The sequence below is a fragment of the Pseudomonas sp. genome (genome assembly GCF_030147005.1).
Lineage (GTDB): Bacteria > Pseudomonadota > Gammaproteobacteria > Pseudomonadales > Pseudomonadaceae > Aquipseudomonas.
In genome coordinates this window covers 1-43361 of record NZ_JASLAW010000229.1, presented here as the reverse complement: position 1 = coordinate 43361, position 43361 = coordinate 1, and the positions used below count along the sequence as shown (strand labels likewise).

The following is a 43361-nucleotide window of genomic DNA, read 5'->3' as shown; positions in this document are numbered from 1 at the left end:
GATGCGCTGGGCCAGGTTTTTGGCGCGTTCACGCATCAGGCCGGCCACTTCACCCAGGTAGCGATGCAACGCCGGCACCGCTTGCAGGGACAAGCTGGTGGGGTAGAAATGCTCGTCCATCACCAGGCTGCCGTCCGGGCGTTTGTCCTTGATTTTGCCTAGGGCAATGCCGGTAAAGGCGCTGCGGTCGCTGCGTTCGAGCATCAGTTGCAGGTTGGGCACGGCCAGGTCCATGCCGACCTGATCGCCGTCATCGCTGTGGGTGTCGCGGATTTCCTCGCGGCGGGCGATGTAGCGGCTGTTGCCGTACTGGTCGGGCCAGCGCACTTCGAGGGCGCCGTTGGAGCGCAGCGGCAGGGCCAGGTAGGCGATCTGGCCGACCGCGCTGCTGTCAGCGATCTCCAGCGGGGAGGGCGGTGCCAGGTCGTGGGGAATGTCGAAGACGCTGCCGTCGGGCATGATCCCGCGTGCCCGAGTAATGGTGATTTTGCCGAAGCTCAGGTATTCGTCGTTCAACGCCAGCTCGCTGAAGCCGTAGAGCGCATCGTTCAGGCTGTGCAGGCGCTGGTGCACGGCGGCTTCGGCGGCGCGGGCCTGTTGCTGGAAGTGCTGGGGTTTGACGAACAAACCTTCATGCCAGATGACGGGGTTGCGTGAACTCATCGGTGGTTACTCGGGGCAAAAGCGGCTGAAAAAGGCGTCATCGGGTTTCTCCCTTGAGGCTGACCTGGGTGGCATCCAACTGCACCAGTACGGCGTACTGGCGGCCTTTGGGCTCGACGCGCAGGCGCTGTTTCCACTGGCCGACATCAGTGCTGTGGTAGTTGGCGATCACTGCGATAAAGCGGGTGTCTTCATCCAGGGCGCGCAGGTCGATGAACTTGAATTGGCCGGGGTTGAGCAGGTAGTCGTCGGCGCGGATGTAGGTGCTGCCCAGGGTCTTTTTCAGGTCGTCGGCCATGGCTTGTGGGCTGGCGTTGACCAACAGCGAGTCATCGGTCAACTGCAAGACCTTGAAGGCGATGGGCGTGGCGACATGCGCCAGCGCCGGGTTGCCCCATGGCGTGGTGAGACTGACGCCTTGGGCGTCGTAGTCGCCCAACAGCGCGTCTTCGATGGGCGACATCGGCACGATGGGGGCTGGCTCCTCGTTCAGTGGCGACTGGGCCGGCACGCTTTCGTAAAGGTGGTTGAGCAGGGTTTGCACCTTGTCCGTCAGGGCTTGTGGGCTGGTTGCCTGCACGTTGAGGGTGTAGGGCGAACGGCTCGCGTCTTCATCCAGTGCCGTGCCGGTGCTGATCAGGCGTGGGTTGACGTCGTCGCTGGCGTACAGGCTCAGGGAGTAGCGGCTGGGCTGATCGTCGGGGCCGCCGACCGGGATCGACGGCGTCCAGATCACCTGGCCGATCTTGCCGAGCATGGTGCAGCCGCCGAGGGTCAGGCAGGCCAGCAACAGGGTGCCCAGACGCAGGTTGCTGAACAGAGTGCTGGAACGTTTTGGAACCATTGGGCGAACTTTAGGCGGCTGCTTTTTTGAAGGCGGCGCTGCTTCCAGTGCTCGCAGCGGATCGCCTTGCTCCGTCAAATCCACGGGTTGGCAAAGACGCTCGAACTCCGGGCAAGTGGCAGCTCGCTTATCCACCTGTGGCCGACTCGGCAGGTCTTGCTGGTGCCACACGTGCATGCCTTCAGGGTGGTCGCCGAGAAGCTCATCGAGCGAATGCTGCCCTGGGGCGTGCTCGACCAACTGCACCGCAACCTGATACGCACCAATCTGCAACCGATCACCGTCGTTGAGGCTTATCGCAACATGGCGCTCAAGCGGCAGGTCGTGACCGTTGACGTAGGTTCTACCGCTGCGGTCGATCACGCAGAAGCGCCCTTCGATGACGCGGATATCGCAGTGGTTGGGGCGTACGCTGTTGTGGCGATCTTCCAGGCGCCAGTCCACCGCGGCACTGCCGATGCTGCCGCCCTGTGGGCCAAACCGGTGAAGAGGCAAATAGCCGTGCAGCAACTGCGCAGGGTTGTTGATAACCAGGGTCAGCTTCATGCGCGCCCCCGAATCCGCACCACGGCGGGATGACGGTGTTCTTGATGTTCGATAAAGCTGGTCCAGCCCAGGTGGGTGCCGCTGGCGCGTTGCAGGTTGAACGGCGGTACATCTTCTTCGCGTAGCCCCAGTTCCAGGTCGTAGGCGGTAGCATCGCGCAGCAGAAAATCCATCAACTGGCGCAAGCGTCCGAACTGATCGCCGCTGGGCAAAAACTGTCGAAAGCGCGTCTGGGTCAGGTTGGGAATGACGAGGGTGAACTTGCTGGCGCGGGTTTTGCTGCGGTCGCCCACCACGAAATCGCTTCCGAGAACACCGTTGGCTTTGCCAAGTGACAGGCGCTGGCGTTGGTCCAAACTCACCGAGCGCGCCTCGAATTCACGGATATGCACGCCGTGCAGGTCGAAACAATGTTCGACGATGCCGGACACCACCGAGGGCGAACGGCTGCGGCTGGCGATCAAGCCGGCAAAGCTCAGCAGGCGACCCCATGGCAGCGGCGTGGCACCACGCAGGTCGTTGTCGTTCAGCCCGACCATGGAAAATACGTAGCGTGAAAAGCGATCGCTGGCCTCGGCCTGAAAGCGAATGTAGTAGCGGTACTTGCGCCAGCTGGTGTGCAGTAGGGTCAGCAAGCGATGGTTAAAAAAATCCATGAACGCCGGGCGAATCCCGCGCTCCTGGGCCTGCTCGTAGGCCAGGCGGTCCAGGTAATAACCGGGCAAGGGCGAGTCGGTACCGTGCAGGCCAAAGAAGCTGGTCTGCAAGCGATAGCGCACCTCTTCGCGGTCCTCTTCAATGCGTGCCGCCTCGACCACGTCGGAGGCCGGAAAGCCCAACCCCGCATGGCTTTGCAGGCGCACGCGACGGCGCGTCGCCGCACTCAAGGGCTGCGTCTCCAGATCATCGCCGTGCAAAGCGTGCAGATGCTCCAGCAGACGGTGAAACGAGTAGTTCCGCGCGTCGGCCAGCAGCACATCGGCTAGATCACGGGTTGTCTGCCGGTCAACAGTGGCCATTCGTAGCGCTCGTTGTTAGTGGTATTGATCACTTCCAGGCGGTGGAAGGAGTTGATGCTCGCGTACAGCGCGAAGAAGTGCGAAAGCACGCTGGCGAACAGGTACAGCTCGCCCTCGCAGAGGAAGGCGTTCTGGTCCAGTTGCAGACGGGTCTGCACGCCACGCACCGGCTGGCCCTTCATCAGCCAGTCGATGGGGGTGGTCACGGCATTCTGGATACCGTTGAGGCGCTTGCGGGTAGCGCGGGCCTGTTGCAGGTCGTGCAGGGCGGCGAAGTCATAGGCGCGGATCACCGCCTTGAGCGGCTCGGCCGACAGCAACGACAGGTAGTTCAGCGACAGGTTGGAAATCAGCGTCCAGTGCAGGCTGGCATCCAGGACCGGCCGGTAGCTTCGGGTCGGTGCGATCAGGTTGGTGTAGGTGGCAAACGACGGCGTGACTTCGGTGGACAGCGATACATCTCCCACGCCCAGCAACTGCGGCAAATCTCGGTTGCTGCAGGTCAATTCGATGGACGCCGCTTCATGCTCGCCGATGTACAGGCTTTCATCGCCGCGCACGAAAGCAATGCGATGACGCAAGCCCTCGCGGCCATGGGACTCTTCGATATGCGTACGGAAATACAGTGCCGTACGACCCCGCGCATGTTCGATCTCGTGCTGGAACGACTCGAACGGGGTAAAGCGCCGCAACGGATCGCCCTTGCGCTCCTTGTCGGCGGCATCCCAACCGGCCACCTGGTCGACGCTGAAAATTTCAAAGGCTTCGGGACGGTTGCCGCTGGGGCTGATACGCCGTTCCAGGCTGCGCCCGTCCAGCGCAATCGGATTGGCGTCGTGACGGAACAGGTTGACCGCCGGCGCGCAGTACAGGTGCAGGTCATTGGCGCGCAGGCGGATATCAGGCGGCATGGGCCGGCTGAACTGAAATTCAAAGCGCAGGCTGGTGGCACTGATGTGCGGCCAGACGCGCGCCAGTTGGGTCAGGCTGAAAAAGTGAAAACGCTGCGGGAACACAAAATACTCCTGCAGGATCCGGTAGCCATCGAACACATTGCGCGGGTAGGGCAGCAGCGCCTCGTCGGGTGTGAAACCGGGAAAGCCGATAGTGTTGGCCGGCAGGCGATAGCTTTGCTTATCAATGCGCAACGTGACGCTGTCCAAGTAGTGGGCGAGCCACAGGTACAACGTCATGGCGGTGGCGTTGTCCCCACCCAGATGAAAATCCAGCTGGTCGCAGGACATGCTGGTCAGCGGTTGCTCGGTCAACACCTTGAGGTCGATGCGCATCACCGAGGCCTCGCGGCTGTGGGCATCGCTGACTTCCTGCAAGGCCAGTGGGTACAGGTTGACGTCAGTGCAGGTACGAAACTGGCAGGAGATGCCATCCACCGGTTTGGCAAACAACGGCGTGCCTTTGGGGATCACCTGGCGCTGGCTGATCGCATCCGGCAATGGTGTAAAACAGATGATGGTCGCGCTGGGCAGGGGCCGCAGGTAGTTGGGCCAGAGCATCTGCAGCAGCGGATGGGTCAGCTCCGGCAAATCGTCGTCGATCTTCAGCCCCAGTTTGGCGGTGAGGAAGGCAAAGCCCTCCAGCAGCCGCTCCACGTCCGGGTCGCCGGCCTGATCACCGAGAAACTGCGCCAGTTGCGGGTTGTCCTCGGCAAACTCGCGGCCGAGTTCGCGCAGGTAGCGCAGCTCCTCGGCAAAGCGTTGTTTCAAGTCCATTGCATCCTCATCTCACGCGGGTGTAGCCGTCGCGGCCGTGCATGGCCACCTCGATCTGCACCTGTTCTTCCTTGTGGTTGACCTGCACCTGGCAATCCAAGTGAAAGTTCAGCTCCAGCGGCAGGTCCGGGTCGGGCTGAAAGCGCACGCCCGTGACCTTGATGCGCGGTTCAAACGCCTCCACCGAACGCCGGATATCGGTGCTGATCGCTACCACCAGGTCACTGCTGGCCTGGGTGACGCCGTTGAAATCGCGCAGGCCCAGCTCAGGGCTGCTTTGCGAGCAGCCCTGGCGTGAGTTGAGCACCTGTTCCAAGTGGCGTTTGATCGCCTCGACACGCTGGCGCGCCTGTTCATCCGCGCTGCCGGGGCGGTAGCGCGGTGCGTCGGGTTCCAGGCGTTCGAACAGGCTGGCGCCCACTTACTGGGTGTCCAGCCGACCGACCAGGGAGATCTCGAAGTTGGCGCCCATGTACTTGAAGTGCGGGCGCACGGCCAACGACACCTGGTACCAGCCTGGATTGCCGTCCACGTCCTGCACCACGACTTTGGCGGCGCGCAAGGGGCGACGGCTGCGCACGTCGGACGAAGGGTTTTCCTGGTCGGCGATGTATTGTTTGAGCCAGTCGTTCAGCTCGCGCTCCAGGTCCTGGCGTTCCTTCCAACTGCCGATCTGTTCGCGTTGCAACACCTTGATGTAGTGGGCCAGGCGATTGACGATAAACAGGTACGGCAACTGGGTGCCGAGCTTGTAATTGGTCTGGGCTTCCTGGCCTTCGCGGGTCTTGGGGAAGTTCTTCGGTTTCTGTACCGAGTTGGCCGAGAAGAACGCGGCGTTGTCACTGTCCTTGCGCATGGTCAGCGGGATAAAACCGGCTTCGGCCAGCTCGAATTCCTTGCGGTCGGAGATCAGCACTTCAGTTGGGATCTTGGCCTGCAATTGGCCGAGGGATTCATACAGATGCACCGGCAAATCGTCCACCGCGCCGCCGGATTGCGGGCCGATGATGTTCGGGCACCAGCGGTAGCGGGCGAAGCTGTCGGTGATGCGCGAAGCCATCAGGAACGCGGTGTTGCCCCACAGATAGTTATCGTGATTGCCGTCGACGGTTTCGTCGTAGCCGAAGCTGCGCGTTGAATTGTCGTCGGTGCTGTAGGGCGGGCGCAGCAAGAAGCGCGGCAGGGTCAGGGCCAGGTGGCGGGCGTCTTCGGATTCGCGCAGGCTGCGCCATTTGGTGTGGCGCGGGCCTTCGAAAATGTCGCTGACCTCCTTGAGGTCGGGCAGACCCTGGAAGCCTTCCAGGTTGAACAGTTCAGGCCCGGCCGCCGAGACAAACGGTGCATGGGACATGGCGCCGATGGAGGCCACATAGCTGAGCAACTTGATGTCCGGCGAGCTGGGGCCAAAGGTGTAATTGCCGACGATGGCGCCCACCGGTTCGCCGCCAAACTGGCCATAGCCGGCGGTGTAGACGTGCTTGTACAAGCCGCTGCGGGTGATGTCGCCGGCGTTGTCGAAGTCGTCCAGCAGTTCCTCTTTGGTGACGTGCAGCATTTCCAGCTTGATGTTCTCGCGAAAGTCCGTGCGATCCACCAGCAGCTTCAGGCCGCGCCAGGCCGATTCCAGTTGCTGGAATTGCGGCTGATGCAGGATCACGTCCATCTGCTTGCTCAGCGCGCGGTCGATCTCGGCAATCATTTGGTCGACCCGGTGCTTATTGACTGGCTGCTGGTGATCACCGCTTTGCAGGATTTCGCTGATGAACGCAGCCACGCCTTGGCGGGCCACGGCATAGCCTTCCTGGGAGGGGCGGATGGTGGTGTTGGCCAGCAGTTGATCGAGCAAGGACGGCTGTTCATCGGTGACCAGCACTTGGGCGGCGGCACTTTCCCTAGGCATGAGGGCGACTCCATATGGATGTAAAAGAGATCAGTTGTTTGGCGCGTCAAGCACCAGATTCAGTTCACTGGCCAGGCGTTGACGGGCGGTTTCATCGGTCAGCAGGTTTTGCAGGTGCTTGCGAAAGGCAGGTACGTTGCCCATCGGTCCCTTGAGCGCGACCAGCGCTTCACGTAATTCCAGCAACTTGCTCAGTTCGGGGACTTGGCGGGCAATGGCGTCAGGGCCGAAATCATTGATGTTTTTGAATTGAAGCTGCACATTCAAGTCTGTGTCGTGCTCGTTGTTCAATACGGATGGCACCGCCATATCCAAGGCCACGTCGGCTTTGGTCAGGACTTCATTGAAAGTGTCTTTATCTATCCGAATGGAGGGTCTATCTTCAAGAGAGCTTAGTTCGCCGTGGCCTTTGAAGTCGCCCGTGACCAATAACTTCAGCGGTAACTCGACTTCGGCTTGTTGGTCGCCAGTAGCTGGTACGTACTTGATATTTATGCGTTCTTTAGGCGCGACAGAACTTTGAGATTTCGACATGGGAAAAGTCCTTTTTTGAAGGTGGTGCTATTAAAAGCCCATGTTTCGTAAAAAGTCATGTCGGACGAAGCCGATTCGTCTTGTGGTATCAGGATGTAAGAAAAATCCATGCTTAATGTTTATTTATTGCGAGGAAAATTCATACGCCATTGGGTTTAATTATCTGAGAGGTGCGTCTGGTATTTAAGTTTTTTGCAGAAAATTGATGCCTGCAACTTACCTGTTGGTTATTTATATAAGTTCATACCAAGTTGCTGTGTTCGAAGGCGAGCGCTCACCTTGGTTCAACAGTAAAAGTTGAATTTATTAATGTTGGGGAGGCGTTGATGCGCAAAGGATGGCAACGTTGGCGTTGGGTAGGGGGCTTATGTGCGATGCTCGTTACCCCGCACATACATGCACTGCCGATGGCACAAGATTGCCCGGCGATCGTGTCCCCACTCAAACTCCTGGTATTCTTTGACCTGGCTGCCGGCACTCCCATCCATCATCCGCCTGCACCGCCGCGCGCCCTGAGTCGGGTGCTGCCGATTGTCGATCTGGTGAATCGCAATGAGGCCAAGCGTGCGCCCGAGGACCAGCGCTTTTTGTTATCGTCTTTCCCAGCGTCGGACAACGCTCAGCCACCCCGGCTGGTCATCTCGGCGCCCGCCTTGGGCGCATTACCGCCCCGTCCTCATTTGGCCATCAGCTGCGAGTCGAAAATTTCGCGGCTGCAATTGGTGCTGGATGAACCGGCCAAGCCCAACAAAATTCGTATTCAGCTATTCAAGGATGAGCGCCCGGTCTCCGCGGCCTATCAATGGCAGGTGCTGGACGACGCCGGCCTAGTGGTCGATGCCGGGCGCGGGCTGCAGGCGATTTCCCTGTTGCGCAATATGGGCGGTGGCCAGCGCCTGCGGCTGGAGAGCGACTATCCGCGGCTGCACGGCCTGGTATTCGATGCCGAGGGGCTGGGCGAACTGATCGAACAGGAGCGTCAGGCATGTCGCTGGTAATTGATGTTCCGGTCGATATCGTCGAGCGGCTGTTGACCCCCATCGACGCCGAGCAGCCTGCCGGGCATTTCGATGTGGAGGACGAGACTTACCAAGCCATCGACCAGGAGATGGTCAAGCTGGGCGGCTTGCGCGAAAGCAATATCGACTGGCCCTACATCGACGAAGCCTCTCGCGATTACCTGGCGACCCAGTGCAAGCACTGGCGCATCGTCGGCCATTTGCAAGTGGTCTGGTTGCGTACCCGCCAGTGGGTACGCTGGGCCGATGCTCTCGGGCTGATTGCGGGTATGGTCGAACAGTATTGGGACAACGCCTACCCCAAACCCGGCCCCACCGGTTACCTGAATAAGCGCAAGCAGGTTCAACGCTTGCTGGAGGATCTGGGTCAGGTGCTGCCGGCCCTGGAGCGCAGCAGTTTTGAACCGGCTTACCAAGCAGCGGCGCGACGGGCGCTGGTTAACCTGCAACAGTGCGTCGACAGCGCCAAGCTCGACGCCGCAGCGCTGGACACGTTGAAACGGCAGTTGGACAAATACAGCGAGCCGGCCGTGGTGAACGCGCCTGCCCGTACGCCTACTGTCAGCGGCGCTCTGGACGCTGCCTTTTTCAGCCCGCCTAAACCGCAAGCGCCAAGTAACGAACGTGAACAACGCCGCGCCGTGTTGAACATGGCCGAGCAGATCAACCAACAAGATCCCTATGACCCCACCGGCTACCAACTACGACGCTTCGGCCTGTGGTCGCATTTGCGTACTGCGCCGCTCATCACCCGCGACCGTCGCACCGAATTGACCGCCGTGCCCAAGGATATCGTCGACGGCTATCAGGACGCGCTGAACCACAACGCCATCGAGCCGAACCTGCTGCTGCGCATCGAAAAAAGCGTCTGCGCCTCGCCGTACTGGCTGCGTGGCAGCTACTTGGCCGCCGAGGTCGCCTCGCGGCTGGCGATGGAAGAAGTGGCGGCCGCCGTTCGCCAGACCTGCGAGCGGTTTGTCTGCCGTTTGCCGGCCTTGCTGGAGTTGTGCTTCAGCGACGGTACGCCGTTCGTGGATGCGCAAACCCAGGCCTGGATCACCGGCGCCGATCAGGCGCACGCCACCGGCAGCCCGGTGCAGGAATACGCCGGCCTGCGCGACGAACTGGCCAGCCAGCTCAATAGCGAAGGCGTGGAAGTGGTGCTGCTGCGCCTGCAGGAACTGCACGCCACCCAAGATGCTCCGCGCCAGCGCAGCTACGCCACGGTGATTGCCGCCGACCTGTTGGCCTCGCGTGGACTGTCGTGGCTGGCGGACGACCTGTACGCCAGCGTTGCACGGCTGATGCGCGAGACCACGGCGCAGGGGTGGGAACCGGAGCTGTACCGGAAAGTGGCGCAACCCATCGACGACAGTCATTTGATCAAAGCGGTTAAGGAGTAGGAGCGATTTATGGGGATGGTCTGGGGTTACCTCAAACGCTGGGGCCTGCCGGTGCTGCGTCAGTTCAATCAGGCAGTGCCCGTACTGGTGCTGTTGGGCGTGGTGTTTTTGTTGATCGCCATCTGGTGGCTTGGGCCGCAGTGGACCTGGCGCGAGCGTCAGCCGCTGGGTGAATTGGCGATGCGCGTGTCGGCCAGTGTCGTGGTGCTGGTGGTGCCGCTGCTGATCTGGGCGTGGCGGGTGCGTAATCGTTATCAGCGTTTGCAGGTTGAACGCCAGCATGAGGCGGCGGTGCAGGCCGATCCTTGCCTGCCTTATATCGAGGCGCAGGAGCGGGCGCTGGATCGGAGCCTGGGCAACCTGCTGAACAACATGGAGCGCCGCCGCTCGCTCTATCAGTTGCCTTGGTACCTAGTGCTGGGTGAGGAAAATGCCGGCAAGACCAGCCTGATCACGCGTTCCAACCAGAGCTTCGCCTTGTCCCATGTGACCAAGGCTGGGGTCAGGGCCCATCAGGAAGAGCAACTGGCCTATCCGGTGGACTGGTGGATCGGTGATGAGGCGGTGTTGATTGATCCACCAGGTGAGTTCCTCAGCCACCCGGATTCACCCGCTGAAAACGTCGAGCAGCAGGGCAAGATCAAACCGGTGCTGCCCACGGGCACCCACGCGCGCCTTTGGTCGCATCTGCTTGACTGGCTAACGCGCAACCGCAGCCGTCGAGCATTGAACGGCGTGGTGCTGGTGATCGATGTACAGGCCTTGCTGGCGCAACGTCCCGAACAACGCAAGGCCCACGCCAACCTGCTGCGCACCCGGTTGTTTGAGCTGACACGACAGTTGGGCACGCGCTTACCGGTGTACATCACGCTGAGCAAGTTCGACCTGCTGGAAGGCTTCGAAGAATTCTTCGCACGGCTGTCGCGCAGCGGGCGCGAAGACCTGCTGGGCTTCACTTTCAGCCTGGATGCGGTGGATGATTTCGATGCCTGGCTGGCGGAACTGACGCGCCAATACCAAACCTTTGTCGACTGCCTGACCGAGCAGGTTTTCAATAGCGCCAGGGAGTCGCGCACATTGGATGAGTGTGATCGCTTGCAGGCGCTGATGCATCAGATGGCGGGCTTGCGCCCGGCCCTGTTCGGCTTCCTCGGCGAAATGCTCGGTAGCGACCGTTTCACCACCCCGGCGTTAGTGCGCGGGCTGTATTTCTCTTCGGTGTTGCAGCAGGGCACCCTGAGCAACGCCTTCGTCAAAGAGGCAGGCCAAGCCTATCAACTGCCGCCACCGCCACCCGAAGTCAAACCCGCTGGCGGCACGGCGATCTACTTTGCCCAGCAACTGTTCCAGCGCGTGATCTACCCCGAAGCAGGCTTGGCGGGCGACAACATCAAGGTGGCCCGCAGCAAGCGGCGGTTGCTGATCGCCGGGTTCAGCGTCGCCTCCTTGGGCTGTTTGGTCGTCATCGGCACCTGGCAGTTTTACTTCAATATCAACCGCGACAAGGCGGCCAACGTCTTGGCCAAGAGTCAGGAGTTCAGCGAGCGGGACATCGACGCCAAGGTCGACCCCACCGGGCGCAACCTGTTGTTGCCCCTGGACCAGATCCGTGATGCGGTGCTGGTGTATGGCGACTATCGCCAAGCCTGGCCGTTGCTGTCGGATATGGGGTTGTACCAGGGGAGGGCAATTGGCCCCACCGTGGATGAGGCATACCTGAATCTGCTGTCCAAACGCTTCCTCCCGGCGATTGCCAGCGGAGTGTTGGATGCCATCAACACCGCGCCCGCCGGCAGCAATCAGCAACTGGCGGCCCTGCGCGTCTACCGCATGCTCGAAGAGCGACAAAATCGCCGCCCAGCTATCGTCGAAGAATGGGTCGCCAAGCAATGGCAGCGCGCCTATCCAGGCCAGGGCCAGTTGCAGGCCGATCTGATGGGGCACCTGGGCTACGCATTGAAATACGCCGACGCCGATCTGCCGCACTACCGCGAACGCATCGCCCAGGTGCAACAGCAATTGCGCCAGTTGCCCATGGCCGAACGGGTCTACATGAGCCTGAAACAGGACGCCCTGGAGCGTTTACATCGCCCCCTGGACCTGCGCAATGAGGTCGGCCCGGCGTTTGATATCGTCTACCGCCCGCTCAACACTGATCAAGAGGGCAGCGGCCTGCAGTTACCGCCGCTGCTCACCGCCAAGGGCTTCAAGGACTACTTCGAGCCCGGCACCGAGGGCATCATCGAACTGGCGATGATCGACCAGTGGGTGCTCGGCGAACGCCAACGCCTGGACTACTCCGACGAAGACCGCAAAGTGCTGACCCAACGCATTCGCGCCCTGTACAGCGCCGACTACGTGGACAGCTGGCGGCGGGCGCTGAATCAGTTCGCGGTCACCGACTTCGACGACCTCAGTCACGGCGTGGCCGTGCTGGAGCAAGTCACTGGCCCGGCCGCACCGCTACGACGGTTGCTGGAAACCCTGCGCGACAACAGCGTGATCTACCCGACCGTGCCCTTGGCTGAAGGGCAAGCGCCGCTCAAGCTGGACAAGGTGCCAGAAGGGCAACAACAAGCAGCAGGGATTCGGCGTGCATTCTCCAGTCTTTCAGAGCTGATCACCGCACGAGGCGAGCAGCCGTCTTACTACGAAGAAACCCTGCGCTCGGTCAGTGCCGTCTACGACTACGCCAAAACCGTGCACGACAACCCCGACCCCGGCAAGGCGGCGCTGAAAACCGTACTCAACCGCTTCTCTCTGGACGGCGCTGACCCGATTGCCAACCTGCAACGCGTCGCCGTGGGCCTGCCCGAACCGCTGAACCAGCACGTCAAAAAACTCGCCGACCAGACCTCACAGGTTCTGGTAATCGCCGCCCTGCGCGAACTGGAAAAACGCTGGGACAGCGAAATCTACAGCTTCTACCGTGACCGCCTGGCAGGCCGCTACCCGTTCAAGGCCAGCGGCGAGGACGCTTCGCTGGAAGACTTCGAAGCCTTCTTCGGCCCACAAGGGCGCCTGCAGCAGTTCCACGATCAGTACCTGAACGTATTCCTCAAGGACAACCTCGACGCCCTGTACTCCGACAGCCTCGGCGGCTACCTGGTGCGCAGCGACGTGCTGGAACAACTGAAAAAGGTCGAGCGCATCCGCGACACCTTCTTCAACCATCGCGGCCACCTGGCCGTGCAACTCACCATCGAACCCCTGGCCCTGAGCGCCACCCGCCTGAGCAGCATGCTCAGCGTCGACGGCCAACTGATCCCCTACCAGCACGGCGCGCCGCAACGCACGGGGCTGGTGTGGCCTAACAGTCTGGGCAACACCAATGGCAGCCAACTGACCTTGGTGCACAGCACTGGCAACACCGCCAGCCTGAGCTATCGCGGGCCGTGGTCGTTGTTCCGCCTGCTTAGTCGCGGGCACCTCAACGGCCGCACCGACACCAGTGTGGACCTGACTTTTTCTGTCGCCGATGGGTTGATGCGTTATCGAATCGGCGCGGAGAAGGCCAACAACCCGATCACCCAGCGCAGCTTTGAGGGGTTTGTGCTGCCGAGAACGCTGTTGGAAGAGCGCGGCAGGAAAAAAGCTACTGACAGCGTCACGCAACGCTGAGGAGTTCCGCATGATGGATAAGACCGATCACGTCCGCAGCTTGAACTATTCGACTCAAGCCCTGGAGCAACTGGAGGTTTGCCTGCCCTTGTTGAGCGAGAGTCTCCCCTGCACTCGTGTCGCCCATACGTTTGTAGTGAAGCAGCTGCGCGACAGCGTGAAGTTCCTGCTGCCCAACTGTGCCGAGTTAGTTGACATGAGCGAGCTGCGCCAGGCGCATGTCGACATGGCTCGCCTGCCGTATCCAGTGGTAGCCCTTGAAGCCCCCTGGGTCTGGCCGGACGGAGCAGGTGGTGACAGACAAGGTGGCATCCGCTCATCCAAACGCATCGCTCTGTGCTTGACCATGTCCCTGGAAGTGGCCAATTGGCTGCCGGATACCCGGCGCTTCCTACAGGAAGAGCACGGCGGGGTGATCGTCATTCCGCTGTACTGGGACGATTTTACCGGGTTATGGAATCTGCCAATGGGCGGTGCCTTCGTGCCCCATGACAACGAAGTCTGTGACTACGTGCCTGGTGAGGCCTGCCTGACCAATCAGCTACTGACCGAACCCTACATCGCCGCAGGTGTGCCACTCAGCAAACTGCGCCAGTTTCGCGTATCACCCTTCCTGCTGCTGCCGGAGATTTGCGCTGAAGTACTGGAACACTCTACGGCAAACGAATTGGCCGCCAGAATCCTGTCCGATGCGCGTGATGAGGTGTCAATGCTGCTGCAGACCTGCGTGGTGCTCAACTGCGCCAATGTCACCACGGCAGAGATCGCCGCACCGAAGTTGATCAATCGCAAGCGCAAGGGAAAAGGAAAGCCACCGCTCTTCAGCTACCGCGTGCTCCAGATCAGTGCCCCACGTGCAGCCGGTGTTTCGAGCGGCGATGGGCAGCATGCTTCGCCGCGCGCGCATCTGCGGCGTGGGCATGTTCGGCGGTTGGAGGAGCGGACGGTGTGGGTACGGCCGGCGATGGTTAATTCTGGGGCCGCTGCGGCGGTTGGGCAGGTGAAGAAGGAGTACTCCATCACGCCCGCGGTTTCCGCTGGCTAGGGGGGACGTAGGAGGCGGTGGTTTCGATTAAAAAAAGATTTAAATGGCACATGTTGTGTCTTGAGTTTGTGTTGGTGTCTACATATAGTGGTGGCACTCCGCCTAGGATCAAATCCTTTGGCGCGTATTTCCAAATGACGGAGGTTTTATGGCGGATAAACATCAAGTCATCTTTTACCCAGTAGGGAACGGTGACACGACGCAGATTATTCTCTCAGCAGGACGCAGGGTTCTGTTTGACTTTCGCCATACTGGGAAGGCTGAAGATACCGATACACCCGAGATCGACTTGAAGGCGCGATTGAAGGAAGACCTGCAAAAGATTGATCGCGACTACTTCGATGTCGTTGCGTTCACTCATGCTGACCTGGACCATATCCAAGGTAGCACTGATTTTTTCGAGCTTCAGCACGCAAAGAGGTACCACGGTGAGGGGCGTATCAAGATTCGCGAGCTGTGGGTTCCAGCAGCCATGCTGCTTGAGGAGGCTGATAAGGATCACCAAGGCGAGGAGTACGTCCTTCTCCGGCAAGAGGCGCGGCATAGGTTACTGGAAGGTAAAGATATCTTGGTTTTCTCAAAGCCTCAGGGTGTGGCTGATTGGCTGGAGCCGCTACTTAAGGCACGCGGGGAGGCTGCCACCGCTCGTGATCATTTGTTCATAGATGCGGGAACGCTCGTTCCGGGTTTCACGTTGGCAGAGGACGGTGTTGAATTTTTCTGTCATTCGCCCTTTATCAAGCATTGTGAAAACGGCGATATCATCCGCAATCAAGCATCGCTCATCTTCAATGTGCGTTTTCGAGCAGACGGCATGCACTATGACTATTTAGAAGTGGGTGATGCGACCTGGGAAGAGATTGAGGACGTCGTCAGTACCACGCGCTTCCACAAGAACGATGATCGTCTTGCTTGGAACTTGTTCAATATTCCTCACCATTGCAGTTATCGCGCCTTGAACGAGGACGGTCAAAAAGGGGAGCGGGAGACTGAGCCAAAACCCCTGGTGAAGCATTTGCTGCTGCAAGGCAAGCCGGATGCTTACATCGTCAGTTGCAGCAAGCCTGTGACAGATATGAAGGAGTCGTATGAGCAGATCCAACCCCCTCATATCCAGGCGCGCAATACGTATGAGCGATACCTGAAAGAAGTGCGTGGGCGCAAGTTTCTGGTCACCATGGAAGAACCGAATGCCAACAAGCCTGAGCCGATCACCTTTGAGGTGACGTTCGCGGGCGTTACCTGGAAGCGTTCGACATCCGTTGGGGCAACGGCCGTGGCTTCCTCCTCGCCACCACGGGCGGGCTAACAATGGACGAGTACTTTGAGCTGCGTGGCGGCGCAGAAGTAGATGCTTCTGCCTTGCAACTGCCGCGTGCGGTGCGATTGCTGGATGCTGTCAAACGTCATCGGGACTACGCGCCAGTTCGTCTGCTGCAGTGCGTCGTGGATGACGTGACGGCCGAGGAATGCATTGTGGTCGACGTCGAATGTGACGGTATCGCGCCGAAGAACACTGTGGGTATCCGTTACAGGGAGCGTCTCGCATTGTGTGTACCTGCAGATCCCAAGAGATTGGTCGAGGTGTTGGCGCTGCGCAAAGACTTTCCGATCCTGATGCATCAGAATCAAGGCCCGCCCGGCGCTCCTGCTAGTTTGTGTTTGTACTTTGAGTCAGCTGTATCTGTCGCCCGAACGTGGACGCCTCAGGGATTCCTGCGACGTGTGCAGTGGTGGCTTGAGAAAAGCTCGGCAGGCGAGTTGCACGCCGCCGATCAACCGATAGAACAACTGTTTTTTGCGTCCAAGTACGAGCTGGTGTTGCCTTGGAATATGCAGGCGCTTCAGCAAGATCCCAAAAACCGCTTCGCTATCGCTCGTGGGCAGGATCGTCGTGATCAAGGGTTCACGTGCTCATTGGATGTCCTTCCTGAGGGGCATCAAGGCAGTGGCACTGTTGCCCATATCGAGCTAACACTGCCACCGGTTGTCCATGGGTTTGTAGAGCGTGAACCCACCACATTGGGACAGTTGGCCGAGATGCTATCGCGTCGAAACGCCGACCTGCTGTCTGCGCTGAAGGCTGAGCTGCAAGGGCAGGTGGGTGAGTTGGGGCTACCTGTTTCATCCGAGAACAAGTGGACCATTATTCTGTTGCACATCCCGGTATGCAGAACTGCGGGAGCAGAGCCAGAGTCAATCGCTCGCCGGGCCTTGTTGGTGCCGGCGGGTGTGCTGACGCTGGGTGTTGCCGCGGGCGCGTTGTTCATGCATGAGGGCCGCTACTTCAGGGATTTGATGAACACACAACCTAGCGACACTTGGCAGGAGCAGATAGTGCTTCCCATGGAGGTGCTGTATCGCAACAGCAGCGTAGCCGCCAGAATGCAGTCCGGCATAGTGGCGCAGGGGCCGGTTGCTGTTTTGGTGGGCGCCGGGTCACTTGGCAGTGCGATGCTCAATCTGTGGGGGCGCAGCGGCTGGGGGCGTTGGACGGTGATCGACAAGGATCATATCAGGCCGCACAACTTGTCTCGGCATGTGGCCTTCCCGCAGCAAATCGGTGAGCCCAAGGCCAAGGTTGTCGCCAATTTGTATGACCTGGCAGTGGCTGGGGCAACGTCGATTACTGCTATTGATGCTGACGCGAGTGATTTCACTCAAGAAGCCACCTCACAGGCGCTTTCGACCGCCGAGCTGGTGATCGATGTATCAACAACCCTTGAATATCCTCGCTCTACCAGTGATCGAGATGATTTCGCGCGCCATATGTCCGCTTTTGTTACGCCAAATGGTGAGGCGGCAGTGCTACTGGTGGAGGACCGTGAGCGAACGTGTCGTTTACGCACATTGGAGGCACAGTATTATCGCGCTTTGATTCAAGAGGCTTGGGGAGCGGTTCACCTGAGCGGTGAAGGCAGCACGTTTTGGAGTGGGGCCGGTTGCCGTGACATTTCAGTGGTGATGCCGTATTCCAGAATTCTCGCGCATGCAAGTACCTTGGCCGAGCAGATTCAGGCGGCGGCTGAAGGTGACAAGGCACTGATTCGAGTATGGCAGCGTGATCCAGTTCTTGGTGGTGTGGCGGTTCACGATGTTCCCGTTTTTACAGAGCAATGTATGTGGTTGGGAGACTTCAGGGTCTTCATTGATCACGGCGTCGAGCATCAACTCAGAGCATTGCGTACCCAAGGATTTCCCAATGAAACCGGGGGTATCTTGCTGGGCTATTACGATTTCAACATAGATGCGGTGATCGTAGTTGCGGGCTTGCCTGCGGCTCCCGACAGTCAAGGAACTGCGCACTCGTTCAAGCGAGGTGTGGTCGGACAGGTGGCGGCGCTTGAGGATGCGGCGAAACGAACAGGGAAGATGGTGAGTTACATCGGCGATTGGCATAGCCATCCGCCTGGGCATTCAGCTGCCCCCAGCCAAGACGATCTGATCCAGCTTGCTCATTTGGCGTTGGGTATGGCCGATGATGGCCTCCCGGCAGTTCAGCTCATCGTGGGCGAGCGGGATATGCGGATTCTGCAAGCTGAAGTGAAGTAGCGTGCCCCAGTCTATGGTGTTCGCATCGGTGTGAAATATTGCTCCTGACTATAAGGCATGGACTATGAAGGACGGGGTGGATTACAGCAGTAAATCCCTAAAGGGTCGCAATATGGCCTGGCTGGTGGCAACGCTAATCTTGGACTTCCTGGTGTTGTTGGTAATGACCTTCCACACGTCAATCGAAGAACTGACGCCGAGCAAGCTGGTGTTTATCCGTGCCAGCTTGACTGCGTTGTTGCCCATCCCCGTGTTGCTGTTGTCGTCCCTTATATCGGCAGATATCAAGGCGATACTCGTGTTCTGGCGTATCACATACCCTTTGCCGGGTTCGCGTGCGTTCACCGTGCATGCGCTGGCGGATCATCGTATCGATCTTGCTAGATTGAAGAAGAATGTCGGTGTCTTTCCGGTGAGCGAGCGCGATCAGAATGCAAAGTGGTATGGACTCTACAAGAAGGTCGACTCGGCCCCCTCGGTGGTGGATAGTCACAAGAACTATTTGCTCTTCCGGGATATCGCGGCATTGTCATTGCTGTTGACGCTGCTGGTGCCGGTAGTCATGCATTTCAGCGGTGTCGATACCGCTCGATCCTTGGCTTGCGGTGCATGGTTCTTGGGGCAGTACACAGTGGCTGCGCTGGCAGCGAGGACAACGGGCATCCGCTTTGTGCAGAACGTTCTGGCGCTGCATGCGGGTGAGAAGAAGGTGGCGGCGGTAACGTAGGGACTGAAGCGCGCCTACCGCTACTTGGGATTCGTGCACACCTGTGTGTTGATGACCATCTCATGCATCAGGTAGGGGGCACGTGAGTAGCCTTGCATGCTGATGCCTTGTTGGCGCTCTGAAGCCACGAGTGGAACAATGTTCTCATCAAAGGCTTGCTATGCCCAAAGAAGTAGTCCATAATTTTGTCCATCGAAAGCGACGAAGTCAATAAAACTTCAATGTTTTCAAAGGGATAGGCGTTTAGTAAGAAACTCGTTTCCCGCTCCAAGCATTAATGAAAAAGCCACTCTAACGAGTGGCTTTTTTTGTGCCTGCGATTTGTAGAATAGACGCTTTGGCGTCTTTTTTGTTGTTGGAGCAGAACGCCTCGTTCCGGCTGTGATGAATATCTTACTGTTAGCGGCCTTCGACGCGATGGCGGTGTTCAATAACCTCACCGCCAGCACCTCAAAGTTCAACTTCGTCCAGCACGTACCGAGCATGGACGCCACTTTCTCCGACGAGGCCGCGGTGTCGCGTGCGATGCCCGCACCGGATGTCAGGCGTACTTCGTGCAGGTCAGCCGCCAGTACGTCGGGGGCTCGGCGGGGCCATGAATGTCGAGCAGGTGAATACGCGCCCCTTTGCTGTCACGGCTTTAAATGTCAGTTCAGCACCGCCCAGGAAGTCTTCCTTGCCTGTAGACAGGCTGTTTTCTACCCATACCCAATGGTAGGCGTTGGCCGGTGATCGTTGATTTTTCTGTGAACTATGCCTGCACGTGACAACCCCGGTTCTGGCGACTGTGAGCCAAACTTGAATAAATAACATAAGGCATACCCCCGGCATCACTAAGCTCAGGCAAGAAAAGCGTTAAGGCGGTGGAGCGTAACAACCGGGCTGGCGTAGGATGGCCTCTGCATTTCACTTCCCGCTTCCCTGAATAAGGTTCGAAACCATGCGGCGTATGATCTTGTTGATCGGTGTACTACTGAGCTTTAACGTGTTGGCGCAGGACCCAGCCCAATCAAAAGATCTGAATCGACCCAAAGATCCAAACCAACTCGCAGTGAAGTGGACTCTCCTGGATCAGAACGATAAGGCGTATACCTTGAACGACAGCGCTCAAGTGCTGTTGATAGCGCGCAGTATGTCGGCCGCCAAGTTGGTGGATGCGGCGATGGAAGGTCAACCCGAGGGGTATCTGGAAGCGCGCCACATCGTATACCTGGCGGATATCGAGAGGATGCCTTCGCTGATCAAGATGGTGGCCGTACCGGCCATGCGTTCGGCCAAATACAGAATCATGCTCGACCGGGAGGGCAGGGTTGCCCCCAGTTATGGCGGCGACCGGGACACCGTTCAGTGGCTTGCCTTGAACAATGGGGCGGTCGTCAGTGAGCAGCGTTTTGCTGACGCCGATAAATTGAAACAAGCGATTGCCGAGCGCGCCAGGTAGACCCTACAGCCTTGCGCCACGTTGGCGCACTGCTTTCTCGAAGATCATCCGCATATACCCGGTGATCATTCGAGAAGGGCCGTAGACTTCGCGCAAATGGCTTTCGGCGTTCATGAGATGAGCCTCAAGCTGTTCGCGGACTCTTCGCTCGCCGTAAAGCGCAACGAACGTCGACTTGCCCGCGTCCTTGCCCTGGTCCTTGTCGCTGTCCGGGCATTGATCCCTGAGATCGTCATACATCTGGAACGCCTGGCCCAGCTCCACGGCGAAGTTCTGCAGGATCGGGCGTGTGCTGGCTTGCGCGTCGCTGATCAGCCAGGCCATGTCCATGATCGCGCCAAACAGTACCCCCGTCTTCAGGTTGTTGGTCAGCGCAATTTCCTCGGGAGCGCGGTTTTTCTGGCCTTCACGTAAATCCTTAAACTGGCCCTTGACCAGCCCCTGCATGCCTACGGTATTGGCCATGACCTCCACCAGTTGCATGCGGATGGCCGGTGCCAGATCGCTGATCCCGGCGACAACCCCGAATGCGCGGCTGAGCAGCGCAACGGCGGCAAGGATCGCCACGTCTTCGCCAAACTTTAAATGCACGGTCGGCCGCCCACGGCGCAATTGCGCGTTGTCCATGCACGGCATGTCGTCCAGCACCAGTGACGCTGCGTGGATCAGTTCCACGGCGCAGCCCAGGTCCAGTGCCTGATCGCCACCGTGTCCCAAGCCTTGCGCAGCGAGTATCAACAGAATTGGCCGCATGCGCTTTCCGGGAGCCAGCGTGGAGTCACGCATGGCCAGCGCGACCAGATCCCGCTCGTCGCTGCTGTTGGGCAGCAGTTGGTCCAGACGCTTTTCAATAGCCGCCCGCACATCTTCCAAACGTTCGGTAAAGCCATATTCGACGGTTGCGTCAGGCTCGATTGTCATCGGTCTTGACCTTTGCTTTAAGGGTGATCAGTGAAGGGTGACCGGCCTGCTGGCTGTTCACATGATGCGTCTCAAACTCTGAACCACTTTGAATAACCAATGCCTCAGTTATCAGTCGGTGCCGTACAAAAGGTGTACCAACAGCCTAAGCTTGTACAACAAGACTCAACAAAATGACCACGCGCGCCGCTAAATGATTCAACCGAATTGGAGCTTCCATGAGCGAGCACCCTTTAAGCCGGAGAAAGGATGACCATCTCAATATCGTGCTGGACGGCCGCGGCCTGCGCCATAACCCGGCACAGGGTGGTGGCAGTGGGCTGGATGCCTTTCAGTTCGAGCATTGTGCGTTGCCGGAGCTGAACCTGAGCGGCATTGATCTCGCCAGCGCGCTGGTTGGAGTTCCACTCAGAGCGCCCTTGCTGATCAGCTCAATGACCGGTGGGGCGCAGCGTTCTGCAGCGATTAATCATCATCTGGCTGAGGCCGCCCAAGAACTTGGCATCGCCATGGGTGTAGGTTCGCAGCGCGTCGGGCTGCGCAGCGGCAATGATCAGGGCTTGACCCATGAGTTGCGGCGGCTGGCGCCCGACATCCCGTTGCTGAGCAACATTGGCGCGGCGCAGCTATTGGAAACAGATGGCCAGGAGCTGGCGCGTCGCGCTGTGGAGACCTTGCAGGCGAACGCTTTGATCATCCATCTGAACCCGTTACAGGAAGCCGTTCAGGCCGAAGGTGATCGGGATTGGCGCGGCGTGCTGGATGCCATCGGGCTGACCGTCCAAAGTGTCGGGGTGCCGGTGATCGTCAAAGAAGTCGGGGCGGGTATCTCGGCGTCGGTGGCGCTGGCCCTGGCGGACGTCGGGGTCAGCGTGCTCGATGTGGCAGGTACCGGCGGCACCAGCTGGGCTGCGGTGGAAGCTGAACGCGCCGGCAGCCCGGCCGATCGCGAGGTGGCGATGGCATTTGCCGATTGGGGCATAGCGACGTCCACCAGCCTGGTCAGCGTGCGGGAAGCATTGCCCGACATGACACTGATCGCATCCGGCGGTATTCGTAATGGGGTGGATGTGGCCAAGGCGCTGTGTCTGGGGGCTGACGTGGTGGGGCAGGCGGCCGGTGTGCTGCGCAGTGCGACGGTGTCGACGGCGTCGGTCATCGAGCATTTCGAGATCGTTATAAAACAGCTGCGCATTGCCTGTTTCTGCACGGGCTCCGCAGATCTGGCGGCATTGCGTCACGCCAGATTGCTACCGGCGGTGCAGCGCTCATGACTCATTTCGGCGTGGTTGCCCCGGCGTTCTATAGCCACTCTCAGGCCTTGCAGGCACTGGCGGTGGAGCTGTTGAATCGTGGGCATCAGGTCACGTTCTTCCAGCAGGCCGACGCGCGCCGTTGGCTGGGTGATCCGCGTATCGGTTTTCATGCAATGGGTGCCGGCAGCCATCCGCCGGGCAGCCTGGACGCTTCGTTGCAGCGCGCGGCCAGCTCGAATAACCCGCTGACGTTGCGGCGGGTCATTGCCGATATGTGCGCTACTACCGACATGCTTTGTAATGAATTATCCGCGGCCCTGGCTGACAGACAGGTCGATGCGCTGCTTTGCGATCAGATGGAAGCTGCCGGTGGGCTGGTTGCCGAGGCCTTGGACCTGCCTTATGTGTCGGTGGCTTGCGCGTTGCCGGTCAACCGCGAGCCCGGCTTGCCGCTGCCGGTGATGCCTTTTGCCTACGGCAGTGACGAACGTAGCCTACGCATGTACGCCGGTAGCCGGCAGGTTTACGATTGGCTGATGCGGCCCCTGAGAGCCGTGCTGCGAGGCGCATGTCGACGGCTTGCCATCGAGCCTCGCGACGCGCTGCATGAATGCCTTTCACCGCTTGCCCAGATCAGTCAGACCCTTGCCGGATTTGATTTTCCCCGTACGCAGCAGCCCGCGCATTTCCATGCAGTCGGCCCGTTGCGCCTGCCTTTTTCGAATAGCGTGCAGCCATCGTCAGCCGGCGAAGCCCTCGAGTGGCAGATTGATAAAAATCGCCCCTTTGTCTTCGCCAGCCTGGGCACCTTGCAGGGCGGGCGCGTGGGAATGTTCCGGCAGATTGCAAAGGCCTGCCGCCGCCTGGACGCGCAGCTGTTGGTCGCCCACTGCGGCGGGCTTGATTCGACCCAGGAACGCATGCTCCTCGGAAGTGGCGCGACCTGGGTCACTGCATTTGCCCCCCAGCAATCGGTGCTTGAACACGCCGACGTCGTTGTCACCCATGGAGGTCTCAATACCGTGATGGATGCCATTGCCACCACGACGCCGATGCTCGTCATGCCCATCGGTTTTGACCAGCCGGGGGTGGCGGCACGTGTCAGCTACCGAGGCCTGGGCCTGCAGCTGAACCGCAGGGCGAGTGCCGCCACCCTTGCTGATGGGCTGGCCCGCCTGCTTGTTCTTCCACGGGAGCCCTTGCAACGGATGGCCGCTGAGTTGCAGCACGCCGGTGGTACCGGCAAAGCGGCGGACATCGTTGAGGCGGCGGTGCGCAGTGGTGAGCCCGTGCCGACGCAGGCGGTGGCATGATCTATGACCTGATCCTCGCCGGTGGCGGGCTGGCCAATGGGTTGATCGCCTGGCGCCTCAAGCAGCTGCGCCCCGAGCTACAGGTGCTTTGCGTTGAAGAGCAAACCGGGATCGGTGGTAACCATACCTGGTCCTTCCACGACTCGGATTTGACGGCCGAGCAGCATCAGTGGATCAGGCCCCTGGTGGTGAAAACCTGGCCTGCCTACGATGTGCATTTCCCAGGGCTTTCGCGTCGGCTGAACAGCGGCTACGCCAGCATCACCTCCGAACGCTTTGCCCAAGTGATCGAACCCGCGCTCAGTGACGGCGGTCGGGTAGGGTTGCGTGTGGCGCAGCGGATCGAGCAGGTCACCCCGACGACCCTGGTGCTGGAGGGCGGCGAGCAGCTGCAGGCCAGGGCGGTGATCGACGGGCGTGGCGTTCAGCACAGCGAACATCTGGTGCTGGGCCAACAGGCGTTTCTCGGCCAGTTGCTGCAGCTACAGGCTCCTCACGGGCTGGACGCGCCGATCATCATGGACGCCCGGCCGGCTCAAGGGCAGGGCTATCGTTTCGTTTACGTCCTGCCGTTTTCAGCCGACACGGTGCTGGTGGAAGACACCCACTACGTTGACCGCCAGAGCTTTTCTTCAGAACAGTTGCGCGAGCATATTCGTGATTATGTGCAAGGTCGCGGATGGACCATTGCCCGCTGCCTGCGCGAAGAGCAGGGCGTGTTGCCGATCACCCTGGCAGGCGATTTTTCCAGCTTCTGGCGTGACGCGCCCGGCCAACCGCGTTCCGGTTTGCGCGCCGGGTTGTGCCATTGCACGACTGGGTATTCGTTGCCCCAGGCCGTGCAATTGGCGGACTGGATCGCACGCCAGCAGAGCCTGCAAGCGGACGCCTTATACCTTGGCATTCGCGCGTTCGCCGAGCAGGCATGGCGGCGCCAGGGGTTTTATCGTTTGCTTAATCGCATGCTGTTCCTGGCGGGCAAACCCCAGGACCGCTGGCGGGTAATGCAGCGGTTTTATGGACTGCCCGAGGGGTTGATCAGGCGTTTCTATTCGGGCGACAGCACGCTGCAAGACAAGCTTCGGGTGCTGATCGGCAAGCCGCCCGTTCCCATCAATGAGGCTATGCACGCGGCACTTCGCTGCTTGCCCAGGCATTACAAGGATCAAGCATGACCCAGGGGAAAAGCGCGATTGTGATCGGCGCAGGCTTTGGTGGCCTGGCGCTGGCGATCCGGTTGCAGGCGGCGGGGGTGCAAACCACCTTGCTGGAAAAACGCGACAAGCCTGGCGGCCGCGCCTATGTGTATCACGACGAAGGATTCACTTTTGATGCCGGGCCGACAGTCATCACCGATCCCACGGCCATCGAAGAGTTGTTCGCAGCGGCTGGCAAATCCATGGCTGACTACGTCGAGATGCTGCCGGTGTCGCCGTTCTATCGCTTGTGCTGGGAGGACGGTACGCAGTTTGACTATGCCAACGACCAGGCCGAGCTGGACCGCCAGATCGCCAAACTCAACCCCAGGGATGTCGAGGGTTATCAGCGGTTTCTGGCGTACTCCAAGGCGGTTTTTCGCGAGGGGTATCTCAAGTTGGGCGCCGTGCCGTTCCTGTCGTTTCGCGACATGATCAAGGCCGGGCCGCAACTGGCTCGGCTGCAGGCGTGGCGCAGTGTCTACTCGATGGTTTCCGGGTTTATCGAAGACGAAAAGCTGCGCCAGGCGTTTTCGTTCCACTCCCTGCTGGTGGGCGGCAATCCGTTTGCTACCTCATCGATCTACACCTTGATCCATGCGCTGGAACGCGAGTGGGGCGTGTGGTTTCCCAAGGGCGGCACGGGCGCGTTAGTGCAGGGGCTGGTCAAGCTTTTCGAAGACATCGGCGGGCGTGTCGAACTCAATGCCGATGTCGCCAGCATCGAGGTGCAAGCGGGAAAAGCCAGCGGCGTGCGCTTGAAAAATGGTCGCCTGCTGAACGCGGACTGCGTCGCGTCCAATGCTGATGTGGTGCATACCTATGAACAGTTGCTGGGCGGCCATGCCCGCGGCATCAAGGAAAGCGCGCGCCTCAAAAACAAGCGTTTCAGCAACTCCCTGTTCGTCATCCATTTCGGCCTCAAGCGGCCGCAACCTCAGCTTCAGCATCACACGGTCTGCTTCGGGCCGCGCTATCGGGCGTTGATTCAAGAGATATTCAAGGGCGCCGAGCTGGCCGAGGATTTTTCGCTCTACCTGCACGCACCCTGCATCACCGATCCGAGTCTGGCCCCGCCGGGTTGCTCCAGCCACTACGTACTCTCGCCGGTTCCGCATCTGGGTAACGCGCCCATCGACTGGGAGGTGGAAGGCCCACGCTACCGGGATCGAATTTTCGCGTATCTGGAAAAACACTACATGCCCGGCCTGCGGGAAGATCTGGTGACCAGCCGGATTTTCAGCCCGAATGATTTTCGCAGTGAGTTGAACGCGCACTTGGGCTCGGCGTTTTCCCTTGAACCTGTGCTCTGGCAGAGCGCCTGGTTCCGGCCCCATAACCGAGACGCGAGCCTTGGCAACATGTACCTGGTGGGCGCGGGCACTCACCCCGGTGCGGGCGTGCCCGGTGTCATCGGCTCGGCAAAGGCCACGGCAGCTGTGATGCTGGAGGATCTGCACTCATGAATCGCGATGCAGGTCGGGATCAGGCGCTGTTGGAGCACGCCGAACATAGCATTGCCGTGGGCTCGAAGAGCTTTGCCGCGGCCTCGCGTTTGTTCGACCCTTCGACGCGGGCCAGCGCCGTGATGCTCTACGCGTGGTGTCGGCATTGCGATGATGTGATAGACGGCCAGGAGGCGGGGCATGCCGCGACTGTGCTGAGCCAGTCTGACGTTGAGCGGCGCCTTGCCGAGCTTACCGCTCAGACTCGGGCGGTGTATGCCGGGTTGCCTGTGCAGCACGAAGCCTTCGCAGCGTTCAGAGAGGTGGTGGTCAAACATCGTATTCAGGAACGCTATGCCCTGGAGCATCTGACGGGCTTTGCGATGGATGTGCACCAGCGTCGTTATCAGAGCGTAAACGACACGTTGGAGTACTGCTATCACGTGGCCGGGGTCGTCGGGCTGATGATGGCTCAGGTCATGGGCGTCAGCGACCATAAGACATTGGACCGGGCCTGCGACCTGGGCATGGCGTTTCAATTGACCAACATCGCCCGCGATATCGTCGAAGACGCTGCCGTTGGCCGGTGCTATCTGCCACGGGACTGGCTGGATGAGCTTTCGATTCCCGAAGCGTCACTCGCCGACGTTCGGCATCGGCCCGGTCTGGCCATTCTCGCGCAACGGCTGGTGCAGATGGCCGAGCCTTTTTACGCCAGTGCCGAGGCGGGATTAAGCGCACTGCCGTGGCGTTCCGCGTGGGCGGTGGCGACTGCGTCGGGTGTCTATCGGCAGATCGGCATCAAAGTCTCAAGGCGGGGCGAGCATGCCTGGGACACGCGGGTATCGACCTCAAAGCTCGACAAGTTGCGCCTGGTGCTCAGCGGCCTGTGTCGCGCCGTTACTGCTCGCGGGCGTCAGTGGCCCGCGCGTTTGCCGAGCCTGTGGCAACGTCCGCATCATGCTTGTGAAGAGGCCCGCCATGCAGTTCGCGCAGTTGAGCCCGAAGCGTCGCGGTAGTCGGGGCGTAGAGAAAGCCGAATGAGACACAACGGTCCTTGCCCGACACCGCATGGTGCATCAGGTGCGCCTGATACAGACGCTTGAGATAGCCGGTGCGGGGCACGTATTTCAACGGCCAGCGTTTGTGGACCAGCCCGTCATGGGCCAGAAAGTACAAAAAGCCGTAGGCCGTCATCCCGGCCCCGATCCATTCCAGCGGGTGCATGCCCTGTGTGCCAAGCGCGATCAGCACGATGGCGAGCAGCGCAAACGTGAGCGCGTACAGGTCGTTTTTCTCGAACCAGCCGGTGCGGGGTTCATGATGGGAGCGGTGCCATCCCCAGCCCCAGCCGTGCATCACATATTTGTGGGCAAGAAATGCAAAGCCTTCCATACCGATAAGGGTCGCGAAAAATACCAGTGCGTTTGACATGAGGCGGGTCATCCGAGCAAAGACACAGCATCGGACTGCGCCGAGGCGGTGAACGTTCTAACTACCAGCAGCGGGATGCGGGGCCCGGTTGAAAGCAGCCGCCACCCGCGCTCCATGGTTTTCTACAAGCCTCGCTCGGCTTCAGGGAACAGCGGGCTGCCTCGACTGACGACTCAACCCAGGCGTCTTGCCCGTGACGCGCTTGAATGCGCGACTGAAAGCGGCCTGGGAGGTATAGCCCAAGCGCTGTGCCACCTCTTCAATTGGCAGCCTCTCGAGCGTCAGCCACTGGCTCGCGAGCCGCATGCGCAATTCGGTGACGTAGCGCAGCGGGGCCATGCCGATAATCATCTGGAAACGGTCGGCGAAGACCGAGCGCGAGGTATTGCATTGCTCCGCGAGCTGCGCAACGGTCCAGTCGCGTCCCGGTTGTTGATGCAGCGCGAGCAGCGCGTTGGCCAGGCGTGGATCGCGCAATGCGGCGACCAGGCCAGAGGCATTACCGCAAGCGCACTCCACCCATCCGCGAACGACCATCGCAGCCACCACGTCGGCCAACCGCGCGAGGATGCCGGCGAAGCCGACACGCGCGGCGCTGACCTCGCGTTCCATTGCGGTCAGGATAGGTACCAGTCCGGGGTAACGCTGGCCACCGGCATCGACCAGCATCAGGCCCGGCATCAGTCTGCCCAGGCCATGGATACTGCCCAGTTCAAACTCCATGCAGCCACTGAACAGAAGGGTGGTCGGCGTCGGGCCGGCATCGGTTCCGGTAGCCACCGCGCTGACGGTATCACCCAGAGGCGCGCCGTCCAGACGGTCGATGTCCTGAACCGGTACGTCCGTATCGGACAGCAATTGATGGGCGGCGCCGTGGGAAATGAAGACGGCGTTGCCGGCAGACAGGGCATACGTCGTCCCGTCCTCCATCCGCACCACCGCATTGCCGACCGCCAGGAAGTGAAACCAGGCATGCCCAGGCTTGTCAGCGAAGCCCAGGCCGAAGACTGGACCGGCTTGGACGCGCCGGTACTCCACGCCACGCAGGCGCATGCCGCGCAATAGCTCGTTGATGAGATCCGAGGAGAGGGCAAACGGGTCGGTAGGCATTGTTCAGGTGTTTTGGTCAAAAAATAGAGGTTTTCGATCATAGATCATCCAGAACGCCGCGCCTAGACTGCGGGTCGCAATGAAGATCGGGAGATCCGTGTAATGACTGATTATGTGTGTAATGCCGTATCCGACAGCCGCCCCGGCGCCGGGATGGATGTAGAACCTGCAACCCCCGCATGGATGGCAGTCTTCTCGTTGGCAATGGGCGTATTCGGGTTGCTCACCGCCGAGTACCTTCCGGCCAGCCTGTTGACGCCGATGGCAACGGACCTGGGAGTGTCCGAAGCGCTGGCCGGCCAGGCGGTAACGGTAACAGCAGTGGTGGCACTGTTCGCTGGCCTGTTGGTGCCAGGGCTGACCCGCAGCATCGATCGCCGTTGGGTGCTGCTGGGTTTTTCGACGTTAATGATCGCCTCCAATCTGTTGGTCGCCGTTTCCTCCAGCTTCGCGGTGCTGTTGGTGATGCGTATCTTGCTGGGTATCGCCCTCGGTGGTTTCTGGAGCATGGCGGCAGCAGTGGCGATGCGCCTGGTACCGGGGGCTTTGTTGCCCCGAGCGCTGTCGATCATTTTCAGCGGCATTGCCGTCGGAACGGTGGTTGCGGTCCCGCTGGGCAGCTACCTGGGCGGGCTCTATGGCTGGCGCAGCGCGTTCTTTGCGGCGGCGGCGGTAGGTGCGGTGACCCTGGCTTTCCAGTCCTTCACACTGCCGCGCCTTACGCCGCGCAGGCCGGCACGCCTGCGTACCGTACTCGAGGTATTGCAGCGCCCGGGTATCGCCATGGGGATGTTCGGGTGTGTGCTGGTACACAGCGGCCACTTTGCGATGTTTACCTATGTTCGGCCATTCCTCGAGGGTACTACCGGCATCGGCCCGCAAGGCCTGTCGCTGATGCTGCTGGGCTTCGGTGTGGCGAACTTCGGCGGCACGCTGTTGGCCGGGTGGCTGCTTGTGCGTCACCCGCTGGCCACCCTGGTGTTGATGCCCGCGCTGGTGGGTGTTGCAGCGCTGGCGTTGGTGTTGTTGCCGGCCTCGGTGCCGGGGCAGGCGGTGCTGATGGCGATCTGGGGGCTGGCCTTTGGTGGCGTGCCGGTGGCGTGGTCGAACTGGGTTGCCAGCGCCATACCGGATCAGGCGGAAAGCGCCGGCGGCATGGTGGTGGCTTCGGTGCAGTCGGCCATCGCAACAGGCGCAGCCGCTGGAGGGGCGATGTTCAGCCTCGGCGGCAGCGCAGGCGTATTCGTGGCGGCGGGCATGCTGATGCTGCTGGCCGCGTTGCTGATTGCGTGGCGTGTCCGGGTCCCTTCTGCCCGTGACAGTGCCCAGACGAGGCCGGCGCTGCACCTCTGATCCGGCTCACCAGGCCGCCTCGGCCCCGTACGCAGCGCTATAAAACGACTATTGATAAGTATCCAGGTCCTCAGCCGGATAAAACTCGCCCTTCTTACCCATCTTTTCCAGTCGTTCGCGCGCGATCAATTCAACGCGAGCGACTGCGGCCTGATCGTCAGGGTCGACCAACTGCAGGCACAGCCGTCGCACATTTTGGTCATGGGTGCCCTCGCTGAGCATTTCGTGGGTAAAGACTTGTTCGCCACGCCACAGGCATCGCTGGGTATGAGTCTCGCCGAGCCAGATCTCGTTGATTGATCTAAGGTCAGTGGTAGCCAGTTGGTCCACGGTGATTGTCTTATCCATTGCGCTGTACCTCACCAATAATCAGGTAACGGTAGACTTGCGGGCACGGCGGGTCGTTCCCCGGGTCGGCACGCCCAGGCGCTGGGACACGCTGGCCGGTCATCCAATGGTCATAAACCGGACGGAAGGCACATAAGGATTCTAAAGTTGCGAGGCACTGGGCAGATAACCCCTATGTCGTTTATATCCGCAACAATGTTCAAGGATCGAACTCATGACCCAGCGTCAATCCGGCCACATTTCCCCTCCCGCCCATCCGCGTTTTCGCTGGTTCGCCCTGATCCCGGTTGTGCCCGCCGTTGTGTGGATACTCGTGCAATCAACCTCTGCGGCCAACCTGGCGGCCTGCGCGGTGCTGGTGCTGATCGGCCTCGGCGCCTGCGCCTGGAGCGCCGGCGCGCAGCGCAACGCCACGCTACGAGCAATCGCGCGGGCGCAGGCGGATCAGGCCGACACGGACGCGGCGCGCAACGGTTTGGCCTCACGGGCGCAGCTCGATGAGGTGTTACTGGGCGCCATGCCGATCTGGGCCAAGCAGGTGGAAAGCTCGCGCCATCAAACCGAAGAGGCCATTGTGAGCCTGGCCAACCGTTTTACCGGCATCGCTGGGCGGTTGCAGGAAACGGTACAAGCCTCGCAGCACGCTGCCGGTGAACTGGATGGCGGGGGCGCCGACGGGGCGCTCGAGGTGCTGGCGCGCAGCGACAGTGAGCTGAGCCAGGTGATCAATTCGCTCAAGGCCACTCAAAGCAGCCGTGACCAGACCCTGGTCCAGGTCCGCAGCCTCACCGCCTATACCAAGGAACTGCGCGCCATGGCCGCCGATGTGGCGGCGATTGCCGCGCAGACCAACCTGCTGGCCCTCAACGCAGCCATTGAAGCGGCGCGTGCCGGCGAGGCCGGTCGTGGCTTCGCGGTGGTGGCCGATGCGGTGCGCAGCCTGTCGAACAAATCCAGTGAAACCGGCCAGCAGATGTCGGCCAAGGTCGACATCATCAATAACGCCATCACGCAATTGGTGCAGGCCGCGTCCAGCAGTGCCGACCAGGACAGCCACTCGGTGGCCGAGTCCGAAAACAGTATTCAACGGGTGCTCGAGCGTTTCCAGAACATCACCGGGCGCCTGGCCGACTCTGCCGACCTGCTCAAGCAGGAAAGCTACGGCATCCGTGATGAGATGACCGAAGTGCTGGTCAGTCTGCAATTCCAGGATCGGGTCAGCCAGATCCTCTGTCACGTGCGAGACAACATGCAGGCCTTGCATGACCACCTCCTGCAAGCCAGCCAGGCGCCGGACCAGGCGGTGGGCGTCGACGCCCGGCAGTGGCTCGCGCGCATGGAAGCCACCTATGCCACCGACGAGCAACGGCGCCTCCATCACGGAGCGGCGGCCGCGCAGCAGAATTCTCAAGACATCACCTTCTTTTAGGAGCACATCATGGCGAAGAATGTATTAGTGGTCGACGACTCGAGCAGCGTGCGGCAAGTGGTCGGCATTGCTTTGAAAAGCGCCGGCTACGACGTTATCGAGGCCAGCGACGGCAAGGATGCGCTGAACAAGCTGACCGGGCAGAAAGTGCACTTGATCATCAGCGACGTGAACATGCCCAACATGGACGGCATCACCTTCGTCAAGGAGGTCAAGAAGCTGGCCAATTACAAGTTCACCCCGATCATCATGCTGACCACCGAGTCCCAGGAATCGAAGAAGGCCGAGGGCCAGGCCGCCGGCGCCAAGGCGTGGGTGGTCAAGCCGTTCCAGCCGGCGCAAATGCTGGCCGCCGTATCCAAGCTGATCCTGCCTTGACCCTCCGGCACCAGGGAGGCTGCCATGCCCATCAGCACTGAAACACTCGACGGCACCGCCTGCGTGCGCATCGACGGCGAGTTGACGATTTACACCGTCGCCGAGCTGGCGGCTGCGCTGTTGCCGCAGATGGGCGCCACGCCCCGCCTGGAGCTGGATCTGTCACAGGTCACGGAGATGGACGGCGCCGGTTTGCAGTTGCTCGCGGTTGTCCAGCGCGAGGCGGGCGCCGCCGGTACTGCGTTGAGCGTGACGGGCCAAAGCCAGGCGGTCATGCACGCATTGCAACTGTGCCGCAGCGCGGCCTTGTAGTCAGTACTTCCCATGTTTTTTGATCGACAAGGACAGTCCAGGTGAGCATCAATCTCGATCAGGCACAGCAGACATTCATCGTTGAGGCGCGCGAGCTGTTGCAGGCCATGGAGCAATCCCTGCTGCAATTGGAAAGCGAGCCCGGCGACCAGGATGCCATCGGCGCGATTTTCCGCGCCGCACACACCATCAAGGGTTCGGCGGGCCTTTTCGGGCTGGCGTCGATCGTGGGGTTCACGCATATCGTCGAAGACGTGCTTGACCGCCTGCGCGACGGCGAAGTGGCGGTGGACGCGGCATTGATCGCGCTGTTGCTCAAGTGCGGCGACCACATGCTCGAACTGGTCGAAGTGGTCGCCAACCGCGGTGAGGCGCCGACGCCTGCCGCGCTGGAGCGCGGTGAGGCATTGCGCGAGGCGCTGAGCGCCTATCAGCCGATGCGAACCGTCGCTGCCAGCGTCGACACCGCTGAGGTGGCCAACGACGCGGCGGTCGAAGCGCTCTGGCACATCTCCCTGCGCTTCGGCGTGGACGTGTTCCGTAATGGCATGGACCCACTGTCATTTTTGCGTTACCTCGAGACCTTGGGGCAACTGATGCAGGTCACCACCCTGACCGACAGCATCCCGCCAATGGACAGCTGGGACCCGGAAAGCTGCTACCTGGGGTTCGAGATCGACCTGCGCTCGACGGCCGGCCACGCCACCCTCAACGAAGTGTTCGACTTCGTGCGTGACGACTGTGAGGTGCACATCAGCGTCGTCGACGAAGCGCCCGCCAGCACGGCGGTCGTTGCCGGCGACCGGGCCACCCAGGCAGAGCAAAGCCTTGTGACGGCCGCACCGCAGCGTTCTGCGGCCGCCGGCGAAGCGAAACCCCGCGACGGCAATTACGTGCGGGTCAACGCCGACAAGCTCGACGAGCTGATCAATCTGGTCGGCGAACTGGTGATCGCCAGTGCCGGCTCAACCCTGCTGGCCCGCTCCTGTAACAACGACCCCTTGCAGGAGGCGACGTCGACGGTATCGGGGCTGGTGGAAGAGATCCTCGATGGCGCTCTGCACCTGCGCATGATCCCCATCGGTGACACGTTCAACCGTTTTCGCCGTGTGGTGCGTGATATCAGCCAGGAACTGGGCAAGGACATCGAGCTGATCATCAGCGGCGCGGAAACCGAACTGGACAAAACCGTCGTCGAGAAAATCGGCGACCCGCTGATGCACCTGCTGCGCAACGCCATGGACCACGGTATCGAAAGCGCCGAAGCGCGGCGTGCGGCCGGCAAGCCGACCAAAGGCCACCTGAGCCTCAATGCCTACCATGACTCGGGGAGCATCGTCATTGAAATCGCCGACGACGGCGCCGGGCTCAACCGCGACCGCATCCTGCAAAAGGCCCAGGAACGCGGGCTGGTGGCCAGCGGCGCGGTGCTCACCGACCAAGAGATCTACAACCTGATCTTCGAAGCGGGTTTCTCGACCGCCGAAGCGGTGACCAACCTGTCGGGGCGCGGCGTCGGCATGGACGTGGTCAAGCGCAACATCACCTTGTTGCGCGGCACGGTCGACCTGGACAGCCGCCCCGGCGAGGGCACGGTGGTGCGCATTCGCCTGCCGCTGACCCTGGCGATCATCAATGGGTTTCTGGTCGGCATCGACCAGTCCACCTACGTGATTCCCCTGGACATGGTCCAGGAATGTATCGAACTGGACGAAACCCGGCGCCAGTCCAGCCGCGACAACGGCTATCTGGACCTGCGCGGCGAGGTCTTGCCGCTGGTGGACCTGCGCGAACACTTCAGCCACGAAGGGCCGGCTGCACGGCGCCAGAACGTGGTGGTGGTGCGCTACGCCGAACACAAGGCCGGGCTGGTGGTGGATGACCTGCTCGGTGAGTTCCAGACCGTGATTAAACCGCTGGGCAAGCTGTTCGGCGCACTGCGCGGCATCAGCGGCTCGACCATATTGGGCAGCGGCGCGGTGGCCCTGATTCTGGATGTACCGGCACTGCTCAACCAACTCGTACAACTGGAAGCCCGCACGCCCCAGGCGCCTCAATCGCCGCCGGTCGTCGCTCGCTGACGCTTAAGCAATTCCATGGAGGTTTCGCAATGAAATGGTTCTACGATCTTAAAATTTCCACCAAGCTGATCAGCTCTTTTCTGGTGGTACTGGCGCTCACTGCGGCCATGGGCGGCTTCGCCATTCTCCAGCTCGGTGCGGTCAACCAGGCGGCCCAGGACATCAAGGGCAACTGGATGCCTTCCATGCGCGCAGCGGCAGGCATGCGGTTTTTTGCCGCCAACTATCGCTTGAAGGAAAACCGCCACCTCGGCACCGAAATCGCCGAGGAAAAGGCCCAGGCCGAACGTGAAGCCGCCGACGCCCGCCAACAGTTTGAAATCCGCATGGGCACCTACGAGCAATTGCTGTCGACCGATGAGGATCGTCAACTGCTGGCCAGCGTGAAGAGCGCGTGGGACGCCTACCTGACGAGCAGCAAGCAAGTACTCGAGTTTTCCCGGCAGAACCAGGAAGTCCAGGCGCGCGGTTTGCTCAGGGGCGAGTCCAAGGCGCATTTCGATGAAGTGACCAGCCGCCTGCAAAAAATGGTCGAGCTCAATGATGCTGGCGCGACGGTGGCGGGTGACAAGGGCGCGGCGCTGTACGAAAACGCACGCCTGTCGATTATCGCGGTACTGGTCGCAGCCCTGTTGATCGGCCTGGGCCTGGCGGTATTTGTTGCCCGTATTATTTCCCGCCCCTTGAGGCAAGCCGCAACCGCCGCCGAACAATTGGCCGAAGGCAACCTCAACGCCCACATTGAGCCGGGCGCCAAAGACGAAACCGGCATGGTGCTCAACGCCATGCGCAACATGGTCGGCAAGCTGGCGCATATCATCGGCGAAGTGCGTAACGCTGCCGATAACCTCGCCAGCGCCTCCGAACAGGTCAGTGCCACCGCGCAATCGATGAGCCAGGCCACCAGTGAACAGGCCGCCAGCGTCGAAGAAACCAGCGCTTCGATAGAGCAGATGAGCGCCAGCATCAACCAGAACACCGAAAACGCCAAAGTCACCGATGGCATGGCCAGCAAGGCCGCCAAGGAAGCCACCGAAGGCGGCGAATCGGTACAGCAGACCGTGGTGGCGATGAAGAAAATCGCCCAGCGCATCAGCATCATCGATGACATCGCCTACCAGACCAATCTGCTCGCCCTCAATGCCGCCATCGAGGCCGCACGGGCCGGCGAGCACGGCAAGGGCTTCGCCGTGGTGGCCGCCGAAGTGCGCAAGCTGGCCGAGCGCAGCCAGGTCGCGGCCCAGGAAATCGGCGAGCTATCGTCCAGCAGCGTGGACATGGCCGAGAAGGCCGGCAAGCTGCTTGACGAAATGGTGCCCTCCATCAACAAAACGTCCGACCTTGTGCAGGAAATCAGCGCCGCCTCCGAAGAGCAGGCCGCAGGTGTCGGGCAGATCAACACGGCCATGACCCAGCTCAACCAGGTGACCCAGCAAAATGCCTCGAGCAGCGAGGAACTGGCGGCCACGGCCGAAGAAATGAGCAGCCAGGCCGAGCAATTGCAGCAAGCCATGAGCTTCTTTGTGCTGGACTCAACGCCCAGGGCCGCGGTTCAAAGCAGCAGCGTGGACAACTCCGGCAGCAAGCCCAACCGTCAGCCACCACGCCCGAAACCACAGGCACCGCGCAAGGCTTTCGCCTACAACATGGCCAGCGCACCTGACGAATCGGACTTCACCCGCTTCTGATCCCACGATCAATACGGGCCTACAAGGAGAGTGACATGGGCGCAGTGATGACGACTCGGCATACCGCGGTTGCGGTGGATGAGGATGCGCAATACCTGACCTTCATGCTCGGCGGCGAAATGTTCGCCATCGGCATTCTGGGCATCAAGGAAATTATCGAATACGGCAGCCTCACCGTGGTGCCGATGATGCCGGCTTTCGTACGCGGGGTGATCAACCTGCGCGGCGCGGTGGTGCCGGTGGTGGACTTGTCGGCGCGCTTCGGGCGGGCCAACTCGGCGATCACCCGGCGCTCCTGCGTGATCATCATCGAGGCGAGTACCGATGATGGCCGTCCCCAGGATATCGGGTTGCTGGTCGATACGGTTTCTGCCGTGCAGGAGATCCCGGCTGCGCAGATCGAACCACCGCCCAGCTTCGGCGCGCGGATTCGCGCCGATTTCATCGGCGGCATGGCCAAGGTCGACGGCAAGTTCGTGATCGTGCTGGAAGTGGACAAGGTGCTGTCCATCGATGAGATGTCCAGCCTCGCCGAGGGTGGCCAAGCGCCGGCCCTCGACCTCGATCCGCGTTGAGTCCCGACCATGCCAGATACCGCGTCCATCGATGATCGTGAATTCGGCCAGTTCCAGAGCTGGCTGTACCGCGCCGCCGGCATCAACCTGTCGCCGGCCAAGAAAGCCCTGGTGGCCGGGCGCCTGTTCAAGCGCCTCAAGCACTACGAGCTGCAGAGCTATGGCGAGTACTTCAAACTCATCATGAGTGACCAGCGCAAGGGCGAACTGCAGGTTGCTCTGGATTTGCTGACCACCAACGAAACCTATTTTTTCCGCGAGCCCAAGCACTTCGACTTCCTGCGCCAGCAGGTGCTGCCCCAGGCCACGCCGGGCAAGGTATTTCGGGTGTGGAGCGCGGCCAGTTCCTCGGGCGAAGAACCCTACAGCCTGGCGATGACTCTGGCCGAGAGCCTGGGCACCACGCCCTGGGAAGTGATCGGCTCGGACATCAGCACCCAAGTGCTGGCCAAGGCGCGCATCGGCCACTACGCCATGGAGCGCGCCGGGACATTGCCCCAGCCGCTGCTGGCCAAGTACTGCCTCAAGGGCATTGGCCGCCAGGAGGGTACTTTCCTGATCGACAAGGCGTTGCGCAACCGCGTCAATTTTGTGCAGGTCAACCTTAACGAAGCGCTGCCCGCCCTGGGCGAATTCGAGGTGATCTTCCTGCGCAACGTGATGATCTATTTCGACCAGGCGACCAAAAGCCAGGTGGTCGCGCGTTTGTTGCCGCTGCTTAAACCCGGCGGCCATTTCATCATCAGCCACTCGGAAAGCCTCAACGGTGTAAACGACACCTTGAAGCTGGTGGCGCCGTCGATTTACCGCAAGCCATGAAAAAACCTGTCGATGCGAGCGAAGTGGTGTTGGCGCCTGGCCAGGTCAGCTTTGCGACGCGCCCGACGCGCCTGCGCACCTTGCTGGGTTCCTGCGTGGCAATCACCTTTTGGCACCCGCAACGGCGGATCGGCGGCATGTGTCATTTCATGCTGCCGGGGCGCCTGCGCAATCATCAACCGCTGGACGGCCGATATGGCGACGAAGCCATGGAACTGCTGCTGCGCCACGCCCAGGCCAATGGCACGCGAGCTCAGGATTACCAGGTCAAGTTGTTCGGCGGCGGCGAGATGTTTCCCGATCATCAGCGCCGCTTGCCGACCCACGACGTGGCCAGCCTGAATATTCGCGCAGCGCTGGCCCTCGCCGAGCGCTATCACCTGCACCTGACAGCCCAGGACATGGGCAGTACCGGTTACCGTACGATCATGTTCGACCTGTGGAACGGCAACGTCTGGGTCCGGCACCAACCAATGGGAACACTTCAACAAGATGCCTACCAAAAAAATCAGTGTGCTGCTGGTCGATGATTCGGCCGTAGTGCGCCAGGTACTGCTGGCGATTCTCGCGGACACGCCGGATATCCACGTTATGGGCGCCGCCTCCGACCCGATTTTCGCCATGGACAAACTCGCCCGGGAATGGCCGGACGTGATCGTGCTGGACGTAGAAATGCCGCGCATGGACGGCATCACCTTTCTCAAGAAAATCATGAGCGAGCGGCCGACGCCGGTGGTGATCTGCTCGTCGCTGACCCAAAAAGGCGCGGAAACCTCCCTGCAGGCGCTGGCAGCGGGGGCGGTGGAAATCATTACCAAGCCCACGACCGGCCTGAAGAATTTCCTGATCGAATCGGCCGCCGAGTTGGTGGCGGCGATCCGTGCCGCGGCGAACTCCAACGTCAGGAACCTGGGAAAGCGCAGCGTGAGCCCGGCCCCGCCCCCGGCCGGCAAGCTCAGTGCGGATGCGATTTTGCCCGCCGCCACTGGTCATGCCATGGCGCAAACCACCGAGCGTATCGTCGCCATCGGCACCTCCACCGGCGGCACCCAAGCGCTGGAGGCTGTGCTGACGGCACTGCCGCGGGTGTGCCCGGGCATGGTGATCGTGCAGCACATGCCGGAAAAATTCACCGCCTCGTTTGCCGAGCGTCTCAACAGCGTCTGCGAGATCGAGGTGCGCGAAGCGCGCAACAATGACCGCATCCTGCCCGGCCTGGCCCTGATCGCCCCTGGCGGCAAGCACCTGATGGTCACCCGCAGCGGCGCCTATTACCACGCTCAGGTCATCGATGGGCCGCTGGTCAACCGGCACCGGCCTTCAGTGGATGTGCTGTTTCGTTCGGTGGCCAAGTTCGCCGGCAAGAACGCCACGGGCATCATCATGACCGGCATGGGCGACGACGGCGCGCGCGGGCTCAAGGAGATGCTTGACGCCGGCGCCGCCACGGTGGCCCAGGACGAGGCCAGTTGCGTGGTGTTCGGCATGCCCAAGGAAGCGATCAAGCTCAACGCCGCCCAGCGCATCATGGCGCTGGGGGATATTCATCGGGCGATTTTGCATAAGTGAACGTGAGTTCCAGGCTGTCTTGACGTGATTCGCTAGTTACAGCGCCAATGTAAGGGCGCTTTTTGAGCGTATTGAACGGCACGCCAGGTCGTTGAATAACTCACGTTTGGGAAATGCAAGCGTATTGGTTGCAATTTGTTACGAAGCAATCGTGTCAAAAACCCGGTTTGAGGCGGCAAAACCGGACAAAAACACGCCTGCCATTCATTTTTCATAAAAACGTAACAAAGCTGCTGCACAGTCCCGGGAGCCCGAAAATACAACACGGAGTTCCCTGAATGAAAAGCTTGATGAAGTCTGCCGCACTCGCCGTCGCGGTTTCTCTGAGCGCCACTTCGGTGTTTGCCGCCGAGAGCATCCGCCTGACCGGTTCGGGTGCCAGTTTCCCGGCCCCGATCTACCTCACTTGGTTCAAGGATTTCAGCAAGAAAAGCGAGGGCGTCACGGTTGACTACCAGTCCAAGGGGAGCGGGGCGGGTGTGCAGGACTTCCTGAACAAAACCGTCGACTTTGCCGCCAGTGACTCCGCAATGAAAGACGAAGACATCGCCAAGGTTGCCGAGGGTGTGCAACTGCTGCCGATGACCGCCGGCGAAATCGTGTTGGCCTATAACCTGCCGGGCAACCCGAAGGGCCTGAAGCTGCCACGCGACGTGTACTCCGACATCTTCCTGGGCAAGATCACTCAGTGGAACGATCCTAAGATCGTTGCAGCCAACCCGGACCTGAAGCTGCCGGCTACGCCTATTACCGTCGTGGTTCGTGCGGACTCCAGCGGCACCACCGCGGTATTCACCAAGCACTTGGCGACAATCAACCCTGGCTTCAAAGAGGCGTTGGGTGAAGGCAACACCGTCAACTGGCCAGCCACCGACAAGTTCATCAAATCGCCCAAAAACGATGGTGTGACCGCCACCGTACGCCAGACCCCAGGCGCGATTGGCTACATCGAGTACGGTTTCGCCAAACTGGCCAAGGTTGACTTCGCCCAGCTGCAGAACAAGGCCGGCCAGTACGTGGTGCCCAATGCCGAAAGCGGTGCAGAAGCACTGGCCGCGGTGAAAATGCCGGAAAGCCTGGTGGCTTGGCTGCCGGACCCGGATGGCGCCAAGTCTTACCCGATCACGTCCTACACCTGGATGATTTTCCGCAAGGACAACGGCAACCCGGCCAAGGCCAAGGCCATGCGTGAAATGGTCGAGTACAGCCTGACCGAAGGTCAGAAAATCGCTGACTCGATGGGCTACATCCCGCTGCCGCCATCGGTAGTCGAGCAGGTTCGCAAAGCTTCCGCCAACATTCAGTAAGGCTTGCCAGGTCGCTTCCGGCGTGGGCGGTCAGCCACGCCGGGAGCGCTTCCTCCCTGTTTCGGAATTAACCCATGAACACACCTTTTGTCGTACCGGGTAACCCGGACTCTGCGTGCCAGCCACCGTCCACCAAGGACTTCATGGTTGATCGCACCTTCCGTGCGCTTGCACGCATCGGCGTGGTGCTGGTGCTGGCGCTGGTTTTCGCGCTGGTGTTCGAAGTAGGGCGCAAAGCGCTCCCAGGCATGGAAAAACACGGTTTTGATGTGCTGTTGGGCAGCGTCTGGGATGTCAACCAAGGCAAGTACGGCATTTTGCCGGCGATTTGGGGCACGCTGTACAGTGCCTTTATCGCGTTGCTGATCGCCGGCTTTTTTGGCGTCAGCATGGCGATTTTCCTCACCCAGGATTTCCTTCCCGCCAAGCTGGCTGCGGTGTTTCGCACCATTGTCGAATTGCTCGCGGCGATCCCCAGCGTGGTGTATGGCCTGTGGGGGATCTACGTGGTCATCCCCGCCATCCGGCCGCTTGCGGAGTGGCTGAACACCGAACTCGGCTGGGTCCCCTTTTTTGGCACTTCCCTGAGCGGGCCGGGCCTGCTGCCGGCCGCGCTGGTATTGGCCATCATGATCCTGCCGACCATTGCGGCGGTGTCCCAGGACGCGCTCACCGCGGTGCCGATGAAAACCAAGCAGGCCGCCTACGGCATGGGCACGACGCACTGGGAAGCGATTCTCAAGGTAATGGTGCCTTCGGCCGCCACCGGTATCTTCGGCTCCCTGGTGCTGGGCCTCGGCCGCGCCCTGGGTGAAACCATGGCCCTGGCAATGCTGGTGGGTAACGCCAACAACATCTCCCTTTCCCTGTTTGCACCGGCCAATACCCTGGCGGCCTTGCTGGCGCTGAACTTTCCGGAAGCCGGGCCAAACGAGATCGAGGTGCTGATGTACGCGGCGCTGGTGCTGATGTTCATCACGCTGCTGGTCAACGTCGCGGGTTCGATGATCATGCTCTACGCCCAGCGGGGGACCAAACAATGACCAACCTCACCCTCCCTTCCGCCGCGCTGCCCAGCCTGCAGCGCCGCTTCGAAGGCCGCGCCCTGCGCAGCCTGATATTGACCACGCTGGTCTGGTTCGGGGCGCTGCTGGCCAGCGTACCGCTGATCTCCGTGCTCTATATGCTGATTACCCGAGGCGGTGCCCGCCTCAGCCTGGAGCTGTTCACCGAGCTGCCGCCTGCCGGTTTCGAGACCGGCGGCGGCTTCGGCAACGCCATGGCAGGCACCTTTGTCATGGTCGGTATCGCGGCGGCCATCGCCGTGCCGGTCGGCATTCTGGCTGCGGTGTTCCTGGCGGAACTGGGGCCAGACAGCAAGCTGGCGAACGCTGCGCGCTTTGCCGCCAAAATGCTCACCGGCTTGCCGTCCATTCTGGCCGGCGTGTTCGCTTACGCCCTGGTGGTGATGACCACCGGAACATACTCGGCACCGGCAGGTGGCGTGGCGCTGGCCGTGCTGATGCTGCCGATCGTGGTGCTGACGGCCGAAGAGTCGATGCGCATGGTGCCCAAGATCATGAAGGACGCCGCGTACGGCATGGGCTGCACCCGTTCGCAGGTGATCTGGAAAATCATCTTGCCCACCGGCATGCCGGCGATCCTGACCGGCGTCATGTTGGCCGTGGCACGTGCGGCGGGCGAAACCGCGCCCTTGCTGTTCACCGCGCTGTTCAGCAACTACTGGATCTACCACGACGGCAACCTGGCGGTCATGAACCCGACAGCCTCGTTGGCCGTGCTGATCTACAACTTCTCCGGCATGCCCTTCGACAATCAGCTTGAACTCGCGTGGGCGGCCTCGCTGGTGCTGGTGATGATTGTGCTGGTTGTGAATGTCGTGAGCCGTATTTTCGGCAAACCCAAGTACTAAGAGCGGGAGCACCTGAATTTTGAACGTATCAACTGCGCAAATAGCCGCTCCGTTTGTTGCCGAGTCGCCTGTGGTCATGGACTGCAAGCTGGACAAGATTTTCTACGGCAACTTCATGGCCGTGCGTGACAGCCACGTGCCGATCGAAAAAAACAAGATCACCGGTTTCATCGGGCCTTCCGGCTGCGGCAAAAGCACCGTGCTGCGCAGCCTCAACCGCATGAACGACTTGGTCAAAGGCTTTCGTTTCGAAGGGCATGTGCATTTTCTCGGACAGGATGTGTACGGCAAGGGTGTCGACCCCGTGGTCGTACGTCGTTACATCGGCATGGTGTTCCAACAGCCGAACCCGTTCTCAATGAGCATCTTCGACAACGTCGCCTTTGGCCTGCGCCTCAATCGCTACAAGGGCGACCTGGGTGACCGTGTGAAACACGCGCTGCAAGGCGCCGCCCTGTGGGACGAGGTCAAGGACAAGCTGAAGGTCAGCGGTTTGTCGCTCTCCGGCGGCCAGCAGCAACGGTTGTGTATCGCTCGCGCGATCGCCACCGAGCCGGAAGTGTTGCTGCTGGATGAACCGTGTTCGGCGCTCGACCCGATTGCCACCCGCCGCGTCGAGGAACTGATGGTCGAGTTGAAGAAGGATTACACCATCGCGCTGGTGACGCACAACATGCAGCAGGCGATCCGTGTGGCCGATACCACGGCGTTTTTCTCGGTGGATATTTCCCAGGGCACGCGCACCGGGTATCTGGTCGAAATGGGCCCGACCACGCAGATCTTCAGCAAACCACGCGAACAGATGACCGAAGACTACATCACCGGCAAGTTCAGCTGAGCAACACCGCCG

General features: G+C 60.7%; 39 protein-coding genes. 28 read left to right on the top strand and 11 right to left on the bottom strand.

The window, feature by feature from the left end; genetic code table 11:
* From tssK to tssB, 7 genes are all read right to left on the bottom strand, one after another.
* On the bottom strand, nucleotides 1–663 hold a 663-nt coding region (gene tssK / locus Q1V60_RS21885; protein WP_300634702.1), incomplete at its 3' end, for a type VI secretion system baseplate subunit TssK.
* Between the two features lie 37 nt (nucleotides 664–700).
* Nucleotides 701–2053: a type VI secretion system lipoprotein TssJ gene (gene tssJ, locus Q1V60_RS21880; protein ID WP_300634699.1), complete on the bottom strand. Its 1353-nt coding sequence runs from the start codon at nucleotides 2051–2053 to the stop codon at nucleotides 701–703.
* On the bottom strand, nucleotides 2050–3072 hold the full coding sequence (gene tssG, locus Q1V60_RS21875; protein WP_300634696.1) for a type VI secretion system baseplate subunit TssG: 1023 nt from the start codon (nucleotides 3070–3072) through the stop codon (nucleotides 2050–2052). The genes tssJ and tssG overlap by 4 nt, the downstream gene beginning before the upstream one ends.
* Nucleotides 3036–4802 (bottom strand): type VI secretion system baseplate subunit TssF, encoded by a 1767-nt coding sequence (gene tssF / locus Q1V60_RS21870; RefSeq protein ID WP_300634693.1) that lies wholly within the window; start codon nucleotides 4800–4802, stop codon nucleotides 3036–3038. Before tssF ends, tssG begins: the two co-directional genes overlap by 37 nt.
* A 7-nt stretch (nucleotides 4803–4809) precedes the next feature.
* The gene (gene tssE, locus Q1V60_RS21865; protein WP_124377397.1) at nucleotides 4810–5223 is read right to left on the bottom strand and encodes a type VI secretion system baseplate subunit TssE; all 414 of its coding nucleotides are present in this window, start codon (nucleotides 5221–5223) and stop codon (nucleotides 4810–4812) included.
* Nucleotides 5224–6702, bottom strand: coding sequence for a type VI secretion system contractile sheath large subunit (tssC, locus tag Q1V60_RS21860; protein ID WP_300634689.1), 1479 nt, complete (start codon nucleotides 6700–6702; stop codon nucleotides 5224–5226).
* A gap of 30 nt (nucleotides 6703–6732) precedes the next feature.
* Complete coding sequence (gene tssB / locus Q1V60_RS21855; RefSeq protein WP_300634687.1) at nucleotides 6733–7236, bottom strand: type VI secretion system contractile sheath small subunit; 504 nt, start codon at nucleotides 7234–7236, stop codon at nucleotides 6733–6735.
* 431 nt (nucleotides 7237–7667) lie between these two features.
* On the opposite strand from tssB, the gene Q1V60_RS21850 reads away from it, so the two are divergent.
* From Q1V60_RS21850 to Q1V60_RS21810, 9 genes are all read left to right on the top strand, one after another.
* The gene (locus tag Q1V60_RS21850; RefSeq protein ID WP_300634685.1) at nucleotides 7668–8234 is read left to right on the top strand and encodes a type VI secretion system-associated protein TagO; all 567 of its coding nucleotides are present in this window, start codon (nucleotides 7668–7670) and stop codon (nucleotides 8232–8234) included.
* A complete protein-coding gene (tssA, locus tag Q1V60_RS21845; RefSeq protein WP_300634682.1) occupies nucleotides 8222–9658 on the top strand; it encodes a type VI secretion system protein TssA in 1437 nt (478 codons plus the stop codon). The genes Q1V60_RS21850 and tssA overlap by 13 nt, the downstream gene beginning before the upstream one ends.
* Before the next feature lie 9 nt (nucleotides 9659–9667).
* Entirely contained in the window at nucleotides 9668–13279 is a 3612-nt protein-coding gene (tssM, locus tag Q1V60_RS21840; protein ID WP_300634678.1) for a type VI secretion system membrane subunit TssM, read from the top strand.
* Between the two features lie 10 nt (nucleotides 13280–13289).
* Nucleotides 13290–14324 carry a hypothetical protein gene (locus Q1V60_RS21835; RefSeq protein WP_300634676.1) on the top strand — a complete coding sequence of 345 codons (1035 nt, stop codon included), beginning with the start codon at nucleotides 13290–13292 and terminating at the stop codon, nucleotides 14322–14324.
* A gap of 148 nt (nucleotides 14325–14472) precedes the next feature.
* Nucleotides 14473–15633: a hypothetical protein gene (locus Q1V60_RS21830; RefSeq protein WP_300634674.1), complete on the top strand. Its 1161-nt coding sequence runs from the start codon at nucleotides 14473–14475 to the stop codon at nucleotides 15631–15633.
* Nucleotides 15634–15635: 2 nt separating this feature from the next.
* Complete coding sequence (locus Q1V60_RS21825; RefSeq protein WP_300634671.1) at nucleotides 15636–17876, top strand: ThiF family adenylyltransferase; 2241 nt, start codon at nucleotides 15636–15638, stop codon at nucleotides 17874–17876.
* Between the two features lie 64 nt (nucleotides 17877–17940).
* Nucleotides 17941–18603 (top strand): hypothetical protein, encoded by a 663-nt coding sequence (locus tag Q1V60_RS21820; RefSeq protein ID WP_300634668.1) that lies wholly within the window; start codon nucleotides 17941–17943, stop codon nucleotides 18601–18603.
* 384 nt (nucleotides 18604–18987) lie between these two features.
* On the top strand, nucleotides 18988–19335 hold the full coding sequence (locus Q1V60_RS21815; RefSeq protein WP_363321069.1) for a DUF2165 family protein: 348 nt from the start codon (nucleotides 18988–18990) through the stop codon (nucleotides 19333–19335).
* A 208-nt stretch (nucleotides 19336–19543) separates the two neighbouring features.
* The gene (locus Q1V60_RS21810) at nucleotides 19544–20044 is read left to right on the top strand and encodes a hypothetical protein (protein ID WP_300634665.1); all 501 of its coding nucleotides are present in this window, start codon (nucleotides 19544–19546) and stop codon (nucleotides 20042–20044) included.
* 3 nt (nucleotides 20045–20047) lie between these two features.
* Here the strand turns inward: Q1V60_RS21810 and Q1V60_RS21805 are convergent, their stop codons facing one another.
* Nucleotides 20048–20965, bottom strand: coding sequence for a polyprenyl synthetase family protein (locus Q1V60_RS21805; RefSeq protein ID WP_300634662.1), 918 nt, complete (start codon nucleotides 20963–20965; stop codon nucleotides 20048–20050).
* A gap of 218 nt (nucleotides 20966–21183) precedes the next feature.
* Here Q1V60_RS21805 and fni point away from each other — a divergent pair, with 218 nt between their 5' ends.
* Genes fni through Q1V60_RS21780 form a run of 5 tightly spaced genes read left to right on the top strand, consistent with a single transcriptional unit; the run spans nucleotide 21184 to nucleotide 27194 of the window.
* Nucleotides 21184–22239, top strand: coding sequence for a type 2 isopentenyl-diphosphate Delta-isomerase (gene fni, locus Q1V60_RS21800; RefSeq protein WP_300634660.1), 1056 nt, complete (start codon nucleotides 21184–21186; stop codon nucleotides 22237–22239).
* Entirely contained in the window at nucleotides 22236–23534 is a 1299-nt protein-coding gene (locus tag Q1V60_RS21795) for a glycosyltransferase (RefSeq protein ID WP_300634658.1), read from the top strand. The genes fni and Q1V60_RS21795 overlap by 4 nt, the downstream gene beginning before the upstream one ends.
* Nucleotides 23531–24709: a lycopene beta-cyclase CrtY gene (gene crtY / locus Q1V60_RS21790; protein WP_300634656.1), complete on the top strand. Its 1179-nt coding sequence runs from the start codon at nucleotides 23531–23533 to the stop codon at nucleotides 24707–24709. Before Q1V60_RS21795 ends, crtY begins: the two co-directional genes overlap by 4 nt.
* On the top strand, nucleotides 24706–26196 hold the full coding sequence (locus Q1V60_RS21785; RefSeq protein WP_300634654.1) for a phytoene desaturase: 1491 nt from the start codon (nucleotides 24706–24708) through the stop codon (nucleotides 26194–26196). The genes crtY and Q1V60_RS21785 overlap by 4 nt, the downstream gene beginning before the upstream one ends.
* Nucleotides 26193–27194: a phytoene/squalene synthase family protein gene (locus tag Q1V60_RS21780; protein ID WP_300634652.1), complete on the top strand. Its 1002-nt coding sequence runs from the start codon at nucleotides 26193–26195 to the stop codon at nucleotides 27192–27194. The genes Q1V60_RS21785 and Q1V60_RS21780 overlap by 4 nt, the downstream gene beginning before the upstream one ends.
* Here the strand turns inward: Q1V60_RS21780 and Q1V60_RS21775 are convergent.
* Nucleotides 27076–27609: a sterol desaturase family protein gene (locus Q1V60_RS21775; protein ID WP_300634649.1), complete on the bottom strand. Its 534-nt coding sequence runs from the start codon at nucleotides 27607–27609 to the stop codon at nucleotides 27076–27078. The two genes, Q1V60_RS21780 and Q1V60_RS21775, sit on opposite strands and share 119 nt — an antisense overlap.
* A 141-nt stretch (nucleotides 27610–27750) precedes the next feature.
* The gene (locus Q1V60_RS21770) at nucleotides 27751–28719 is read right to left on the bottom strand and encodes an AraC family transcriptional regulator (protein WP_300634647.1); all 969 of its coding nucleotides are present in this window, start codon (nucleotides 28717–28719) and stop codon (nucleotides 27751–27753) included.
* Nucleotides 28720–28821: 102 nt separating this feature from the next.
* Between Q1V60_RS21770 and Q1V60_RS21765 the strand changes: the two genes are divergently transcribed.
* Nucleotides 28822–30072: an MFS transporter gene (locus Q1V60_RS21765; protein WP_300634644.1), complete on the top strand. Its 1251-nt coding sequence runs from the start codon at nucleotides 28822–28824 to the stop codon at nucleotides 30070–30072.
* A 48-nt stretch (nucleotides 30073–30120) separates the two neighbouring features.
* On the opposite strand, the gene Q1V60_RS21760 is transcribed toward Q1V60_RS21765, so the two are convergent.
* Nucleotides 30121–30420, bottom strand: a complete 300-nt coding sequence (locus tag Q1V60_RS21760) for a hypothetical protein (RefSeq protein WP_300634641.1) — start codon at nucleotides 30418–30420, stop codon at nucleotides 30121–30123.
* Between the two features lie 214 nt (nucleotides 30421–30634).
* Between Q1V60_RS21760 and Q1V60_RS21755 the strand changes: the two genes are divergently transcribed.
* From Q1V60_RS21755 to pstB, 13 genes are all read left to right on the top strand, one after another.
* Entirely contained in the window at nucleotides 30635–31849 is a 1215-nt protein-coding gene (locus Q1V60_RS21755; RefSeq protein WP_300634638.1) for a methyl-accepting chemotaxis protein, read from the top strand.
* 9 nt (nucleotides 31850–31858) lie between these two features.
* On the top strand, nucleotides 31859–32227 hold the full coding sequence (locus Q1V60_RS21750) for a response regulator (protein WP_058423391.1): 369 nt from the start codon (nucleotides 31859–31861) through the stop codon (nucleotides 32225–32227).
* Between the two features lie 24 nt (nucleotides 32228–32251).
* Entirely contained in the window at nucleotides 32252–32539 is a 288-nt protein-coding gene (locus Q1V60_RS21745) for an STAS domain-containing protein (RefSeq protein ID WP_300634632.1), read from the top strand.
* 41 nt (nucleotides 32540–32580) lie between these two features.
* Nucleotides 32581–34620 (top strand): chemotaxis protein CheA, encoded by a 2040-nt coding sequence (locus Q1V60_RS21740; RefSeq protein WP_300634630.1) that lies wholly within the window; start codon nucleotides 32581–32583, stop codon nucleotides 34618–34620.
* Nucleotides 34621–34649: 29 nt separating this feature from the next.
* Complete coding sequence (locus tag Q1V60_RS21735) at nucleotides 34650–36308, top strand: methyl-accepting chemotaxis protein (RefSeq protein ID WP_300634627.1); 1659 nt, start codon at nucleotides 34650–34652, stop codon at nucleotides 36306–36308.
* A 35-nt stretch (nucleotides 36309–36343) separates the two neighbouring features.
* Complete coding sequence (locus Q1V60_RS21730; protein ID WP_300634624.1) at nucleotides 36344–36883, top strand: chemotaxis protein CheW; 540 nt, start codon at nucleotides 36344–36346, stop codon at nucleotides 36881–36883.
* 9 nt (nucleotides 36884–36892) lie between these two features.
* Complete coding sequence (locus tag Q1V60_RS21725; protein WP_300634621.1) at nucleotides 36893–37702, top strand: CheR family methyltransferase; 810 nt, start codon at nucleotides 36893–36895, stop codon at nucleotides 37700–37702.
* The gene (cheD, locus tag Q1V60_RS21720; RefSeq protein ID WP_300634618.1) at nucleotides 37699–38232 is read left to right on the top strand and encodes a chemoreceptor glutamine deamidase CheD; all 534 of its coding nucleotides are present in this window, start codon (nucleotides 37699–37701) and stop codon (nucleotides 38230–38232) included. Before Q1V60_RS21725 ends, cheD begins: the two co-directional genes overlap by 4 nt.
* Nucleotides 38195–39271 carry a chemotaxis response regulator protein-glutamate methylesterase gene (locus Q1V60_RS21715; protein ID WP_300634615.1) on the top strand — a complete coding sequence of 359 codons (1077 nt, stop codon included), beginning with the start codon at nucleotides 38195–38197 and terminating at the stop codon, nucleotides 39269–39271. Before cheD ends, Q1V60_RS21715 begins: the two co-directional genes overlap by 38 nt.
* Before the next feature lie 278 nt (nucleotides 39272–39549).
* Nucleotides 39550–40578, top strand: coding sequence for a phosphate ABC transporter substrate-binding protein PstS (pstS, locus tag Q1V60_RS21710; RefSeq protein WP_300634612.1), 1029 nt, complete (start codon nucleotides 39550–39552; stop codon nucleotides 40576–40578).
* A gap of 74 nt (nucleotides 40579–40652) precedes the next feature.
* On the top strand, nucleotides 40653–41621 hold the full coding sequence (gene pstC / locus Q1V60_RS21705) for a phosphate ABC transporter permease subunit PstC (RefSeq protein WP_300634610.1): 969 nt from the start codon (nucleotides 40653–40655) through the stop codon (nucleotides 41619–41621).
* On the top strand, nucleotides 41618–42511 hold the full coding sequence (pstA, locus tag Q1V60_RS21700; protein ID WP_300634607.1) for a phosphate ABC transporter permease PstA: 894 nt from the start codon (nucleotides 41618–41620) through the stop codon (nucleotides 42509–42511). Before pstC ends, pstA begins: the two co-directional genes overlap by 4 nt.
* Nucleotides 42512–42587: 76 nt before the next feature.
* Nucleotides 42588–43349 (top strand): phosphate ABC transporter ATP-binding protein PstB, encoded by a 762-nt coding sequence (gene pstB / locus Q1V60_RS21695; protein ID WP_300634705.1) that lies wholly within the window; start codon nucleotides 42588–42590, stop codon nucleotides 43347–43349.
* Nucleotides 43350–43361 lie beyond the last annotated feature (12 nt).

What these genes read in the sequence shown, in the direction of transcription:
- Q1V60_RS21725 (WP_300634621.1), top strand. Translation starts at nt 36,893, where the DNA reads ATGCCAGATACCGCGTCCATCGATGATCGTGAATTCGGCCAGTTCCAG.
- pstS (WP_300634612.1), top strand. Translation starts at nt 39,550, where the DNA reads ATGAAAAGCTTGATGAAGTCTGCCGCACTCGCCGTCGCGGTTTCTCTG.
- Q1V60_RS21795 (WP_300634658.1), top strand. Translation starts at nt 22,236, where the DNA reads ATGACTCATTTCGGCGTGGTTGCCCCGGCGTTCTATAGCCACTCTCAG.
- Q1V60_RS21830 (WP_300634674.1), top strand. Translation starts at nt 14,473, where the DNA reads ATGGCGGATAAACATCAAGTCATCTTTTACCCAGTAGGGAACGGTGAC.
- Q1V60_RS21785 (WP_300634654.1), top strand. Translation starts at nt 24,706, where the DNA reads ATGACCCAGGGGAAAAGCGCGATTGTGATCGGCGCAGGCTTTGGTGGC.
- crtY (WP_300634656.1), top strand. Translation starts at nt 23,531, where the DNA reads ATGATCTATGACCTGATCCTCGCCGGTGGCGGGCTGGCCAATGGGTTG.
- tssG (WP_300634696.1), bottom strand. Translation starts at nt 3,072, where the DNA reads ATGGCCACTGTTGACCGGCAGACAACCCGTGATCTAGCCGATGTGCTG.
- Q1V60_RS21805 (WP_300634662.1), bottom strand. Translation starts at nt 20,965, where the DNA reads ATGACAATCGAGCCTGACGCAACCGTCGAATATGGCTTTACCGAACGT.
- Q1V60_RS21775 (WP_300634649.1), bottom strand. Translation starts at nt 27,609, where the DNA reads ATGTCAAACGCACTGGTATTTTTCGCGACCCTTATCGGTATGGAAGGC.
- tssC (WP_300634689.1), bottom strand. Translation starts at nt 6,702, where the DNA reads ATGCCTAGGGAAAGTGCCGCCGCCCAAGTGCTGGTCACCGATGAACAG.
- Q1V60_RS21715 (WP_300634615.1), top strand. Translation starts at nt 38,195, where the DNA reads ATGCCTACCAAAAAAATCAGTGTGCTGCTGGTCGATGATTCGGCCGTA.
- cheD (WP_300634618.1), top strand. Translation starts at nt 37,699, where the DNA reads ATGAAAAAACCTGTCGATGCGAGCGAAGTGGTGTTGGCGCCTGGCCAG.
- pstB (WP_300634705.1), top strand. Translation starts at nt 42,588, where the DNA reads ATGGACTGCAAGCTGGACAAGATTTTCTACGGCAACTTCATGGCCGTG.
- Q1V60_RS21825 (WP_300634671.1), top strand. Translation starts at nt 15,636, where the DNA reads ATGGACGAGTACTTTGAGCTGCGTGGCGGCGCAGAAGTAGATGCTTCT.
- Q1V60_RS21735 (WP_300634627.1), top strand. Translation starts at nt 34,650, where the DNA reads ATGAAATGGTTCTACGATCTTAAAATTTCCACCAAGCTGATCAGCTCT.
- pstA (WP_300634607.1), top strand. Translation starts at nt 41,618, where the DNA reads ATGACCAACCTCACCCTCCCTTCCGCCGCGCTGCCCAGCCTGCAGCGC.
- Q1V60_RS21820 (WP_300634668.1), top strand. Translation starts at nt 17,941, where the DNA reads ATGAAGGACGGGGTGGATTACAGCAGTAAATCCCTAAAGGGTCGCAAT.
- Q1V60_RS21755 (WP_300634638.1), top strand. Translation starts at nt 30,635, where the DNA reads ATGACCCAGCGTCAATCCGGCCACATTTCCCCTCCCGCCCATCCGCGT.
- Q1V60_RS21745 (WP_300634632.1), top strand. Translation starts at nt 32,252, where the DNA reads ATGCCCATCAGCACTGAAACACTCGACGGCACCGCCTGCGTGCGCATC.
- Q1V60_RS21780 (WP_300634652.1), top strand. Translation starts at nt 26,193, where the DNA reads ATGAATCGCGATGCAGGTCGGGATCAGGCGCTGTTGGAGCACGCCGAA.
- tssM (WP_300634678.1), top strand. Translation starts at nt 9,668, where the DNA reads ATGGGGATGGTCTGGGGTTACCTCAAACGCTGGGGCCTGCCGGTGCTG.
- Q1V60_RS21730 (WP_300634624.1), top strand. Translation starts at nt 36,344, where the DNA reads ATGGGCGCAGTGATGACGACTCGGCATACCGCGGTTGCGGTGGATGAG.
- Q1V60_RS21835 (WP_300634676.1), top strand. Translation starts at nt 13,290, where the DNA reads ATGATGGATAAGACCGATCACGTCCGCAGCTTGAACTATTCGACTCAA.
- tssA (WP_300634682.1), top strand. Translation starts at nt 8,222, where the DNA reads ATGTCGCTGGTAATTGATGTTCCGGTCGATATCGTCGAGCGGCTGTTG.
- Q1V60_RS21760 (WP_300634641.1), bottom strand. Translation starts at nt 30,420, where the DNA reads ATGGATAAGACAATCACCGTGGACCAACTGGCTACCACTGACCTTAGA.
- Q1V60_RS21810 (WP_300634665.1), top strand. Translation starts at nt 19,544, where the DNA reads ATGCGGCGTATGATCTTGTTGATCGGTGTACTACTGAGCTTTAACGTG.
- pstC (WP_300634610.1), top strand. Translation starts at nt 40,653, where the DNA reads ATGAACACACCTTTTGTCGTACCGGGTAACCCGGACTCTGCGTGCCAG.
- Q1V60_RS21750 (WP_058423391.1), top strand. Translation starts at nt 31,859, where the DNA reads ATGGCGAAGAATGTATTAGTGGTCGACGACTCGAGCAGCGTGCGGCAA.
- tssF (WP_300634693.1), bottom strand. Translation starts at nt 4,802, where the DNA reads ATGGACTTGAAACAACGCTTTGCCGAGGAGCTGCGCTACCTGCGCGAA.
- tssB (WP_300634687.1), bottom strand. Translation starts at nt 7,236, where the DNA reads ATGTCGAAATCTCAAAGTTCTGTCGCGCCTAAAGAACGCATAAATATC.
- fni (WP_300634660.1), top strand. Translation starts at nt 21,184, where the DNA reads ATGAGCGAGCACCCTTTAAGCCGGAGAAAGGATGACCATCTCAATATC.
- tssJ (WP_300634699.1), bottom strand. Translation starts at nt 2,053, where the DNA reads ATGAAGCTGACCCTGGTTATCAACAACCCTGCGCAGTTGCTGCACGGC.
- Q1V60_RS21765 (WP_300634644.1), top strand. Translation starts at nt 28,822, where the DNA reads ATGACTGATTATGTGTGTAATGCCGTATCCGACAGCCGCCCCGGCGCC.
- Q1V60_RS21770 (WP_300634647.1), bottom strand. Translation starts at nt 28,719, where the DNA reads ATGCCTACCGACCCGTTTGCCCTCTCCTCGGATCTCATCAACGAGCTA.
- Q1V60_RS21815 (WP_363321069.1), top strand. Translation starts at nt 18,988, where the DNA reads ATGAATATCTTACTGTTAGCGGCCTTCGACGCGATGGCGGTGTTCAAT.